The sequence below is a fragment of the Pseudobutyrivibrio sp. genome, from assembly GCF_015057185.1.
Lineage (GTDB): Bacteria > Bacillota > Clostridia > Lachnospirales > Lachnospiraceae > Pseudobutyrivibrio.
The window spans coordinates 1-57671 of sequence record NZ_SVEV01000002.1 but is presented as its reverse complement, the minus strand read 5'-3'; the positions used below and the strand labels follow the sequence as shown (position 1 = coordinate 57671).

The 57671-nt window shown below is 38.6% G+C and carries 52 protein-coding genes (1 of these 52 running past the window's edge); 6 read left to right on the top strand and 46 right to left on the bottom strand.

The genetic code is table 11. From position 1 onward, the window contains the following. The 13 genes from E7276_RS01790 to E7276_RS01730 form a co-directional block, all read right to left on the bottom strand. Window positions 1-772 carry the 5' portion of an O-acetylhomoserine aminocarboxypropyltransferase/cysteine synthase family protein gene (locus E7276_RS01790; protein ID WP_294212992.1) on the bottom strand. 503 nt of this gene lie to the left of the window's left edge, so only the first 772 of its 1275 coding nucleotides appear in the window; its start codon is at window positions 770-772; the stop codon falls past the left edge of the window. Window positions 773-1006: 234 nt separating this feature from the next. Beyond that, window positions 1007-2182: a DegT/DnrJ/EryC1/StrS family aminotransferase gene (locus E7276_RS01785; RefSeq protein ID WP_330598902.1), complete on the bottom strand. Its 1176-nt coding sequence runs from the start codon at window positions 2180-2182 to the stop codon at window positions 1007-1009. 233 nt (window positions 2183-2415) lie between these two features. Next, on the bottom strand, window positions 2416-3954 hold the full coding sequence (murJ, locus tag E7276_RS01780; protein ID WP_294212991.1) for a murein biosynthesis integral membrane protein MurJ: 1539 nt from the start codon (window positions 3952-3954) through the stop codon (window positions 2416-2418). Between the two features lie 12 nt (window positions 3955-3966). Next, window positions 3967-4338: an EamA family transporter gene (locus tag E7276_RS01775; RefSeq protein WP_294212987.1), complete on the bottom strand. Its 372-nt coding sequence runs from the start codon at window positions 4336-4338 to the stop codon at window positions 3967-3969. Then, window positions 4331-4720: a DMT family transporter gene (locus E7276_RS01770; protein WP_294212984.1), complete on the bottom strand. Its 390-nt coding sequence runs from the start codon at window positions 4718-4720 to the stop codon at window positions 4331-4333. Before E7276_RS01770 ends, E7276_RS01775 begins: the two co-directional genes overlap by 8 nt. 103 nt (window positions 4721-4823) lie before the next feature. After that, window positions 4824-5870, bottom strand: a complete 1047-nt coding sequence (locus E7276_RS01765) for a polysaccharide biosynthesis protein (protein WP_294212980.1) — start codon at window positions 5868-5870, stop codon at window positions 4824-4826. 2 nt (window positions 5871-5872) lie between these two features. Further along, window positions 5873-7030: a non-hydrolyzing UDP-N-acetylglucosamine 2-epimerase gene (gene wecB, locus E7276_RS01760; RefSeq protein ID WP_294212977.1), complete on the bottom strand. Its 1158-nt coding sequence runs from the start codon at window positions 7028-7030 to the stop codon at window positions 5873-5875. 155 nt (window positions 7031-7185) lie between these two features. Then, window positions 7186-8409: a polysaccharide biosynthesis C-terminal domain-containing protein gene (locus E7276_RS01755; RefSeq protein WP_294212974.1), complete on the bottom strand. Its 1224-nt coding sequence runs from the start codon at window positions 8407-8409 to the stop codon at window positions 7186-7188. A gap of 116 nt (window positions 8410-8525) precedes the next feature. Further along, entirely contained in the window at window positions 8526-9875 is a 1350-nt protein-coding gene (locus tag E7276_RS01750) for a carboxylesterase/lipase family protein (RefSeq protein ID WP_294212971.1), read from the bottom strand. A 22-nt stretch (window positions 9876-9897) separates the two neighbouring features. After that, window positions 9898-11259 (bottom strand): MFS transporter, encoded by a 1362-nt coding sequence (locus E7276_RS01745; RefSeq protein ID WP_294212969.1) that lies wholly within the window; start codon window positions 11257-11259, stop codon window positions 9898-9900. A gap of 207 nt (window positions 11260-11466) precedes the next feature. Next, window positions 11467-13698: a helix-turn-helix domain-containing protein gene (locus E7276_RS01740; RefSeq protein WP_294212967.1), complete on the bottom strand. Its 2232-nt coding sequence runs from the start codon at window positions 13696-13698 to the stop codon at window positions 11467-11469. Between the two features lie 39 nt (window positions 13699-13737). Continuing rightward, a complete protein-coding gene (locus E7276_RS01735; protein ID WP_294212965.1) occupies window positions 13738-14139 on the bottom strand; it encodes a DUF6548 family protein in 402 nt (133 codons plus the stop codon). A 145-nt stretch (window positions 14140-14284) separates the two neighbouring features. Continuing rightward, the gene (locus tag E7276_RS01730; RefSeq protein WP_294212963.1) at window positions 14285-15079 is read right to left on the bottom strand and encodes a hypothetical protein; all 795 of its coding nucleotides are present in this window, start codon (window positions 15077-15079) and stop codon (window positions 14285-14287) included. 1102 nt (window positions 15080-16181) lie between these two features. Between E7276_RS01730 and E7276_RS01725 the strand changes: the two genes are divergently transcribed. Beyond that, entirely contained in the window at window positions 16182-17630 is a 1449-nt protein-coding gene (locus tag E7276_RS01725; RefSeq protein WP_294212957.1) for an O-antigen ligase family protein, read from the top strand. A 229-nt stretch (window positions 17631-17859) separates the two neighbouring features. Here the strand turns inward: E7276_RS01725 and E7276_RS01720 are convergent, their stop codons facing one another. Continuing rightward, window positions 17860-18633 (bottom strand): hypothetical protein, encoded by a 774-nt coding sequence (locus E7276_RS01720; protein WP_294212954.1) that lies wholly within the window; start codon window positions 18631-18633, stop codon window positions 17860-17862. A gap of 272 nt (window positions 18634-18905) precedes the next feature. On the opposite strand from E7276_RS01720, the gene E7276_RS01715 reads away from it, so the two are divergent. Both E7276_RS01715 and E7276_RS01710 read left to right on the top strand, forming a co-directional pair. Beyond that, window positions 18906-19547, top strand: a complete 642-nt coding sequence (locus E7276_RS01715) for a hypothetical protein (RefSeq protein WP_294212953.1) — start codon at window positions 18906-18908, stop codon at window positions 19545-19547. Window positions 19548-19615: 68 nt separating this feature from the next. Beyond that, complete coding sequence (locus E7276_RS01710; protein WP_294212951.1) at window positions 19616-21049, top strand: O-antigen ligase family protein; 1434 nt, start codon at window positions 19616-19618, stop codon at window positions 21047-21049. Window positions 21050-21077: 28 nt separating this feature from the next. Here the strand turns inward: E7276_RS01710 and E7276_RS01705 are convergent, their stop codons facing one another. The 10 genes from E7276_RS01705 to E7276_RS01660 all read right to left on the bottom strand — a co-directional run bounded on the left by E7276_RS01705 (window position 21078) and on the right by E7276_RS01660 (window position 32838). Next, window positions 21078-22202, bottom strand: a complete 1125-nt coding sequence (locus E7276_RS01705; protein WP_294212949.1) for a hypothetical protein — start codon at window positions 22200-22202, stop codon at window positions 21078-21080. A gap of 15 nt (window positions 22203-22217) precedes the next feature. Then, the gene (locus E7276_RS01700; protein ID WP_294212945.1) at window positions 22218-23180 is read right to left on the bottom strand and encodes a glycosyltransferase family 2 protein; all 963 of its coding nucleotides are present in this window, start codon (window positions 23178-23180) and stop codon (window positions 22218-22220) included. A 12-nt stretch (window positions 23181-23192) separates the two neighbouring features. Continuing rightward, window positions 23193-24782 carry a glucosyltransferase domain-containing protein gene (locus tag E7276_RS01695; protein ID WP_294212943.1) on the bottom strand — a complete coding sequence of 530 codons (1590 nt, stop codon included), beginning with the start codon at window positions 24780-24782 and terminating at the stop codon, window positions 23193-23195. A gap of 11 nt (window positions 24783-24793) precedes the next feature. Further along, on the bottom strand, window positions 24794-26620 hold the full coding sequence (locus E7276_RS01690; protein WP_294212940.1) for a hypothetical protein: 1827 nt from the start codon (window positions 26618-26620) through the stop codon (window positions 24794-24796). Between the two features lie 18 nt (window positions 26621-26638). Beyond that, the gene (locus tag E7276_RS01685) at window positions 26639-27682 is read right to left on the bottom strand and encodes a bifunctional glycosyltransferase family 2/GtrA family protein (RefSeq protein ID WP_294212938.1); all 1044 of its coding nucleotides are present in this window, start codon (window positions 27680-27682) and stop codon (window positions 26639-26641) included. A gap of 198 nt (window positions 27683-27880) precedes the next feature. Beyond that, window positions 27881-29203, bottom strand: a complete 1323-nt coding sequence (locus E7276_RS01680; RefSeq protein ID WP_294212935.1) for a sensor histidine kinase — start codon at window positions 29201-29203, stop codon at window positions 27881-27883. Window positions 29204-29526: 323 nt separating this feature from the next. After that, window positions 29527-30195, bottom strand: a complete 669-nt coding sequence (locus E7276_RS01675) for a response regulator transcription factor (protein WP_294212933.1) — start codon at window positions 30193-30195, stop codon at window positions 29527-29529. Window positions 30196-30260: 65 nt separating this feature from the next. Then, window positions 30261-31280 carry a Na/Pi cotransporter family protein gene (locus tag E7276_RS01670; RefSeq protein WP_330598900.1) on the bottom strand — a complete coding sequence of 340 codons (1020 nt, stop codon included), beginning with the start codon at window positions 31278-31280 and terminating at the stop codon, window positions 30261-30263. An 18-nt stretch (window positions 31281-31298) separates the two neighbouring features. Continuing rightward, on the bottom strand, window positions 31299-32270 hold the full coding sequence (locus E7276_RS01665) for a calcium/sodium antiporter (protein WP_294212930.1): 972 nt from the start codon (window positions 32268-32270) through the stop codon (window positions 31299-31301). A 73-nt stretch (window positions 32271-32343) separates the two neighbouring features. After that, on the bottom strand, window positions 32344-32838 hold the full coding sequence (locus E7276_RS01660) for a hypothetical protein (protein ID WP_294212927.1): 495 nt from the start codon (window positions 32836-32838) through the stop codon (window positions 32344-32346). A 919-nt stretch (window positions 32839-33757) separates the two neighbouring features. On the opposite strand from E7276_RS01660, the gene E7276_RS01655 reads away from it, so the two are divergent. After that, complete coding sequence (locus E7276_RS01655) at window positions 33758-34258, top strand: TspO/MBR family protein (protein WP_294212924.1); 501 nt, start codon at window positions 33758-33760, stop codon at window positions 34256-34258. A gap of 17 nt (window positions 34259-34275) precedes the next feature. Here the strand turns inward: E7276_RS01655 and bsh are convergent, their stop codons facing one another. The 7 genes from bsh to E7276_RS01620 all read right to left on the bottom strand — a co-directional run bounded on the left by bsh (window position 34276) and on the right by E7276_RS01620 (window position 39414). Continuing rightward, a complete protein-coding gene (gene bsh, locus E7276_RS01650; protein WP_294212921.1) occupies window positions 34276-35250 on the bottom strand; it encodes a choloylglycine hydrolase in 975 nt (324 codons plus the stop codon). 142 nt (window positions 35251-35392) lie between these two features. Beyond that, window positions 35393-35791, bottom strand: a complete 399-nt coding sequence (locus tag E7276_RS01645) for a hypothetical protein (RefSeq protein ID WP_294212919.1) — start codon at window positions 35789-35791, stop codon at window positions 35393-35395. A gap of 76 nt (window positions 35792-35867) precedes the next feature. Then, window positions 35868-36884: a type II TA system antitoxin MqsA family protein gene (locus tag E7276_RS01640; protein ID WP_294212917.1), complete on the bottom strand. Its 1017-nt coding sequence runs from the start codon at window positions 36882-36884 to the stop codon at window positions 35868-35870. Window positions 36885-36910: 26 nt separating this feature from the next. Then, complete coding sequence (locus E7276_RS01635; RefSeq protein WP_294212916.1) at window positions 36911-37306, bottom strand: hypothetical protein; 396 nt, start codon at window positions 37304-37306, stop codon at window positions 36911-36913. Between the two features lie 186 nt (window positions 37307-37492). Further along, on the bottom strand, window positions 37493-37984 hold the full coding sequence (locus tag E7276_RS01630) for a pyridoxamine 5'-phosphate oxidase family protein (protein WP_294212915.1): 492 nt from the start codon (window positions 37982-37984) through the stop codon (window positions 37493-37495). A gap of 9 nt (window positions 37985-37993) precedes the next feature. After that, window positions 37994-38608: a superoxide dismutase gene (locus E7276_RS01625; RefSeq protein ID WP_294212912.1), complete on the bottom strand. Its 615-nt coding sequence runs from the start codon at window positions 38606-38608 to the stop codon at window positions 37994-37996. 134 nt (window positions 38609-38742) lie between these two features. Next, entirely contained in the window at window positions 38743-39414 is a 672-nt protein-coding gene (locus E7276_RS01620; RefSeq protein WP_294212910.1) for a hypothetical protein, read from the bottom strand. 328 nt (window positions 39415-39742) lie between these two features. Here E7276_RS01620 and E7276_RS01615 point away from each other — a divergent pair, with 328 nt between their 5' ends. Together E7276_RS01615 and E7276_RS01610 are read left to right on the top strand one after the other, a co-directional pair. Continuing rightward, window positions 39743-40591: a tyrosine-type recombinase/integrase gene (locus tag E7276_RS01615; RefSeq protein ID WP_294212908.1), complete on the top strand. Its 849-nt coding sequence runs from the start codon at window positions 39743-39745 to the stop codon at window positions 40589-40591. Further along, entirely contained in the window at window positions 40588-41763 is a 1176-nt protein-coding gene (locus E7276_RS01610) for an IS91 family transposase (RefSeq protein ID WP_294212906.1), read from the top strand. The genes E7276_RS01615 and E7276_RS01610 overlap by 4 nt, the downstream gene beginning before the upstream one ends. A 267-nt stretch (window positions 41764-42030) precedes the next feature. Here E7276_RS01610 and E7276_RS01605 read toward each other — a convergent pair whose 3' ends face one another. The 15 genes from E7276_RS01605 to E7276_RS01535 all read right to left on the bottom strand — a co-directional run. Continuing rightward, the gene (locus E7276_RS01605) at window positions 42031-42342 is read right to left on the bottom strand and encodes a P-loop NTPase fold protein (protein WP_294212905.1); all 312 of its coding nucleotides are present in this window, start codon (window positions 42340-42342) and stop codon (window positions 42031-42033) included. A gap of 129 nt (window positions 42343-42471) precedes the next feature. Continuing rightward, window positions 42472-44178 (bottom strand): SWIM zinc finger family protein, encoded by a 1707-nt coding sequence (locus E7276_RS01600; RefSeq protein ID WP_294212903.1) that lies wholly within the window; start codon window positions 44176-44178, stop codon window positions 42472-42474. Between the two features lie 60 nt (window positions 44179-44238). Beyond that, window positions 44239-44367 carry a hypothetical protein gene (locus E7276_RS01595; protein ID WP_278335536.1) on the bottom strand — a complete coding sequence of 43 codons (129 nt, stop codon included), beginning with the start codon at window positions 44365-44367 and terminating at the stop codon, window positions 44239-44241. Window positions 44368-44569: 202 nt separating this feature from the next. After that, window positions 44570-45325 carry an ImmA/IrrE family metallo-endopeptidase gene (locus tag E7276_RS01590; protein WP_294212894.1) on the bottom strand — a complete coding sequence of 252 codons (756 nt, stop codon included), beginning with the start codon at window positions 45323-45325 and terminating at the stop codon, window positions 44570-44572. Further along, window positions 45325-45657, bottom strand: a complete 333-nt coding sequence (locus tag E7276_RS01585) for a helix-turn-helix transcriptional regulator (RefSeq protein ID WP_294212891.1) — start codon at window positions 45655-45657, stop codon at window positions 45325-45327. The genes E7276_RS01590 and E7276_RS01585 overlap by 1 nt, the downstream gene beginning before the upstream one ends. Before the next feature lie 202 nt (window positions 45658-45859). Beyond that, window positions 45860-46108 carry a hypothetical protein gene (locus E7276_RS01580; RefSeq protein WP_294212889.1) on the bottom strand — a complete coding sequence of 83 codons (249 nt, stop codon included), beginning with the start codon at window positions 46106-46108 and terminating at the stop codon, window positions 45860-45862. A 128-nt stretch (window positions 46109-46236) separates the two neighbouring features. Continuing rightward, complete coding sequence (locus E7276_RS01575; RefSeq protein WP_294212886.1) at window positions 46237-49212, bottom strand: TOTE conflict system archaeo-eukaryotic primase domain-containing protein; 2976 nt, start codon at window positions 49210-49212, stop codon at window positions 46237-46239. A gap of 47 nt (window positions 49213-49259) precedes the next feature. Then, window positions 49260-49889: a flavin reductase gene (locus E7276_RS01570; protein ID WP_294213176.1), complete on the bottom strand. Its 630-nt coding sequence runs from the start codon at window positions 49887-49889 to the stop codon at window positions 49260-49262. A gap of 134 nt (window positions 49890-50023) precedes the next feature. Further along, window positions 50024-50185 carry a hypothetical protein gene (locus E7276_RS01565; protein ID WP_294212884.1) on the bottom strand — a complete coding sequence of 54 codons (162 nt, stop codon included), beginning with the start codon at window positions 50183-50185 and terminating at the stop codon, window positions 50024-50026. 22 nt (window positions 50186-50207) lie between these two features. Further along, a complete protein-coding gene (locus E7276_RS01560; RefSeq protein ID WP_294212881.1) occupies window positions 50208-50621 on the bottom strand; it encodes a transposase in 414 nt (137 codons plus the stop codon). A 56-nt stretch (window positions 50622-50677) separates the two neighbouring features. Then, complete coding sequence (locus E7276_RS01555; RefSeq protein WP_294212879.1) at window positions 50678-51034, bottom strand: helix-turn-helix domain-containing protein; 357 nt, start codon at window positions 51032-51034, stop codon at window positions 50678-50680. A gap of 17 nt (window positions 51035-51051) precedes the next feature. Beyond that, window positions 51052-54735 (bottom strand): YobI family P-loop NTPase, encoded by a 3684-nt coding sequence (locus tag E7276_RS01550; RefSeq protein ID WP_294212875.1) that lies wholly within the window; start codon window positions 54733-54735, stop codon window positions 51052-51054. Window positions 54736-54859: 124 nt separating this feature from the next. Further along, on the bottom strand, window positions 54860-55399 hold the full coding sequence (locus E7276_RS01545) for a GNAT family acetyltransferase (RefSeq protein ID WP_294212873.1): 540 nt from the start codon (window positions 55397-55399) through the stop codon (window positions 54860-54862). Further along, a complete protein-coding gene (locus E7276_RS01540; RefSeq protein WP_294212871.1) occupies window positions 55396-56505 on the bottom strand; it encodes an AAA family ATPase in 1110 nt (369 codons plus the stop codon). The genes E7276_RS01545 and E7276_RS01540 overlap by 4 nt, the downstream gene beginning before the upstream one ends. Window positions 56506-57074: 569 nt before the next feature. Further along, window positions 57075-57671, bottom strand: a 597-nt coding sequence (locus E7276_RS01535) for a hypothetical protein (RefSeq protein ID WP_294212870.1), incomplete at its 5' end; no start/stop codon positions are given.

Sequence of the window (57671 nt, the reverse complement as noted above, 5' to 3'; positions counted from 1 at the left end):
CGCCTTCCTTGCCGAATTTCTCAGCGTATATGATGCCGTGATAGCTGTCGTCTGGTGTGCAAAGTCCTGGGAATTTGTCAGCGTGAGCCATCCAATCAAACTTTCCTGAATCTACGATACATCCACCAACTGCTGCACCGTGGCCATCCATGTATTTTGTAGTAGAGTGTGTAACGATATCTGCGCCCCACTCGATTGGACGGCAGTTTACAGGTGTAGGGAATGTATTATCAACAATAAGTGGAACCCCATGCTCATGAGCAACCTTTGCAAATTTCTCGATATCCAAAACTGTAAGCGCTGGATTAGCGATAGTCTCACCAAACACCGCGCGAGTATTATCCTGGAATGCTGCGTTTAGCTCTTCCTCTGTAGCCTTTGGAGAAACAAATGTAACATCAATACCCATTTTTTTCATGGTAACTTCGATGAGATTGAATGTACCTCCATAAATTGAAGATGACGCTACGATATGGCTGCCGCACTCACAAATATTGAAAAGCGCAAAAAAGTTTGCAGCCTGTCCTGATGATGTAAGCATTGCTGCTGTACCACCCTCGAGGGCTGCGATTTTTGCAGCGACATAGTCATTTGTTGGATTTTGAAGACGTGTGTAGAAATATCCTGAAGCCTCTAAATCAAAAAGCTTTCCCATGTCCTCACTTGTGTCATATTTAAAAGTTGTAGACTGCACAATTGGAATCTGACGTGGCTCGCCATTTCCTGGAGTATAACCAGCCTGCACACATCTAGTACCTATTCCCTTGCTCATTTTTACCTCCATCTATAACAAGCTCAACCTAGTCTTTCAAAACTCCCGCAGGCCACCTTCCATTCCTTCACAAGGAATCCTCCCAAAGGGTCCCTCCTTGTTCGGATGGAGCCTTCCTGCTCGCGCCTTCCAACATGTTCTAGAGCTTGTTATTATTAACTAAAATAGGAGTATACGTGTGCTCCACGCATACTCCTTTACTTTACCATAATAAAGTGTAAATATAAACCCTATTTATTCTGTATATGCATTTATAGCATCAATTACTGTCTGGATTTCTTCGTCTGTGAGCTCTGGGAACATAGGGATTGTAACTCCGTGCTCTGCCAAATCCTCAGCAACTGGGAAATCACCATGCTTGTAACCAAGCTGTCCGAAGCAAGCCTGTTCATGCATTGGAACTGGGAAGTAAACACCTGTTGCAATGCCCTTTTCTTCCATGTATGCTCTAAACTTTGCTCTGTCATTTACCTTCATTGGGTAAACGTAGAAGATGTGCTCGTTGTAATCAGCTACTACTGGCTTTGAAAGTTTGTCGTTTGTAATTTTTTCATTGTAGATTGCTGCAATCTGACGACGACGCTCGTTCCAATCATCTAAATGTGGAAGCTTTACAGAAAGCATAGCTGCCTGAAGAGCATCAAGTCTTGAGTTGAAGCCTACTAAATAGTTGTAGTATTTTGGAAGATTTCCGTGGAAATCAATTTTGCTCTCGTCGAACTCCTGTCCATTGAGTCTAGCGTATGTGTAAGCACCGTTGAGGCCAGAACCGTGAACGCGGTATGCCATGCAGCCCTTATATAAATCCTCGTTGCTAGTCACGATGATACCTGCATCACCAGCAGCGCCAAGGTTCTTTGTAGGGAAAAATGAAACGCAAGCGATGTCACCAAGTGAGCAGGTGCGACGTCCCTTATATTTTGCTCCAGCAGCCTGAGCACAATCCTCGATAACAAGAGCGTTGTGGCTATGAGCGATTTTGCAAATCTCATCCATATCTGCAGCCTGACCATAAATATGAACAGGGATGACAGCCTTTGTTTTTGATGTGAAAGCTGCCTCAAGCTTGCTTGGGTCCATTGTGTAAGTCTCAGAATCAATGTCTACAAATACTGGTGTAGCGCCAACCTGAGCAATCGCCTCTGCTGTGGAAACAAATGTCATAGCAGTTGTGATGACCTCGTCACCCTGGCCAATGCCTGCAGCTAAAAGCGCGATAACAAGAGCATCTGTACCATTGCCTACACCAACTGCATACTTAGCGCCGCAGTAGTCTGCAAACTGTTTTTCAAAATCTGTTACCTTTGGTCCTAAAATATATCCGCCTGAGTGAAGTACCTCAAGAGCTGCATTATCTAATTCTTCCTGCAAAGAAGCATACTGTCTTTGCACATTCATAACTGGAATCATAATTTCCTCCTTATTACACCTAGCACCTACTGAGTTTTTAACTTGCTGGTTACGCTCTCAAGCCTGAGATATTGTCTTCGTCAGCTAACACGCTTCCTTCGACAACACTCAGAGCTTGATAGCTACCAGCTATTTAAAATATTTATCAGGTGCTTGTTTATATAAAACTAATTAAAATAAATAACCTTAAAAATACAATAATAACTCGTTAATTATCAACGATGGCTAGTCAATTATTTTGCTAAGCCTAATCGACTAAATACTTTCGATTTCAAATATTCCACCTCTTCGATGCGCATGCAAAGAAGGAGTAGTCCGTAGCCTGCAAGTCCGATGAGGGCTGAGAAGCCGAATACGAGAATATTATTGGTAAATATCATTTTTACAACATATACAGTGGCTACGATAAATACCACACCCGGCAGCTGTTTTATAAGCACTGGAAGGTGAGCAGAAAATCTGTAGCCTGGTATGTGACTCTTGATCATGTGTGCGTTAATCAGGAAGTTGATTAACATACTGATTGAGCTGGCAAGGGTAATACCCATTATTCCGATATATCGCGAAAGCACGATACTGAATACCACATTAAAAGCCATTGCAAAAAATCCGGTAATCATTGGCCTCTTCGTATCCTTAAAGGAATAAAGACCACGAATAACTATATCCCTAACGCCCATAATAGTAAAGCCTATGGCGTAACCAATAAGGGCTGCTGTAACCATTCCAACTGAGGTGCCATCGAACTGGCCGCGCTCAAAGGCAATGGAAACAATAGAATCTGCCGTAAGGCATGTAACCACCGTAACCGGAATCATGATACAAATCATGATGTTGATAGCCTTTTTCATGACATCAGTCATTTTCTCAAAATCGCCGCTGGCTGTGTAATTTGAGAAGTTAACATATAGCACGTCCACAAGATTGTTGATGAGAAGGAATGTAACAAACTCCTCTAGTGTAACTGCATCGGTGAGGGCTGTTGGCGCTCCATCGTTGATGCCTGTGGACAATGAATTGTCTACGATTCTATTAATCTGAGCTACTGAGTTTCCTATGAAAAGAGGGCCCGCTGTCATCAAAACAGTTTTAACCTCTGGCACTTCCTTGAATTTTACAAAGGAAAGCTTGAAGTACCTGCGGCCACGGATCAACAAAAGGGTTCCGAAGGCAATGTAGCTAATATATTGGGCGATGACCAAAACATCTACGCCCTTCATTTGACTAAGGAGAACGCAGCAAGCAATGGTAACCGTGCTGGTTATTGCTGACTCCGTTCTACTAACCACGAAATCTTTGTTGGCATCCATAACAGATGTCCAAACAAGTGTGATTACTGCGAACAAGAAAAATGGATAGCAGATTCGTAAATACGTTTGTAGCAGCTGAACCTTTTCAGGGCTATCGCTCCATCCCACCGAAAGCATTGCCGATATCAGCGGTGTAAAAATGTATGCCAGCACTGTGACCATCATGACCACCGGAACCAAAAGCTCAAGGCATGCACTGATGAGCTTGGATGCAGCATCGCGTCCCTTATTTACAAGGGTGTGGGTGTATATGCTGACCAGTGAAAGTGTTATGGCTCTAATAAAAGCAGATGTAAGAGTACCTACAAATCCAAAGGCCAAATAGTATGCATCTGTATCCGCCGTTGTGCCGAAATAATAAGCTACTACGGCTTGTTTTACAAACCCTAGCAGCTTGAAGCACATTGATAGTATCGTAATAAGAATAGTGGTACTTACGATACTTTTTGTTTTTTTACTCATTTTAAAATCCTATTAAAAAAGTGAAATTATCGCATTTGCGATATCTGAACCAAAGCTGGCAATAACAATACCAATGATAATTACGAATAAACCTGTTGCCTTCTTTGCGCCGATTTTTTCCTTGAGGAAAATTTTTCCTAATATGGCAACCCAAACGTAGCCTGTAGCCTCAAGGATTGGGCCAAGGGAAAGAGGCACTTTCTTGTATCCAAATACTGAGCAGATTGAAGCTCCGAAGAATACGATGTAGGCTCCCATAACTGCTGGATTTAAATACTCTGCAATTTTGCTTGGATATTCTTTTTCTGCTGCTTTCTTAAGTACAATCTGTGAGCATGATGCAATGAAGGTACCAAAGAGCATAATAAGTGCAAATTTAATCATTCTCTTTTACCTCCTCATCATTTTTCTTTGAATTGACTTCTTCATCACCAGATACAACAAGGTATACACCAAAAATTACTACTGCTGCACCAATGACCTTCTGTGGTGTGATTGCCTCTCCAAAAACAAGCAATCCCCAAATGAGGCCCCAGATTGTAGTAACTGCCTTGTTTGCATAGGTTGTGATAAGAGGTAAATGCTTTAAAACCTGCTGCCACGCAATAGCATAGAAGCCTAAAATACAAACAACAAGTCCATAGAAAATAATCCACTGAAGACTCAAAAAGTCATAGCTAGCAGCAGTCTTAGAACTGATACCGCTCAATGAATAAATCAAAATTATTATGTGGAGAATCACAAACCACTTTATTTTCTCTTTCATTTTTTACTCCTAGTTTTTTCTCGCTAGTTACAGTCTCAAGCCTGAGATATTACCTACGTCGACTAACACGTCTCCTTCGGTAACACTCAGAGCTTGATAATTACTAGCTATTTTTAAACTTTTCTAGCATTTCACGAACATAATCTGTAGTCATGATTTTGTCTACTGTGCCCTGTACATCAAGACGATTTGTGTTGTGTGATGTGTAGGCATCATTAGCCATTGTATGAACCTGACCATCTACGAAGAACTTGTCGTAGTTAAGGTCACGACCATCTGGAAGTACGCGGAAATAGTTGCCCATGTCTACTGAACGAACGCACTCTTCGTTTGTCATAAGTGTCTCATAAAGCTTCTCACCATGACGTGTACCGATAATCTTTGTGCCTGTATCTCCAAAGAGCTGCTGAACAGCCTTTGCTAAATCTCCGATTGTAGAAGCATCTGACTTTTGAACGAATAAGTCACCTGGCTCTCCGTGCTCGAATGCAAACATAACAAGGGCAACTGCCTCGTCAAGATTCATAAGGAAACGAGTCATGCTTGGGTCTGTGATTGTGATAGGATTTCCTGCTTTGATCTGGTCGATGAAAAGAGGAATAACCGAACCACGAGAGCACATAACATTACCGTAACGTGTACAACAGATTGTTGTCTTGCCTGCTGCCACACGAGCATTTGCTCCGATAACTTTCTCCATCATAGCCTTTGAAATACCCATGGCATTGATTGGGTATGCTGCCTTGTCAGTTGAAAGACAAACTACACGCTGAACGCCAGCCTCTACAGCTGCATGTAAAACATTATCAGTGCCCTCAACATTTGTACGAACAGCTTCCATTGGGAAGAACTCGCATGAAGGAACCTGCTTGAGTGCTGCTGCATGGAAAATGAAATCAACACCTGGCATAGCATCCTGAACAGAGCGCATGTTTCTAACATCACCGATGTAGAATTTCACCTTACCTGCAAGGTCAGGGTGCTCAGCCTGAAGCTGATGTCTCATATCATCCTGCTTTTTCTCATCACGTGAGAAAATGCGGATCTCTTTGAGGTCAGAATCAAGGAAGTGCTTGAGAACTGTACTTCCGAATGAACCTGTACCTCCAGTAATCATAAGTGTTTTATCTTTAAATAATTCGCAATTCATTATTAAACCTCTTTTCTCCATACCATCTTATTTACGATTCCTGTGTATGACTGAATGATTTTAACAACCTTTGTAGATACATTCTCTTCTACGTAGTCAGGTACTGGAATGCCGTAGTCGCCATTTTCGTTCATGTCGATTGCAGTTGTTACTGCCTGTAATAAAGACTTCTCATCAATACCTGCGATGATGAAGCATGCCTTATCGAGGGCCTCTGGTCTCTCAGTAGATGTACGAATACATACCGCTGGGAATGGCTTGCCGATGCTTGTAAAGAAGCTAGACTCCTCAGGAAGTGTACCCGAGTCTGAAACTACTGCAAATGCATTCATCTGCAAGTGATTGTAATCGTGGAAACCAAGTGGCTCATGCATTCTCACACGTGGGTCAAGCTTGAAGCCTGTAGCCTCAAGACGCTTGCGAGAACGTGGGTGACAGCTGTAAAGGATTGGCATGTCATACTTTTCTGCAAGCTTGTTGATTGCTGTGAAAAGTGATGTAAAATTCTTTTCTGTATCAATATTCTCCTCGCGGTGTGCAGAAAGGAGAATGTATTTCTTTGGCTCAAGTCCAAGCTTATCAAGAACATCGCTGGCCTCAATAGCCTCAAGATTCTCGTGAAGAACCTCTGCCATTGGTGAACCTGTCACATATGTACGCTCCTTTGGAAGACCGCACTCAGCCAAGTAGCGGCGTGCATGCTCTGAGTATGCCATGTTTACATCGGAAATGATATCTACGATACGACGATTTGTCTCCTCTGGGAGGCACTCGTCCTTGCATCTGTTTCCAGCTTCCATGTGGAAAATTGGAATATGAAGACGTTTTGCAGCAATTGCTGAAAGGCATGAGTTTGTGTCACCAAGAATCAAAAGAGCGTCTGGCTGTATCTCAACCATAAGCTCATAAGAACGAGCAATAATATTGCCAACAGTTTGACCAAGATTGTCACCAACTGCATCCATGTAAACTTCAGGATCATCAAGCTGCAAATCCTTGAAGAATACACCATTTAAATTGTAATCGTAGTTCTGTCCTGTGTGAGCAAGGACGCAGTCGAAGTACTTGCGGCACTTCTTAATTACTGCAGCCAATCTAATAATCTCAGGACGAGTTCCTACTATAATTAATAACTTAAGTTTTCCATTATTCTTAAACATTTGAATACCTCTAGTCCGCATGTTACGCTCTCAAGCCTAAGATATTGCTTCCGGTCACTGAAACGTTCCCTGCAGCAACACTTAGAGCTTGATAGCTACATGCTCACTTATTAAATTAAACTATCTAATAATTATCTCCGGACCTATACGATTGGTTAGACGGGTTCGAAGTAGGTGTCTGGGCGGTTAGGCTCCAGTAATTCGTTTGCCCACATGAGGGTTACTAAATCATCTGTCTCGGAAAGATTGATGATGTTGTGCGTATATCCCGGAAGCATGTGGATTGCCTGGATTTTCTCGCCGCTAACCTCGTACTCAATCATAGGGAATGGATTTCCATTTTCATCTACGCCAACTCGACGCTGCTGAATCAAGCCATGACCTGAAACTACGATGAAGAATTCCCATTTTGTGTGGTGCCAGTGCTGGCCCTTTGTGATGCCTGGCTTTGAAATGTTTACCGAGAACTGTCCGTGGTCTGTAGTTTTAAGAAGCTCTGTAAATGAGCCACGGTTGTCCACGTTCATTTTCAAATCAAAGCAAGCCTTGTCCTTTGGCAAGTAGCTAAGGTAAGTACTATAAAGCTTTTTTGCGAAGCTTCCATTTGGAATGGCTGGCATCATAAGAGTTTGAGGCTGAGCTACGAAGCTATCAAGCAGCTCAACTATTTCTCCCAAAGTTACATGATGAGAAACTGGGACATAGCAATATTTTCCAGCTGTATCTGGAACTACTTGGCCCTCATCATCAAAATCACAACGATGCTCATCACCTCGAAGGGCATCGACCATTTCATTTACTAAATCATCTATATATACAAGCTCAAGCTCTGTGCTAGGGTCATTTACTGTAATCTCAAGGTCGTTTGCCTTGTTATTGCAGAATGTAGCTACTGCTGAGTTATAATTTGGTCTGCACCATTTTCCAAAAAGATTTGGGAAGCGGTAAACCAAAACCTTGGCTCCTGTCTCCTGCTCATATTTGAAGAAGAGCTCCTCGCCTGCAAGCTTGCTCTGTCCGTACTCACTTCCTGCATAACGCCCCAACAAGGTAGCCTGAATTGAAGAAGAAAGCATTACTGGACATGTATTGTTATGTTTTTTAAGTGTGTCTAAAAGTGTGCTGGCAAAACCAAAGTTGCCTGCCATGAACTCACTGTTGTCCTTTGGTCGATTGACACCTGCCAAATTGAAAACGAAATCGCAATCGCTGCAGTATCGGTCAAGCTCCTCAGGAGTAGAGTCCCTATCATATTCATATACTGTGATTTCATCAGTGTCTAGCACGTGGAATTTGTCCCTGCCATCGGCTGCGCACTTTAGAGTCTCAACAAGATTCTTTCCAACAAATCCTGCTGCACCCGTTATTAATATTTTCATTAGAATTCGCTCCTAAAATCGTGCGCTAAAAATAGACGCACGTAATCTGATACATTATAGCACAACAAAAAAGCAAGTGCATCTTTTTGCACCTGCTCTCTTGTTTAGACTATGGGTTATACGAAATGTCTGACAAACCTATTGTTATTTGTATATGGCTTCCACTCCTCAGTTTCGGCACTTTCAGGGTTTCCTGTTTTCATGAAATTGGTCCAGCATTTAACTGCTTCTCTAGACAGGGCTGCATCTGCCTCTGTCATTGGGCGCCAGCTTCTACCATAGGTGCCCATCACGTACCAAAGCTCCAGTGAATGCCAAGTTGGTTTTTCATCTCCCGGCAAAATATAATCGAATGAATATACATATGAAGGAATGCCTGTAGCCTCCTCTTGCTTTAGGGCCCATTTTTTTGCCTGCTCCAACAGCAATCCAGGAACATTATTTTTCCTGTCATCGTCTGTTGTTCCCAAATCTTCTAACACGCAGCCAACCATGTAAGGAATCTTGTGGAATTCATTTGCCGCAAATGTTTCACGGACATTTTTCTTAAGTAGGTGTCCATCCACATTTGGGACAATCAAAAGTCCACCTGCACTCCCCTCTTCAAAGGCTTTTTTCATCATTTTCATATTGAAAGCCTCATGCTTTTTCAGCAAAATCTCTTCGTTGAGTTCTCTAAGCTCAGCCACGGACAAATCACAAAGCTCTTCTAGCATTTCCTTGCAGCATTCCTCTTCCTCTTTTAAAGTTGGAGTAAACAGGAACTCATCATCGCAGGTTAGACCACTCATAAAAATAGCCTTTGCGATTTTGCCCTCGGTGAGTTGGCTTGAAATGAGAATCTGGGTACTCATGCAGCCTGCAGATTGACCAAAGACGGTGATATTTTCAGGGTCTCCACCAAAGCTTTCAATATTTTCATAAACCCAATTTAAAGCCTCAATCTGATCTAGCATTCCATAGTTTCCGGAAATATGGTTCTCATTTTCTGCATCAAGCTGTGGCAAAGCGAGAAATCCAAAAACGCCAACGCGATATGCGATAGTTACCAAAATCACGTCCTCTTTGCAAAATGCTTCACCATCAAATTCTATTTCAGAACTGTAGCCGCCACCGAAGCCGCCACCGTGAATATAAAACGCCACAGGAAGCTTCTTGCCCTCAGCATTTTCTGGTGCCCATATATTCAGATACAGGCAGTCCTCGCTCATTTCACGCTGATATTTTTTATCGCTGTAAAACTCATTAAAGTATGGATTAGGTGGCGCTGGAACCCCCTGCGGGCAAATTGGTGCAAACTCAGTTGCATCTAAAACTCCACCCCAAGGCTCCACAGGCACAGGCGCTTTCCAACGCAGTTTACCAACTGGTGGCTTTGCAAATGGAATACCCTTAAAAACACTGTACCCATTTTTTCCTTCACCTCGAATTATGCCCTTCTTTGTATGTATTAAAATTTCACTCATTATATAATGCCTCTTCCTATTTTTATGCTGTAGCCTTCTGGTCCTGAGCTACAGTCTCTTTATTTTCAACAGGTCCGTTGCTCTCCTTTGCATTAAAGAAGAACAATGGCACCAATGCTAACAACATCATGACTATTGGCATAAGGTTTGCACCTACGTTGATTCCTTTCAAAATTGTTGGTGTGAGCTCTGCGTTATTTGTGTAGCCAAAGAATCCAATCAATGCAACGCCTGCAGCACTTCCTATTCCACCACCAATTTTATTCATCAAGCCGCTGAGAGAGAAAGCCAAGCCTTCTGTTCTCACACCATTTTTCTTTTCATATTCATCAACTGCGTCAATCAAAAGTCCACCACCGCAAGGGCTTCCAATGCTATAGCAGCCGTAAACGATGCTTGCAAGTATCATCCAAGGCATATTTGTATATGGTCCAAAGAACATCATTCCAAGTCCAAATGAGCCGATTAAAACTCCAGCAATTGCCACATTTTTCTTTCCAAATTTTCTCATGAGAACTGGGCAAAATGGCATTACGAGCATTCCAGCAATATTAGGGATAATCATAAGCACGCCCATCAATGCAGGGTTTGCGACGCAATACATATAGAAATAAATCATTACGCCAACGCGCCCCATTACAGAAATCATTAGAATCAATGTGTAAATCAATAACAGCATAAGATTTCTGTTTTTCAAAACAGCAACTACCAATTCCTTTGTTGTTACAGTCTGCTTTGCCTTTTCAACAGTCTCAACATTTTCCTTGCAAAAATATACAACGATTAGATTAAGTATTACAGCTACAATTGCATATAAGGCTGCTGTTCTCTGATATCCTACTGCCTGGTCACCATTTCCAAGCGCCATAACAATTGGAAGTGTGCATGACATGAGGACCATTCCACCGAAAGCGCCACCCATCATGCTGGCAGAAAATAGCTGATTGATTCTGTTTGGGTTCTTTGTCATTCTCGATGGAAGTGCGTTGAATGGTACGTTTTCCATTGTGTATGACATTCCAAGACAGATGTAGGTTACATATGCCCACACAAGTTTTCCTGTGGAACCAAAATTTGGAACTGTGAATGTGAGAATTGTAAATACAACCAACACGATAGTTCCCACTACGATGAATGGTCTGTACTTTCCAAATCTGGAATTATTTTTCTCCATGATAACTCCCATGATTGGATCGTTAATTCCATCCCATACCTTGGCAATCAGCATCAATAGTGCAACTGCAGCCGGTGCCAATCCAAACACATCGGTATAGAAAATTGCCAAATATGTGCTTACCATTGTCCATGATAGCTGTGCCGCAAAGTTTCCTATACCGTACATGCCGACCTGTAAATTCCCAACTTCTCCTTTTTTCGTGTTCACAAGTAATCCCCCTTTTTCTTTATGAATTTAGTTTAATTTTATTCATAAAGGCAGGTATTATCTAATGATTCACACCCCATCTTGCAGTTAATACCGATAATTTCTTTCCTAATAAATAAAGGATATGAAATTATTCATCATATCCTTTACAATTTTTGCACTAGCTCTTGCGGACGTTTCCATTAAATAGCCTGCAAAAAGTCTCAGTTATTTTGGTGTAAACATTATCAAGCTAAAATCACTTGGTCCTAGAACATATTTCAGGGACAATACGTTATTAGAAACTATCTCTGTTTTATAGGAAAGTTTGGGATTGCAAACAGCATTTAAATATTCGATTTCACCAGTATTAAGAACCGATTTGAATTCCAAATTTTTCCATTCTGCCAGCACGTTATTTTTATTCGAAACAACCTCATAGGATGCTACATTATACGTGCCATTTTTCACATTGGAAAAATTCAATTTGAAGGTCTTAGTCTTTTTACTTTCGAAAATATAGTCAAGCATCTCAGGCATTACTTTGCCATCATGCTGATAATAGAGGGCATTGAATCTCTGGGCATTGTATAAAATCAGGCAATAGTAATCATCCTCCGTTTTGGACACATAATAGCCTTCCCCCTTAGCAATGCAAAAACCCGGTGCAAACACATTCATAAAAAGCGAGTAATATACCGGCTTTTTCAGACCATCCTTTGAAATCAATCCGCCGGCGCCACAAATAGGATACTGGAACTGTTCTGTCACATATGACCAATCGCTGATTCTGCTGCAACAAAAATGCTCAACCTTTTCAATAGAATCTGAAATCTGCATTAGTGTGTGACAGGCTCTTGCGCAGCTGTCATTATAGGCATCGCCAATTATTAAGTTAGCATCCCAGCCCTCAATCCAAAGGCTTGTTTTATAAGCATATTTGGCTGCTATTTCTTCAAATATATTTAGATTGTTTTCCACGAAATGCTTGTCGCTAACAGAGTAGGCACTTTTATAATCTTCCCCTGAAAATGGAGCACAAAACAGCGAAACAAATTCATTTTTTACATTTTCTTTCTGGAAGTATTCGATTATTTTTTCTAGCTTTTCCGGATTGATAATGCAGTTGATATTTCCTGCACCTATTTTTGCTTTTGGAATGACTTCCTTTATAGCCCTGCTTATGGAGATATATTTATTACAGAATTCGTTTGCAGAATACTCTTTACTATCATTTATTTTAAACAGCCATTTTCCAATGGTTTCTTTGGTATATCGCAGCTCCAAAAAGGAAAGTAGCCCCTTCCAAGCAGCTGTTCTATCTATTTCCAAAATTGGAATCAGATGCAATTGGTCAGTTATGATTTGCAGAGCAAGGCAAATTTTTTCAAAGGAGGGATTAGCTGGATCATTATCAAAGCCTAGCTCCATCACATCAGTAACCATAAGATATTTCATCCTCAGGTCATCCTTGATTTTAAGAATAGTCCTCTGGAGCTGACCTGTAAGCAATTCATTTGCCCTCACCGGTCCCAAAACATCCGTAACTGTTTTTGTAACTGGATACCCTCCATTAGCATCAATATTTAGTTCAATCTCTTCGCTTACTCTGTTGCCATCACTGGTCAGAGTTTTATCTATGTATTGCTTGATATCATTTTTGCTGGCAATATTTTCATCATCTATAGCATTTTGTTTTTGCCTATATTTAGATGGTTGGATTCCGTATATTTCCAAAAAATTCCTATTGAATACCGACAGGTTTCCGAAGCCTGTTTGGAATGCAATATCTGCAACAGAGCTATCTGTTTCTAAAAGCAATGACCTAGCATGCTCCAGCCTCACTCTCCTGAGGAAGTCTACGTATTTCTCCCCGCAGTACTTTTTAAATAGTCTTGAGAAGGTAGATTCCGAATAACCATATTTTTCAGATATTTCTCTCAGACTTAGATTCTCATTGAAATGTTGATATACAAACTGGCTTATTTCCTGGAATTTTTGCCCCTCTTTTGATATTAGTTCTGGGTAATTATCTTTGACATAATAATCCTCTACAACCTTGTCCCAAAGCAGATAATACAAGCTTTTCAATGCAAAGCTATTATCTCGACTAGTCTGTTTTACTATGGAATCCAAAATAAAACGAAGAGAATTATAGTCTCTCGTTTGATGCTCTACACTGCTTAGAATAATTTGTGTTTTATCTGCTCTTAGGGCATTGTGCAGCTGATAATCCTCTATTGAAACCTTCAGGATCAAGCTATCCTGATCCGAGGTCCAGCCATATTCCTCACCAGAATTAATAACCAGCATTTCCTTTTCTATTAAATGAATTGCCCTGTCCTCAACCCGGACATTTATTACTCCTCTTAAGCAATATAAAAGGACCGTTTTGCTGGTCCTTAATAGCTTTCTTTCCCCTGCCTTTAAATATACTATGTTGTCTAAAACCCCTGTCATTATGCACCTTCCTGTATGTTATATCATGGCTACTGTAATTTAATTAAACAGCTCCACTATTCTCTGCCACAATGATTTTTTACGTGTCTTATAGGAAAACTTCATTGTCGAATACTTACTAAGTGGATCGGCATTAGCCTCCAATTTCTCGCAAAACACCTGCATCCAAACCACATCCTCATCCTTACCTTGAAAATCTTCAAAATATTCATCGTTTTGTTTTAAATCAGCATGGCGCTTTTGAATATTGGTCAAACGATTACGTGTGACATCCCATTCAGGTATAACTTCCCTTGCTTCAATCACGGCCTCTTTCATTTTAGCCAAATATCCTGATACCCCGTGTTCTTCTATATTTAATCTTTCACACAGAACTTTGTCAAAATAATTATATTCGTCATAGAATCTTTCATTTATTTTTCTAGTGTTTGAAGTCCCCATAGCTCCCCCCTGAAGTGTGTTATGTTTATTGATTTCTAATCATCTGTGTATATGATACTACTTAAGTATCCTCATTCTCTTTTGAATATTTTAATATTGAGATTTACAATCTATATATATTGTTAGTTTTATTATATAACATTATTTACAATAAAAATGCTTTGATTTTTTCCTCTACTAAGGAGACATCTAGTTGCCTGCGATCAGATTCAGTAGTAATGATAAGATTTTTCCCTAGAAGATATCCACTATCCTCATACTCTTCTATCTTTTTGAAATTCTTCGTGGCGTATTCTAAATCTGAAATTATTCCAAGATGTTCCCAATAGAATGTTTTTCTAGTTCTGACATTTAGTACTACAAAATCTGGATATACTGTATGATATCCCTTTAGTTCTAATAATGGTTCATATTGATATGGTATCCCATATCTATCCAAAGTATCTGCTATTATCTTTTCTGATTTTGATCTTACACGTTCTCCTCGATTAGTAATAAATGAACTAGCTATATCAAATGTATTTTGAGCTGCAGGATGCATTCCTCTCCATTCTTCTATGTAGTCTTCATCTAGTTTAATAAGTGGTGTGATGAGTTGTTTTCTAGCTTCGGATTTGTGTATATATAGTTCATTTAGAACGCCTATATCATAGCTAGATATGAATCTATCAAGTCTTCCATGTAGAATCTCAGTCATTTGAAGAAACTCATTATCATAGTCTCTTTGTGCTATTTTTCTAGCCTGATTCATTTCTTTTTTCTTTATGTACTTGCGTTTACCGTCAGCTACATAATAGTACTGATAGACTCCATTGCTTTCAGATATATGGATATGTCCTTCTGGGGCGTTCTTTACTTTACTGAGTTCTTTCTTTGTGGTTTTCTGGAGCTCCTCAAGTTCCTCTAGCTGTTTTTTCAATATTTCTCTGTAATTTTCCATAACTACTCCCTTTTATGCTTTTTTTCACTCCTCGTTTAGTCTTCTATGACAGCCTTTTATGTGCACTTACGTGGATTTGGATTGCATAGTCTATTATCCACGTAGGGTTGGTTTCACTGGTTTTGGGTTATTTTGAGACACTACGTGGATTTCGGACTTTAATTTCAATCCCCACGTAGTGTAACTTCTCTTATTTTGAGGTGCTACGTGGATTTTAGATTAATATTGAGATTTCCACGTAGTCAGGATGTCTCTGTTTTAACACGCTACGTGGATATTTAGCTGTTGTTTTATTATCCACGTAATGTTTATGTATCTGTCTTGCCAGACTACGTGGTTTCTGTGTTACTTGTCCGTTATCCACGTAGGATGGCTATTACTCTCCCGATGCTCTACGTGGATATTAGGACTATGTTCTAATATCCACGTAGCCTGTTCATTTCAGGTTTGTAGCACTACGTGGATTTACATAATACTATCCAAATTCCACGTAGTCGTGCCGCTTTTATGCCCGTATTTTTATGACACTTTATGCCCACTTCATCTTCCTTAAATCCAAGTTGCGATTTGTAATATGTAATTTATGCTTTATGTTACAGGTAATTTTCAACGTGTTACCGATTAATGATGCACTGCTTCTGATCTGAGCATTTACAGTCAATTGTAGTAAATACTTCTAGGATTGATGTACAAGCAGTTCTGCAATACCCGCAACAAATACACGTCACGCCAATTTGACGTTTACAAATAATAGATCTGCTTGTGTGCTTTAATTTGCTTTGCAGACTATCTGGCTCTAACGATGCTAACAAAGCTAGAACCAGGCAATATAATCTACAAACCTGTATTCTATTTAATCCAAATTTTTCATACTCCCGTGACCGCAAAGGTCAAATAAAATTGGAAACACAGTGGCGAAATGAATAACCCGTGCCACTATAGTGATAAAAAATAGAATGTTTGTTAAAACGCTTATTAATATAACGCCTTGCTTTTTATTTGTCAACTTGTTTTTTTAATAGCATTCAAGTTTGTAATATGATTAAATTAGAATATAAATAAGAATAGTACTTCTATATTTTTTTCATTGGGGAGTTGGGGAATGAATACTAGGCTTAGTAAATCCATAAAATATATCTATTATTTCATCATGCTAGTAATCTATCCGCTGGTGATGCATGATATGTATTTTGATATTAGTAATACGAAGCTGGTGGTATTTTATGTGGCTAGCTTCATACTGGTGCTGGGGAGCGGTGTGGTACTTATGACTAGCGATGGGGCGCTGAAGGATTATTATCTGGAATTTGCGCTAGGCGGATTGTTCATAGCCAGTCTTGTTGTTTGCTTTTTAATTAATGGCCGGGGCAAGGAGCTGTTAATTGGAGAGCTTGAATATAATACCGGACTGATTTTTCTTTTGACGTTGGCCATATCGTGTATATGTATGGTGAGTCTCGGGGATGATAGCAAAAAGGCTAGGCGGCACAACATATTTACCGTAATGATGTTGGTGACTGGATGCGCCGTGGGAGTTGTTTCTATCATTCAATTTGTAGGATATGACATCGGTGGAATGCTTGGAGCGATTCAATACGAGAATCAAATCATATTCTTGGGGACTTTTGGAAATATTTCATTTACTGGGTTTTATTTCGTGATGATTTTTCCATTTGCAGTTTATGGTTTGACTGCTGGTGGGAATAGATTTATCCAGGGGCTTGGTTTTGTAAGTGCTTTTGTAGCAGCTACCGGTGTGCTGATTTCTAATAACGATGGTACGGTGCTTGCTTTTGCGGTGATTATGCTGGTGCTAGGAATTATTATGCTAAAAAGCAAACCTTTAGCATATTATGTATGCTTGCTTTTGACTGGATTGGCATTTTCATTTGTGGGCCTGCTTACTATTATTCCATCTGCGAGGTTTTTGGATATTCATCAAAGGTTGCTAGTTAGACCAGGATTTCTTGCTATAACTTATGTTCTATCAATTGTTGGAATTGTATTGGCCAGAAAAGCTGCAAAGAATCTTTTTAGTGAGATTATATGGTGGATCTGTGCTGGTGCACTGGGCTTAGTTTGTATCATGCCTATTTTAATCATCGTATATACGAATATGCATGATCATAATCCAAATACTTTCTGGAGCAATTTATTATATTTTGATGTGCATTGGGGAACAGATAGAGGATATCTTTGGGAAGCTGCTTGGAAGATATTCAAAAGTGGCAATCCTATACAGATGCTCTTTGGGCAAGGACCTGAGGGATTTGGAAATGCATATATAAAGGATTATTATGAAATTTCACTAGCAATGGGATTGTATCCAAATTACGATGCCCACAATATCTTTTTACAGTTTTTGTGTGAATATGGAATCCTGGGATTAGGCACAGGGTTGGCATTCTTGATAATAAGAATCAAAAGAGGGCTGACGTCAGATGATTTCTTTTGCAGGGTCAGAGCTGTAGCGCTTGTTGGGGCGATGGTAGCATCAATGTTCCTAGTTGTTCAAAATATAACTCTTGGATTTTTGTGTTTACTTATTTAGTTCAGATTAATAATTACAAATTAGCACTGGAAAAATATTGATATAAATTTATAGAAAAACTTTGATATGAATTAGCAAGAAAAAAATTTAAAAATAAAATTACATGAAAAAGAATCTAAAATAAATTTACAGAGAGACATTTTGGGTATAAATTAACAAAAGAAATGAATTTCATATTAATAACAGGGGCTTGGCGATCTGCCAAGCCCCTGAGTTCTTTAGGAAATAATTATTCAACTACAAATGCGAATGTAGCAAATGAATCTGTTCCCCAAACAATACGTCCGTTGTCGATGATTGTCTCGCACTGCTCGATTGAGCCATCTGGCAAGAACTTGTAAACATGTAATTCCTGTCCATCTGGGATAACTAAATCAGTTGGTACTGGAACAGACATAGCGATTTCGCCGTCTAATGTTGAAAGCCATGTGCCATCTGTTGTCTGTGCATTAGCAGCAATAACGCCAACTACTGATGCGTCAGGTCTCATCATAGACATTATTGTAGTTGCAACATTATATATAGGTGAAGAAGCATCAACGGTATCTGTAACAACCTTTGTTCCTGAAGGGATGATTCCAGGAGCGCCTGCAACTAATCCCTGAGTTGTACCCTGAGAAGTGAACTGGCGAACACTTACGCCATTAGGAGCTACGTATGTTGACTCAGCAGCTGTATAGCTTGAAGTTCCTGCAGCGGCAGCAGCGGCTGCTCTTCTATTATGGTTAATTTCCTGCTGTGTCTCACTTGATGTAGCATTTACTGTTGTTGAAGTTGTAAGCTCAACATCTGAGGTTGATGTACCCTCTGTTGATGTACCTTCTGTTGATGTGCCCTCTGATTCTGTTGTCTCTGTATTAGTAGATGGTGTCTCTGTTCCTTCTGTAATTTCTGATGTTGAAGACTCAACTGCGAGTGAGTCAATAGCTGGTGTTACGAAATAAACTGCAGCAGCTACTGCGAATGTTGCGATTGTGAATCCGAATACTTTTCTTAAATTCATAATTTTCCTCCTAACTTACATGTCGTTAATACCCAACGACGAGAAACTGACTGCATTTTACATCCCGTAGCGTGATATGTCAAGCCCAAAATCAATAATTATTCCTAATATAACGCTGTGTATCCATTTAAGCCTTGTGAATATTCATTATCTGTCAATTATGAAAAAGATATGTAATATTTGTGAAAAATATGTTTCAAATTATTGAATAGGTGTATTATCAATTCAAAGCCATTAGGCCGTATATCATTGGGAATCAAGGAGGGTTTAAGATGAAGATTAGAAAAGTATTTGGTTTTGCTTTGGGTGTGCTTGTGGTTTCTGCTACAGTTTATAGCATGACTCCTGCAACAAACTCATTGGCAAAGGTTAAAGACAATAACATATATTATGCAGCTTCTGCTGTTAATGCTTCTACTAGCAGTACTACAACATCAAATGCTGGTTACAATTTGCTTACCCAGTCAGCTGGTAGCGAGATTACCGTTCAGGGTCCAGCTGGTGTTACATTAAAGCAGTTTGCATCTGCTGATTCTTCAGGTGGCGCAGTAGCTTGTACCCCTGACGTTATCCCTTCTGGCACAAAGGTTTACACAGCAAATGTTGCAACCACAGATAAAACATACTCTGTTGCAACAGCTTTAATGTCACATTGGAGACCAAAGGCTTCTGTAGTTGCTGTTTACAATTGTAGCGCACAGACTGCACAGGGCACATGGCTGTCAGCATTAAATGGAAAAATTGCAATCTCTGTACCTACTCCTACAGGGCTCACAATTCCTACAGGAAAGAATCTCAAGGTTTATAGATACTTAGCAGACGGAACAATCGAAGGCTGCGAAACAGTTCTTGACGGAAATAGAATTGTTTGGGCATCAGAATCATTTGCTACATTCGCATTTGTAGTTGAATAATCTTTGGACTTCTAAGGAGCCGATTTTTCGGCTCCTTATTTTTTCTGGTGCATTATGGGGGTGTCCTGATGACAAATGAATGGCTACAATCATTAAATAATTTCTACTGCATTTTCATGCTTTTGATATATCCACTAATAATGCGAAGTGCATATTATGACATTTCCAGAGCAAAGCTTGTGGCCTTTTATGCCATTTCATTTATCTACATTTTCTCCTATCTTGGTATCTTCATTTTTATGAAAATCAAGAAAAACACTTTACCAATATCTATCCTTACAAAGCCTGAAAAAGTATGGCTAGGCATTGGTACAGTCAGCATCCTTATTTCGTTTTTACTAAACGGCAACTATAAAAGCACACTATTTGGTGTTTACGATTATGGTTCCGGAGCTCTGTTTCTGCTAACTATCATTGTCACAGTATTTTTTCTGTCTTTATCAGGTGTTAATGAACTGATATTTTGCCGTTGTAGCGCTATTGCTTTAATTATTACTGCAGGCACTACTATTCTACAATTTCTAAATTTTTCACCTACATTAGAGGGAACCGGAGGGTTCTTTGGCACAATAGGAAATAGAGATTTAGTAGGCTTCTATTTTGTAATAATGCTACCGTTTTGTACAAATCTAATTTCAAAAAAACGATGGAGTATACTTGGAAGCCTTGGAATATTTCTTGGCACCATTGGAATCTTTGTTAGTAATACCGATATTGCGATAATTGGATTTTGTTTGGAATCTACGATAATTGTTGCTATGCTGCTCAAGCATGCAGATAAAAAATTTGACGCCTACATCTATACGCTTATTGTTGGAATCAGTTTGCTTTCAACATTCATACTAAGAACTATTTTTACTAATACCTATGAAATTGGCGATATTGAAATTCTTTTTTCTTCACCTGTTATAAGTATTCCGATTATTGTGCTTTCCGTAATTGGACTGTGGCTGCACAATAACACGATGTTTAATAAAACAATTTGGGTTCTAGCCATAATAGAGTGCATTTTAATCAGCCTATATCCTGTTTATATCATAACGTTCACTATTTTGGCCTCACCTGATAATGAATCATTACTTCGAAATGGATTGTATTTTGATAATCATTGGGGAAGTGGGCGAGGATATATTTGGAGATGCAATGTGTATTTGTTTACCCATGGGGGATTTGTAAAGCAGTTCTTTGGCCATGGTGCTGTAAGTTTCTATAATGACTACATGGCTAACCAAGAGCTTTTCCATGAAATATATGAGCCAATGTATGTGGGAGAAAACCTTACAAACTCACATAATATATTTTTACACATGCTATATGAATATGGAATTTTGGGCGTTGTAAGTATGCTTGGAATTGCAATCAATGCATTGAAGCGCATGGTTCATTCTGAACCATTATTCTATAAAATGAAGTTCGTGGCATTAATCGTTGCAATGGTAACTGGTGCTTTGATCATGTCTTACAATATCACAATGGCATTTATACCTATGCTGTTAATATAGTTTTCCAATAAATAAAAGGGGCACTGAATCAGTGTCCCTTGTCTTTTACTGTACTAATCATTCCGCTGACCATAAGACCGAAGAACCAGAAAAACTGGTGGTCAAAGGCGGTGGACTGAATGAAGTAGAATATATTGAATAATGTAAACATGCTGATAAGCAATGTCTTTGTCTGGATCGTGACGTTTGCGTTAATGGCAAGCTGGATGGCGTCCTTGATAATCATGACAAAGAACATGATGAGGAATGCGCCAACTAAAATGCCGGACTCGCGGTAGTAGTCAATCCACATGTTGCTACTGGTGTCGATTGGCATTACCGTGAAATGGAAATTGCCCCAGTGCTCGGTAATCATTAGGTGGATTGCCTCTTTGAGTGCCTGGAAACGAATGTCGCGAACATACCAAACTAAAAAGCCGATAAAGGCAACTAGATATACTGTCAAATAAATAATCCACTTGCAATTAAGTAGCTTTTCCTTGGTGGCAAAGAACTTTCTAAGTAAGCAATCAATGCCCCATGCTAAGCCTGCCAAAACAATACTGACTACAGGAATGAATCCAAACCAGAATTCATATTTATCAACCATGACCTCATCACTGTAAGGAAGCATGTAGTAGCCGAAGGCCTGAAAAACTGAGCCTTCGGTGACATTAAGCATCGTCCTAGCAAAGCCCAGTAATCCAATTGCAATGGCTACTGTAAAAATCCAAGTGCGAAGCTCGCTGCCCAGCTCAGATGCTACCATAACTGGGGGCTGCTCTGGCTCTGGCTTAAAGGATTCGCCACGGGCGATTGTTGCAAGTGGGTACTGCTTTTTCTCAATTTTCTTGTATTTAACTGTGGCGATGACCTTGCCAAGGAGATACATGAGAACCGGCATAGCAAGTGTGGTTGGAACCTTCCAAGCCTTGCCAGTGTGCTGGTCCAGCATGGCCTTGATAACAAAGCCTTCGAATAAAACAAGCATGTTCATGTCGAATTTCAGGTGGCCCATGTAGATGCTTCGAATCATGATGTAAGCACCTGCGATAATCATGAGTTTTACGTTGCTAATCCCTGAGAACTTGGCGCTGTAGTAAAGCATAAGTGCGCACAGCAGAATGAACAATATGTTTTGTATACTAATTTTTTCTTTAATTTTTGAAACCATTTTATTAACTCTATCTTATTTTAACTCTTCGCCGTCTTTTGTGATGATGCTATCCACTATGTAAATCGGACGGTTCTTGACCTCGGCGAAAATGATGGCCAAATACTCTGAGATGAATCCCAGGATGATGAACAAAACGCCAAACATAACGCAGAGCACAACAATGATTGTGGAATATCCATTAGGTGCAGTACCAAGGAAGTACTGAACGATGGAATAAATCAAAAGTACAAATGCTGCAAAAAGCGAGAACACACCGGCGTAGATTCCCATTTTCAAAGGCACATCTGAGAAATTGCAGATGGCATTAAGTGATAATTTAATGAGTGCTTTGAGATTATAATTGCTCTCGCCTGCAACTCTAGCACTGGCGTCAAACTCAAGTGTAGTCTTTTTAAAGCCTACGCTTTGAACATAACCGCGAAGGAAACGAACGCGCTCACGGTAATCATTTTTAAGCACAAGTGCTACACGTCTAGAGATGGCAAAAAAGTCCGATGAATTATTCTCAAATTTTGTCTTGCCAGACATGGCGTTCATTACTTTGTAGAAAAGTGCTGATGTGATTCGCTTGAAAATTCCAGCGTCGGCGCGGGAATTTCTAATCATGGAAACCACGTCAAAGCCTTCGTTAAATTTCTCAATAATTCCAGGAATAGATTCTGGTGGATGCTGTAAATCAGCGTCCATGCAAACTACCCCGTCACCAGTGGAATAATCGATTCCGGCAATCATGGCAGCCTCATGGCCACGGTTTGCAGCAAAATTGATTACTGCAACGTGTTCGTCTGCTGTTGCGAATTCTCTAAGTATGTCTAGGCTAGCGTCTTTGCTGCCGTCGTTTACAAAAATTAACTCGTAGTCCCAACCAGTATTTTTGCTGGTCGCCTGTAGGATTGGAGCTGTGTGCTGATAGAACTGACGAAGTCCTAGCTCCTCATTGTATACGGATACTACTACCGATAATTTCTTACTCATTATCAAGTGCTCCTATTCTTCTCCAAGTTTTACAATTACTTTGCCATCTATTATAGCGATTGCGCCGTCATTTGGGTATGTAGGCATTGCCTGTACCTGTGGGTCTGCAGCCAATGTGCCATCGTCGTAGGACAATGTGTCGCTGCCGAAGCCAACGTGCTCCTGCATGAAATAGATTGAACCGCCATAAGTAATGATGTCTGTAAATCTAGGATATTTTTCCAGCTGAATTGCTTCAAACTGATCTATTTTATCGATTTTGGCATTGGTGCCGTCATCGAGATAATCGCATCCAACGAAGACAATTTCCATGTCATCGCTAAAGCCCTCTGTAGATTTGATGTTGGCAGCCAGTTCTGTGAAATATGCTGTGGCCTGCTCAACTGCGATTTCGCCCTTGAGGTATGCAGCATTGTCAAGATAAATGTAGCCAACTAACATAACAAAAAGGCAAGCAAGCTGAAGCCATGTGGCAACGCCAAGCCATTTAGTGAGGGCTGTAGAATTACCATGGGTAAATTCAAATATTTCAATGAGAACTGCTGGAATGATGAAAACAAAAATATCTCCATAAACCATCAAAGAATCAACCTTATAATCTGAGCTAGTTGAAAGAATGTAAACCACATTCATGGCGATTGGAAGAAGTGCCAAACCAACTAGTGAAATAAGCTTTACTCCCATTTTCTGACGGGATGTAAATAGTAACCAGAAAATCTGGACAATTCCAATAATCACAATGAGAGCTGTGAAGGCTCTAAGGTAAAGCACTGCATTGATGCCTGCCTGACCGAAGCCGAAAAATGCCTTTACAGAACCAATGAGCTTGGCAGGGAACTGGGATAAATCATAGCCCTCGTCCATTCCCTTGTAAGCAACTGCGCTGATGCCCTTGATTGCCTGAGTGAGCTTTTTCATAACAGCCCAAAGGCCAAGGCTAAGAAGAATCTCAGCAAGGTAAATGAAACCGTGCTTAATATAAGTAATAACGTCCTCAACCTGACGATTGACTACATCTAAATACAATTTGAAAAGTAAGGCTGCAATGGTAAATGCCATGAATGCCTGATAGAGGCCCAAGCTAAATGTAAGGGCAACTACAGAAATCACGAAGTTTTTAACAGTGAGTCCCTTGTAAAGAGAGCGCGCTGCAACTACTGAAAGCAAAAGTGCAAGGAAATACTCCCAAGCTGTAAACATGAATGAAAAAATGCTGGTAACAACTGGGTAAACCACCATGATGATGCCGATGTAAGCTGAGAAGACTCTGCTTTTGATTTTGAACATGTCAACAACAAGCATGGCTGCAATGGCAATAAAAATCACAGAAAGTAAGCCATTGAAAACAGGTACTGCGAAAAGCTTGCTGGTGAGCATCTGGATATCATAAATAAATCCAAGAGCCCAGCGGCCTGATTCGTATGTGCCGCCTAAAGCAAAAATATCAGCAGAATTGTCATGGTAGGAAATTCGATTAAAGAATACGTAGCCATGAGCGCATAGCCCTGCAATCAAAACTGCCGCGAAGGCTGTGAGCTGCTGAATGGTAAGCTTTTCCTTTATGTTTTTAATTGTACTTTCAATCTGTGTTGTAAAATTCATTTCAAAAATCCTTAGTAACCTATACCGTTATTTTGTAATGTACGTTCCAAATAAATAATGTAATCGCTGTAGCCCTGATAGGTGGCCTTCATAATCTCGATATCGCGAACGCTCTCGCTGGTGTCGGCAGCCTCCCAAGAGTCTACGTAGACGCCATATGTATCAGTGTGGGCTGTGAGACAGCCACCGGCTATAGCCATATATGTAATTAAGTATGCCGCTATCGTAATTACGATAATCAAGGTAGCAACAACATTTTGTTTTTTTTGTAAGATGGCAGCTGGTGTCTTTGCCAGCTCAAGAATTCTACCAAATTTGTTAACCAGCGCCTCGTATCCCATGACCGCATATGGAAATAGGAGTACGAAATATGTGATGGAGTATTGGCCCTTTGTCTCCCAGACGATGTGAAACAAAAATCCGCCAACAAAAACCATGAGCATAAATGATTTAGTAACAAAACCTGCTCTATCAGAAAGTGCTAACCAAAGAAGTGCACCTAGGTAAATAATCAACTGGAAGTAGCTGAAAAATTTGGCCGTAACCGTATAGCCCTTGGCGCTCATCATGCACTCAAGCCATGCTGGAAATTCGGTTCTGTGGGTTCTGATTTGATTGACCCAAACCCCCTGGAATGTAGGCTCAATCCATGTGGATGCAATTTTTAAAGAAAAGAAATCAAAGGCATATTTTTTATCAGCTTTGAAGGCTGCGATGCGCTCTGCGATTTCTGCCTTGACAACTATCTCCTGGGCAGCAGTGTTGCAACCATTTTCATCATAGGTGTAATAGTTGTAGGCATTCCACCAGCCAGGAGCCTTCACACCCTCCTGAAGTCCCATGGCAACCCAAGCGAGGCTAGTGATTCCCTGATCAAGGGCGCTGCCTGTTTTGCTTTTAATGATGCGGGCAGGGATGGCTGAAAAGATTGATAGGCAAAGGCCTGTTGCAATTAGCAGTACCAATATTTTTATCATCTGCTGTCTATCCTTAAGGATGAAAACAAGACCGTAGATGATTATCGCCATTACGAATATGAGGGCATTATTTTTAACCTGAACAGCAAGTGCTGCATAAATGCCACAAAGTGGAATCCTCCACAATTTGAAGTCCTGTAAAAATGAAAGCTCATGATAAAAAGCAAGCATGCCTAGAGTCATGCACCATATGGTGCCGTACACAAATGAGGTATACATAATAAGCGGGAAAAACATGATGCCAAGTACCAAGGTAAAAATAACAGCCAGGGCAGATGCGCCCATTTTTTCCATAATGTCTGCAAGCTTTTTGTAAAAAAGTGCAAGCCCAACTGCGTTTAATAATTGAAAGCCAATAATATTAAAATCGCCCCAGATATTTGCTAGGAAATACTCTATGTAAACCAAGCCAAGCTGATTGCTGTATCGGTCAAGATATCCGCCAGGCTCAACCATATTGGTCTCGCCGATTCGGATTTTGTAGGCACTGTCGAGAACGTCCAGCTGATCTGACGCTGGAACGAACTGAGTCATGGTCACCCAAAGGACACCAAGTAAAAGGATTAATCCAAGAAGGATATATTTTACTCTTTTGTAAATGGTGGCGTCTGCTAATTTAGCAGATAGCTTGTCACCGATAGAATGTCTGTGGGCAAAAAACAATAGGCCTACAAAAATAATGATTGCAAAAAGATTAAGCACAAGATTATCTTTGCAGAAGTATGTGATTTCCAAATCGTCGCTGGACATATAGCAGGTGGCCACCAAGCTCATGAAAAAGATAATGGCAAGAGCTAGCGCCGCCACGGCAAGTAATGCGTATTTATATACATTCTCCACAACCCTATGGACTTGTCCCATCGAAAATGTCTCCCGTTATTAATTATTTGTCTTGTTTTTAAAGATAAGCTTTCTTTGAACAATAAAATTGAATACGTATAAAATGCATTCTACTGGAATCTTTATGATTACAGGGTAAACCTGTGGTAGCAGGTGAGAAAGCTGTGTAACGCCCCATCCTGAAAGGGTTCCAGAGATAATAACCAAAATAATATATTTTGCGAACTGTGCAATTGTGTTGCCCTGTCCTTTGAATACCACCTTTTTGTTGATGGTGAAATTGAAAATGCAGGAAATTGCACGAGCAACATAGGTAGCAATCAAAATGCTAAGGCCAAAGTGAAGGCCGATGGCAAATACCAAATAATCGATGCCTGCCGATGCAAGTGAGGAAATAGAGTATTTCAAAATCACTGCGTAAATTTTCACAGAATCCACCAGCGGATTGAAGTGAGATGAGTCGTTGTCATTCTCGTAAATGGTCTGGATGCCAACCTCTGTCATCTCGTAGCCATTGCGCTTGATATCGATGAGCATGTTGGTCTCATACTCGTATCTGTCGCCGGCTGTCTCGCAGGCGATGGCTAAAAAGCTGTATGGCAAGCCGCGAAGTCCAGTCTGAGTGTCGGAAACATTGATACCTGCAAACCATTTGTATACGTAACGAGAAATGGTATTGCCAAGAAGGCTGCGGGCTGGAACATTGCCAGTGTTAAACATGCGGCAGCCCATGACGATTTTCTCAGGGTTTGCATCCATGGCATCAGCAACCTTGCAAATGTCAGGGATTTTGTGCTGGCCGTCGGCGTCAACTGTGATGACACCAGCTTTGCTGATATCCTCATGCTCTGAGCAATACTTGAAGGCAGTTTTCAAAGCGCGGCCCTTGCCCTGGTTAACCTCATGAACTAGGACTGTGGCGCCAAGCTCTCCAACCTGATCAAAGATGTGCCTGAACTCATCCTGTCCACCGTCATCAACTACTACGATATTTTCAAATGTCTCCCTAAGCTGCTGTACAAAGCCAATTAAGTCCTCTTTTGGTTTGTAAGCTGGGATAATTATTACTTGATTGTATTTCATTATGGAATAATCTCCTGATTCTACTAAAAATAAGCAACAAAATAGCTGTGGTCGCAAAACCACAGCTAACATTATACACTATATTGGTTGCGAGGGCACGTAAAATCAGATTAAAACCGAGTTTTCCGTTTCCGAAAGTTCCTCTATGACTTTCTATAACTTTTTATTTTTTCTATAACTTTCTATAACTTTTTCTATCTAAAAAATTACAGTAATCTTTGTTCCTTCCCCTAGCCTGCTCTCTAAATGGATGCTTCCGTCGTGGAGCTCCACAATGTGTTTGACGATGGAAAGTCCAAGGCCGGTACCGCCGGTGGCTTTGGAGCGGCTTTTGTCAACTCGGTAGAAGCGCTCGAAAATCCTGTCGAAGTCTTCACTTGGGATGCCGATGCCGTCGTCCTCTACAATGAGTTGCTTGCGTCCACGAGCCTCAAATATTTTCACAGAAACATGTCCACCAGGGTTGTTGTAGCGGATGGAGTTTTCCACAAGATTGTCGATTAGCTCGGTTAATAAGTCACGCTGGCCTAGGAGTCGTGTAGATTCTCCTTCTAATTTAAGAGAAATGTTTCTGTTGTCAGCATTTATTTTTAGAATTTCTAATTCATCCTTTGCTAGTTCATAGAGATCCACAGTTTCAAATTGAGTTTCAAGCTCACCAGCATCCAGGTTTGAAAGCTCGATAATATCGTCTATTAGCTTCAATAATCGATTAGCATTTTTATCTATTTCCTGAGAAAAATGTTGTAGGCGGTCCGGCTCCAATTCGCTGGTTTGAATCAGTTGTGCATAACCAGAGATGGCGGTAAGCGGAGTTTTCAACTCGTGGCTGGCGTTAGCAGAAAAATCTCTGACTCGCTGGGCGGATTCTAAAACCTGATCGTGCTGCTTTCGAATTTTGCTGATGAATGGATAGAGCTCCGGGTAAGGGGCGTCCATTTCGCCATCAATATTCTCCGCCACCTGTAGGATTGGAGTCATGAGGCGATTGGTAAGGAGTTTTGCAACCACGGCACCTATTATGGAAACAATAATAATAATCGCACCACAATATGGCATGACCGCCATGATTACTATAAACAGGCCATCCACCTCCTTTGAGATTCGAAGGATGCGGCCATCATTTAGGACTATGGCGTAATAATAGTCTACGCGCCCTAATGTATCGGATTTACGAATTTTTTCTCCCCAGCCATTTTCAAGGGCAGCTATGATTTCTGGGCGGTCACCATGATTTTCCATAGATTTTGCAGAAACTGTGTTGTCGAAAAGAACTGTGCCATTCCATTCCATTAAAGTGATTCTCAGCTTTTCGTCCTTGAGCTTGGTGTTGTTTTCTAGCTGAGAGATATCTGCAGTTTGAAAAAATTCGGTGTCTTTAAAAATCTGGGCAGTGACCTGCATGTCCTCGTGGACCTGCTTTTCAAATAAAGTGTAATAGGCAATTGCGCCGCAGGTTGTGACTAACATTGCCACGAGAATTGTCATAAATACGAATCTGAAATATATTTTTTCTGTCATAACACCTCCTGAATTTATGGTGTGTAAAAAATTAGAATTATTTCACCCCGACGATAACATTGGGGCCGAGAGTATATTTGTTATGTAGAATTATCAAATTTGTCCTGTTTTTATCGCAACCCAACGATCATATGCGGGTCGAGAGTTAGTTTGCGATACAAAATCGTCAAATTTGTACTGTTTTTATCACAACTCAACGGGAATATGCGGGTTTAAGAGTCTATTTGCGATAAAAAATTGCTATATTTAAAGAATTCTTATCGCAAGTTGTTTGGCAGAGCGCATGTTTTCGTTAGCTTGTGATAAAGCTATGACTTCTTGTGTTAACAAAATTTGTAGCCCACATTTCTAACTGTAATAATTCTGTTGCCATAATCTCCTAGCTTTCCTCGCAGTGATTTGATATGCATATCAAGTGTGCGGGATTCTGGTTCATAATCCATACCCCAGATTTTATCCATTATCTGGGCGCGGCCGAGAACAATATCGCGATTCATCAATAGATATTTTAGAAGCTCATATTCCTTGAATGTTAGGTCCACCGCTTCACCATCGACCGTAACTATATGTTTTCTATCATCCAAAATTAATTCGTCTATACGAATCACCTGCTGACTATCTCCCCCGGTGCGGCGCAGCAGCGCCTTAACTCGAGATATAAGCTCCACTATTGAAAATGGCTTTTTGATGTAGTCGTCTGCGCCATTTTCTAGTCCTTTTGCCAAATCAAGCTCAGCGGTTTTGGCGGTGACCATTATCACCGGAATAGACGCCGTGATTTCGCTGGCACGAAGATTTTTCACTATGTCATTTCCACTCTCGTCGGGTAGCATGACGTCTAGCAATACTAGATCAGGCAGTTTTTCCTCAAGGCAATAAAAAAAGTCTGCAGCATTAGGAAAGCTTTCCACTGCAAAGCCAGCATTCCTAAGAGCAAACTCCTCTATTTCTCTGATATTTTCATCGTCCTCAACTATGTAAATAAGAGCCATAGAATCTCCTTTATTAATCATCTGTGACTTTATGCTGACAAAACAATGAAATTGTCAGCAATAATCTAAACCTTCATACCTGCCTGCAGATTTGCTGGGCTGCGACAATCGTCCCTGATAGTTTTCTCTGCCAGGCTAACCACCTGATTTGCAAATGGATAAAGAACTGCAGTACAGCCTACATTGAAAATGCTGTGGATTATAGCCACTGCCACTGGGGTGGCGGCAAGGTGCAAAAACCTAAAGTCGAAGAATAAATTAGCCGTATAGAAAACGCCCACAAATACTACAGTTCCAATTAAATTGAAATACAAATGTATCATGGATGCCCTTTTGCCATTTTTGCTGGCTCCTACTGATGATAGTAGAGCCGTGGCGCAGGTGCCAATATTTTGTCCAAGTACAATAGGAATCACCGATGCAAAGCTAACAGTTCCCGAAAGGCACAGTGCCTGCAAAATTCCAACGGAAGCAGATGAGCTCTGAATAATAGCAGTAAAAAGCATGCCGACGATTATTCCAAAAATCGGATTAGACACTGCTGTCAATACGCCTGCGAAAGCTTCACTTTCTGCAAGAGGCGCCATGGATTTACTCATATTTTCCATTCCATACATGAGAATACCAAAGCCCAAGCATATATTTCCTATGTATATTTTCTTTGCATTATCCTTGGCGGTCATGAAAAGTATGATTCCAATCATGGCAACAATTGGCGCAAATGATGTTGGTTTTAGCATTTTCACCCAAAAGGTGTCACTTTCGATTCCCGCCATGGAAAAAATCCATGAAGTCATTGTTGTACCAATGTTTGCACCCATTATAACACCAACTGCCTGTTTTAGTGTCATAATTCCCGAATTAACAAATCCAACAACCATCACCGTAGTGGCTGATGAGGATTGAATTATGGCTGTTACTGCTGCACCTAACAAAACTCCATGGGACAATTTGCCAGTGAGGCGTGCCAATATATTTTCAAGGCGGTGAGAGGCTAATTTTTCCAAGCCTTCTCCCATGAGGCGCATGCCATAAAGAAACAGAGCCAGCCCGCCTAGTAATGAAATTACTGAAAAAAGATCCATTATTTTCTCCTTTTAGTCTCATCTAGTTATTGCGTAAGTCATGGTCAGCGCATACATAATGAGCATAATAACTCCTTCTGATTTGTTAAGCTTACGCTCCGTAAATGCGAATAACCATGTGATGATTGTGACAATTAAAAGGATAAACAGGTCGTAGATTGATGCTATGTTTACTTGGATTGGTGAAATCATTGCCGATAACCCGAGGATAAATAGGAGATTGAACATATTGGAGCCTAGTACATTTCCAAGGGCAATGCCAAGCTGGCCTTTTCTAGTGGCAACTATTGAAGTTACCAGCTCTGGTAGTGATGTTCCGATGGCAACAATGGTCAGTCCAACTAGAGTTTGTGACATTCCTACAAGCATAGCAAGCTCTTTTGCGCAATGGACTACAAGTCTGCCACCAATGATAATCATCAATAACCCTAGGATGATTAAACCTGCACATTTTGGGTTTGAAATTGTCCTACATTCTCCGAAATTTTCCTCCTTTCCACTCTCTTTTGTGAAAACGTAGGCAAGATAGATGATGTAGGCTCCCGCCAGCATGAGTCCTCCAAATCGAGGAACCTCAGTTATATAGGCTGATGACACTACTCCAGTGGCGGGATATTTTCCCACTATGGAAAACCCAGCAAGACAAATGAATAAAAGTAGAGTCGCCAATGCTGTGCCAGCAAAATCTCTCTTTATTATGTTTTTTTCCACAATTAGTGGCGACATTATTGCACTTATCCCCAAGATAGCAAGTAAATTAAAAATATTAGAGCCAAGGATGTTGCTTAATGCAATTTCACTAGAGCCCTGGGCTGCCGCCGATAAACTGACGGCAAGTTCTGGTGCACTGGTGCCTGCGGACACTATGGTCAAACCGATAATCAGGGACGACACTTTGCAATTTTTTGCCAGGGCTGCACTGCCATCAACGAAGTGCTGCGCCCCAACCAAAAGCATAATAAAACCTACTACCAATAAAATAATTGTCATAATCATCATTGCCTCATGGTAGTAGGTGAATGTAAAGTCTGTGTAAAGTTAAAAATATTTTTCAAATTGATAATCAGTCGTTTGACTGGTCATTTGGTTTAAACATCAGGTTATCTACAATAGCCGAATTTTTCGAATATTTAAGTGTACTGTAACCAATGATGCTAAAGGCTACTGCTCCAACTAGATTTACTAGCAGATCCTTCATGGTGTCGATAATTCCAATATCTAGATAGCCACCATCAATCACGTAGGATTTACCGTCTGCGGTGTTAACTATGGTGTCAGTGATGTTACCAATGAAAAACGGCATACCTGAATTATTAGGGTCCAGGGTAACTGAGCCGATGTTTTGTACAATGAAATCCTTTTGCATATCTAAATAGAAGAATTGGTCCATGGTGAATTCGAAGAACTCCCACAGTACTCCCACTGTCATGGAAAAGCAAAATGCAACTAGCGTCAGGTAGAATGGGGACAGATTGATATGTTTGCTGCCGCGGTTGAGTAAATAAATCAGCGAGAATCCTATGGCAGCGCATAGGAAACCATTCATAGTGTGTAGCATGGTATCCCACCCAGGGATGAGCACGTAGTAATGATTCACCTCACCCAAGATTTCTGCGGCATAGATAAAACTAAATATGATTGCCTGGAAAACTGCCGGAATTTTGATTTTCATTTTCTGCTGCAGGAATGCAGGCATCAAAAATAGAAGCAGCGATAGTATGCAAATCATGGCACTCTCATAGTTGCGTGTCAGGATACACCTGATGAGTGTGAGTATGACTAAGGCACGGAGAATCAAATAGAAAATGAATGTGCGCCGGTTCTTTTTATAATCGTTCACAAGGGAATTCTTGTAATCTAGGAGTTTCATGTGGTGTGCTCCTCTCTCTAATTTCACAATATGTAGGACATGAACATAGATAAATCTATTTTCATGATAGTTACGATTCCTGTTTTTCTGAGGAAAAACAGGAATCTATGGTTTGATTCTATTTTACAATAACTCGATTTCAATACAATATTTTGCTGTAATTTTACATAGGCTTTGCATCTATAATGCATAATAAGCTCTAGTATTTATGGTCCGTACTAAACCAGATTAGTATCACCAAAAATCTTAGTACGCTTGAGCCTATATCAGGTGCACTTTCAGCTGGTTGCACTAAACTATAGTTAATTTGACGCTATTTCTTAGTACGATTGCATTCAAATGATTTATGTTTTTCAGTGGATACACTAAGATATAGTCATTTTTCCTTATAATTTAGTGCATTATAAACACCGGCATACTAAGATATCGTGATTATATTCTGTAGTTTAGTACGCTTGAATCAGAACGCACTAAACTCAGTAATAGTTTTTGTTTTTCTTAGTACATAAGTAGAAATCTGTACTAAGAATTAAACAAAAAAGGATACTGCTTAGTGTGACTCACAAAAATCAATATTGACAATTGCACAATCATGAGGAGGTTTATTATGGATGAAAAATTAACATGTCCACAGAAATTACTCAGAATGAGTCCTATGGTTGCATTGCCACTAGCCGTGGGATTCATAAGCGCATTTATCACAGGCAGCGCCATGGATTCCTACAGTGTCATGAAGCAACCGATGCTGGCACCGCCGGCTTGGCTGTTTCCGATAGCCTGGACGATTCTGTACATTCTAATGGGGCTGGGAAGCTATTATCTGATGTTTGCAGAGACTGATACTCCAAGCAAGAAAAAAGCAAAGTTAGTGGCAATGACCTTGTATTTCGTACAGCTTGCTTTCAACTTTGCCTGGTCAATTATATTTTTCAACGCCGGTCAGTACACAGTAGCATTTGTATGGCTAATGATTCTATGGGTGATGATCCTCGTAATGATATGGAAATCCATGAAGGTATGTTGGAAAGCAGCCATGCTGTTTGTGCCTTATTTGCTGTGGTGCACTTTTGCGGCATATTTAAATTTAATGATTGCGATATTAAATTAGGATACCAAAATCTCCATCTAGTTTTCGTAGAGTATATTTTCTCCTCTACGAAGGGGATATGTCAAAAGCCGGTCTGAATCTAGGTCGGCTTTATGCATGTCTATCGCCGTGATTTGGTGGTTTTCATAGGTATTATAATAGTAAATTCCTTTGTCCAAATTGCAGCATGAAGTGTAGATTGTGATTTCGTAGGCGTCGCCACCTAAGTGAACACAACCACGCTGCTGATCAACTGAACCAAGAATATGAAAGAACTGACTAACATTCTCTAGTTCTGATTCCCCTGATTTGGAATTCATTCTTGTAAATGCAGCTTTCACAAATCTAGAAGTGGATGATAAGTCTCCAGGCAAGCCAATGGCTCCCATGCCACGGCTATACTGCTGCAATGGAATTTGCGATGAAAATGTATTCTGTGGTGACTCGGTAGATAGCGACATATATTTGTTTAACTCAAAAAGCTGAATGTCAAAAGTAGGATTATTCGTCATCACGCCTGCAGGATTATCGTATGTACGAAGGCCTGTTTTGGTCTGTTCCACAACTATAGATTCGTTTTTATCAGAAATCATCCAGTGAAGTGGCGATGCAGGAAGTTGTGAGCTGAAGTTCTCGTCTATGATGTTAATTCTATTCAAAAGCTCACGGGACTCGGCAACCGTGGTGCACTGACCAAGTATCCAAGGAATAAGCTCAAATGAGGCAATGTTATCTGCATCATCTCTTTTCTCACAATAGTGAGCATTATCCGGAAAATTAAGTCCAGCCATCCCTAAACCTTTTTCATTTATTGCATCGTAAAACAATGGGTAATCGTCAACAACATACGCCATACCAATCAATGCATAATGGTGGTTTAAATCTGAGGTATGCCTAATAGGAAAATGGTAACCTCTTGGCATGATGGTGACAGTTTCATTGTAAGAATACTCTAAGTCTAAGTTCCTGCCGAAATAATGGTCTTTGTTATAATATGTTACTGCTGTACACATAACGCCCCCGTTCTGATACATTCTCTTTTTATTATTCTATCTAAATGAGAAGCATTGGTAAAATATTTTTTCACTTCAGCTGGATATTGAGGACAAAAAATGGAAACTGAAAGACACTTCAGTTCCCATTAATTCTTGTTCCTTAAATCTCTTCCTCAAAATCCCGCTCATAGAATAAATACTTGCGGCAAGCCAATAAAATAGCAATACATATTATTCTGACCAGAGTCTCTAAAGGAGCCTCGTGTCCAACAACTAGTCCTCTGGCTATGGCGAAAATCAGGACCTCCACTATTGTATTCATAGAATGCTTGATTAGCATCCTGATGAACTCAATTACGATAACTGCATTAAAAGCAGTGACTAATATGTCCTCGATATATGCATCAAATGCAAGCTCTGTTAGCGAGCCCACATGTAGTCCTAGCTGAATGCAGCTATATGCTACACCAACTAGCAATATAGCCGCCACCACTTTTTCTAAGAAGCTAGGCATTCTGAGAATAAATCCATGTATGCGTCCTAGTATATCCTTATTCATTCTTCCTCCTTCCATATGTTTGATTATACGGGGGAATGTAAAATGTGGGTGAAGTTTTTTTAATTTATCTGTGTATTTATAAAAATTTATTCAACTTTTTCGCCCAATTAAAATCTATAATATCTCCGTCTTTTGTCTGCTTGTATGCCTCTTCATCATGCATATAATCGACAACATCTTTCGTTTTCATTGTATCAAATTTATCGATTACCAAATTGATAATAGCCTTCTCTTCTTTTGTTAATCCTTTCAAATCAACTTTATCGTTATATATTATATGAAACCTCACGTTATCATAGTCCTCAGCCATCTCTTCCTTAAATATAACATTATCCAGTTGGAGAATAGCATCATGACCTATTGGAAGTGCCCCCATGTTTGCATGCTGATACACAAGCCCAGTTAACGCCCTACTATTGTTCTGGTAGAATAGTATATCAATATACCAAAGCATTTTCATGAGTTTCACTTTAAACAGGTATTTTACATGCTTGGCTAAGTAATTGATAATTAGTTCCAATTTGTCAATATTTAATATCTGATATCCATTTTCAATAGTTGGCTCCATATAGTTCAAATAAAAACTTTCCAATTTATTTCGAGCCAATGTTTCTCTTCCATGCGCTGATATTTCTTCATTTATTCGCTCTAAAAGAGTACCTTCTTTATTTTTATTGAAATTCTCTCTATTTCTCATATAGAAATAATAAAGAATCAGCGGATTGCTTCTGATTAACCTCAACACGTTATCATATGATGAATCCTGTATAGCTTTACTTTCATATCTAGAAATAGTTGCCTCACCCCAACCTAAAACTTGAGACAAATCTACCTGAGACAAACCATATTTCTCTCTAATGTCTACAATATCATCAGAAGTAAGCAATCCCTTTTGCTTACGATAAGCATTTCTTGCATTGAGAAGATTTTCATTTTCCATGGTTCCTGTTACAAACTCATTATCTCCATTAGTATCTGGGCACACAAGATATTTTTCATCATACTCGACTTTGATTCCTTTTATTAAAGTAATGGCTTTTCTTTCTCTAAGTTCTACTTCATGATTTTTTCCACATATTGGACAGTTCATCATAATATTTACCTCACCAAAATCATACTTTACTTATAAGGATATTGCATATTCCATTTTGCATAATGAAATGATACGCATATCACCTGACCGATATTATTGATATCCCTACACTTAATTTTGATATATATCTCTTTTCCGCCAATAATTTTACTAAATACTAATAATATAGGTGGATTAGGATCATCCTCATCTAACTTTGCTTCTGAATAATGATTAACTTCTAAAGATTTCAGCTCATTAACCACATCAAAGATATCAAAATCTAAATCAATCAAGGTAAAGGGCGTAGAATATTCAATTTCCTCTTTTGTAGATTTAATTAATCTAAAATTAGTATCTATATTAAAATTTTCATCTTCTAGTATCCTGTTCATTTCCGCCAGAAATCTCGATACTTCAGCCTTTGACAATTTTATGTCCATAATCAATAAGCTCCCTTACCATCAATTGATAGTGTAATTATTATACTATCAATTGATGGTAAGTCAATATGTTTTGAGTGAATTTCTAATGAACAAAAACTAATTACCACATGCCTTAGCAGCTAGCTTTATATCTGTAAAAATTGAGACACTACTAAAAGAGCAGCCATTATGGCTGCTCTTCCATTACTCACTACCAGGCAGCGGCCTGCGTTTTGCCGATAGTTCATGTACATCGATTCGCATAACAGTTACTATTGCAACCATGCGCTCATCAAATTCAAAATCATCACTACCTGTCTGAGTCTTCATAAGTGCCTTTAAGGATGATATTTTCTCCTGTGGGTCGTCCACAATTGTAATATCACCAAATCCCATTATGCACTCGTAGGTCATACCGTACTGGCAAGCCATTCGTCCTGTAAATGGCGCCACATTGGCTTCTATTGTGAAACAGCATTTAGAATTCTTGCGAATGATGTCTAGTTTACGTCCCTCATGAGATCCATGGAGATATAGGATGTAATGACCATCATTTGAATCCTTTGTGACTCCATAGTTTAATGGCACAACATAAGGTGCACCATCATCCACAAGTCCTAAATGTAAATAATCAGCAGTGTTAATGATTCTATCAATTTCTAAAGGGTCTGTAATCTCTCGTTCTCTGCGTCGCATAAAAGCTCCTTAACCAACAATCTCGTCATATCTAGCGCTAACTTTGTCCCAATCAAGGACTTCCCAGAATGCCTTTATGTAGTCCGGACGAAGATTTTTGTACTTTAAATAGTATGCATGCTCCCAAACATCAAGAGCGATGAGTGGAATGTTGCCAGTGCCCTCTGAAATAGGATTGTCCTGATTTAATGAATTAGATACAGAGAGATTGCCTGATTTGTCTGTAGAAAGCCATGCCCAACCAGAGCCAAATTGTGCCGCTGCAAGTTTGTTAATCTCTTCCTTGCATGCATCTAGGCTGCCGAATTTGGCATTAATAGCATCTGCTAGCTTGCCAGTTGGAGCCTTAGCAGGATTAGGCGAAAACATTGCAAAATAAAGATTATGGTTATAGTAGCCACCGCCCTGATTCTTAAGTCCCTGGCGAAGTGATACATCAACGCTGTCAAGATTTGCCAAGATTTCCTCAGCGCTCTTTCCGGTCAATCCGGCTTTTTCAACTAGATCGTTGAAATTTTTAGTGTATGTAGCATGATGCTTGCCATGGTGAGTCTCTATTGTAAGTTGATCAATCCATGGTTCCAAAGCATTTGTTGCGTAATCCAATTTAACTTGTTCAAACATTGTAAAGTCCCTCCTTTTGTACATTAATATTGCAAAAGCTGTGACAAGCACAGCTTTATTATACTACACATATTGTAAAGAATATGTAAAATCTTATTATATTATGGTTGCTCTAAACTAACTTACATTATATGTTAACTGTTCGTACATTTCTCTACATACTCTCTGAACCTAGGCAATCTTACTTTTATCATCCCCCTGTCCGAGCCATCCAAAATTCCTTTTTCTATGAGTCTTTTCCGAGGGCCACTCCATTCACTATGACTAGTTTTTGTAAGTTCTAACAATTCAGAAACATCCATAGAATCCTTTTCGACTATAAAACGAAGATACCATTTTTCCTTCTCTCTAAGTTCACTCCAAATCTTGTCATATACTTTAACTGATAATGCCTCATCTACCTGTGCCAACACAGTTTTCGTAATTTGCTTATCACTCGATTCCCACATATATTTTCCAAAAGCCTGATAAGCAAATGCATATCCCTTTGTCAGTGCTGCCATTTCAATTGCCACATCTTCTGACACGCCCAAAGTTCTTTCATAGTCATCCTCGATAATGGTGAGATTAAGTGGCTTCATCTCATATTTACTTGCTCTTAAGAAAAAGGTAAGTCCATCTGCATTTTCCAGACTTTCAATATCATCATACAATCCGGCAGCAATAAGATATATTGGAAATTCATTTCTTATCAGAATCTGAAACTCCTGAATAAAATCAACCAATGCATCAGTCTTACGCGCCTCATCTATAACTACAAGTACCTTCTTTTCTTTTTTCTGTACCTCAGTTAATATCTTTTTCAAGATAACATCCATGCTAATTACAGGACTCTTTTTTTCAATATTCAGACCAATACCGAAGGCAGACAAATTCAAATTGAACAAAATCGCTGCGCGATGGCCTGCCAGGGCTGTGGCGCAGTTTTATCTTTAGTGACAATTAAAAAGCAGTGGAAGTACTTTTCGTAATTCGGTATTGTTAAGTTACCACACAAAACAACTGAATACGGAAAGCCCCACTGCCTATGAAAACAATAGCATTTACAGGCGTCTTCCGCAATCGGAATTATGATGCCAACGCACCTCCTGATAGGTAGTTGTATCTACAGACACTACTATCAAGGAGGTTTTTATGTACGAAGATATTTTTACCCAGATCCGCAACGAAGCGGAAAAGCGGAACTTAAAAGAAAATACTATCAACGCTTACTGCAATTCAGTAGACTACTTCCTGCGCACTGTAAATAAAGATGTCTCTGCCCTAACGACGGATGATGTTGATGCATTCCTGACAGAAAAGCGGCTAGGTGGACTGGCACCGCAAACCTATAACCACTATTACTCATCTATCCGTTTTTTCTATAAGCGAATTCTTAAGATGAATTGGGACGATGAAGACATTCCCAGGATGAAGCTTGACCGCTCATTGCCTACTGTTCTTTCAAGGGATGAAATACAGAGCATTATTGATCATACGCCCAACCTTAAACACAAAGCGATTATTGCCACCATGTATTCTTCCGGCCTGAGAGTGTCGGAAGTCGTACATCTTCATTATGACGATATTTCCCGCACTAATAAGACGATCCATGTCCGCGAAAGCAAGAGCCGGCGGGATCGATATACAATCCTTTCTGAACGCAACCTTGATCTTCTAACTGAATACTGGTTTAAGTGTGGCAAGCCCAGAGGCATTCTCTTCCCAAGCTCATGGACCGGCACGTATCTTGACAAGAACAGTATCAATCAGTATTTCAAGAAAAGTGCCGTAAAAGCCGGTATTACAAAACATGTAACCAGTCATTGCTGCCGCCACAGCTTTGCCAGCCATCTGTTTGAGGATGGTGTTGACATTAAATACATTCAGGCATTGCTTGGACATGTGGATCCAAAATCGACAGAAGTCTATATCCATGTCAGCAACAAGAGCCTTCTTGGAATCCGCAGTCCTTATGACCTGCATAAAGGCGGTGAAGCATGAGCACCGCCTGTACAATTCAGGATGTGTTCAATCGCTTTTATCCTGAGTACACGAAAACTCATGAACTCTCCGCGGCTCAGCGAAAAGCAGCTTATCACATCAGGAACTGCAAAACAGGTGCTTTTGGCGTCAACGTTAGCGTGTGTGAAGAGTGCGGCTGTATTTCCGTCCACTATAATTCCTGCCGCGACCGGTGCTGTCCGATGTGCCAGGAGTTTCCAAAGGAAAAGTGGGTAGACGCCCGTCGTGAAGATGTACTGGAAGCGCCATACTTCCATGTAGTCTTCACTGTCCCGGAGGAATTGAATCCAGTCATCTACAGCAATCAGAAGCTTCTGTATGATGCTCTATATCACGCATCTTCCGATACACTGCGGGAACTGGCTTCCGACAGCAAATATCTCGGTGCAGACATCGGATATATCTGCATTCTCCATACCTGGGGGAGTGAAATGAACTTTCACCCCCATATCCATGCCGTTGTGCTTGGCGGTGGTCTTGACCCCAAAAACCATTGGAAAGACAACGGAGAAGATTTCTTTCTTCCCATCCGGGTCGTTTCACGCCTTTTCCGCGGAAAGTATCTTGCGGAGCTGAAGAACCTTTGGGAAGACGGAAAGCTTGAATTTCATGGCAAGGCGGAATGCTTCAAAAACCACTATGCGTTCAAGGAACTGCTGGACTCCTGCTATAAAAAAGAGTGGATCCCTTACTGTAAGAAACCGTTTGATGGCGCAGAGTCCGTTATCAAATATCTTGGGAAGTATACCCACCGGATCGCTATCAGCAACTACCGTATTAAAAGTATGACGGACAGCTCGGTTACCTTTACTGCTAAAGATTACAAAAACCAGGGACAATGGAAAGAGGTCACTATCACCGGCGAAGAATTCATCCGCCGGTTCCTGATGCATGTCCCGCCCAAGATGTTTGTCCGGATACGTCACTATGGGCTTCTGTCTTCACGCAACAAGAATCGTAAGATTACTCTGTGCAGGAACCTTCTTGGCTGCAAAAAGTATCTGTCCCGGCTGAAGGATCTAGATGCCCCGGCGATCATCCGGCTTCTCTATAACAAGGATGTCTGTAAATGTTCATCCTGTGGCGGAAGGATCATTCCAATAGGTGCTGATCCTTCTTTGTTCCGGCCAGAGCCGCATCTGCTCTGCTGATACTTTGAAACAGAATACGGATTTATGTGAAGCCTTTTAAAGGCTTATTTCTGATGCAGTCATTGCAGTTTTCTTGCATAAAACAGTACAGTTATCAGAGGATCCATGCTACACTTGGAGCAGAAGCGGTCTGATTGAAAGCCCATATATACCGGCAACCCGGACGCGCTTTGTTCAACCAGGAAAAATCGAAATTGATGCAAACGAAAGGGCAGTTATCGAAAAGCGCATGCTGCTTTTTCGTTTGCACCATCTTCGATTCTTTCCTTAACGATTTGCATCAATAAATGATGTTAGAAAAGGCACTTCTCCATAGAGATTTGCCACTAACTCTTTAGAAATATCAGAATTGGACTTTAAATCTACAATAATCCACTGATTATCATCCTTCAGTTCTCTCTCAATAGCCGTCAAAGTAACAGTTTTTCCTGTTCCTCTAACACCTGTTAACTTAAAAGCTTGCTCTTCTACAGGATCACTATTAAGTGTGTCTATAAGATCCTCTATCAATAAACTTCTACTTATATACTGATGCGGAATTCTTCCAAAACTAATACTGTAAGGATTTCTTTTTTGCATATATAATCACCTCATGTTTTATATAATTCTATATAAAATTCTATAATTATATATAATACTTCATTCTTATACTAACTTCTATAGTTTTTTACCTCATCGCAGCTGTTTGCCTATATTCACACTCATATTCTAATACCCCAATTTATTTAACTCATCTATTAGTGCCGGTCTTCTACGATATTCAGCTTTTAGCTTATTAGCTATCTCTATCGCCCGAGCTCTACCAATATCAGAAAAACTCATCGTTCTCAAGTATCTTACTATGCTTCTGTATGCTTTTCTATCACAAGCTCGATGAATGCTTTCCTCTATGTAGTTGGCATACAGACGAATCACTCTTTCAGGTACTTCTCTTGAAAGAATTTTGAAATATTTCTCCAAAATATAAACATTATTGTATTCATCCAGCACGTCCATGAGTTGGTTAAATCTATGCTCTTCGATAAGAATGTCATATATCACGTGGCTTTCACTATTCTTCTCTATAATCAGCTCAACCAATTCAGACCATCCCTCCGAACCATTTTCAAAATACAGGGACTTCAACTTCTTGAAGTTGCCAACGTCTGACTGGCTACAACTCAAGAGATTATACTTTAGTTCTTCTGCATAGTATTCTGTTTGACCAATCAGCTGAAAGAGTTCAATCAATTTATTACTGTGACTTCTCACTAACGATTTATCACTTGCATCTAACTGTTTACTAAGGATAAGCAGAGCAATTGCCTCTTCATAATTCTGTTCCTCAATGTAAGCCTCAATTCTTCTGATTCTGACAACATAAAATTGCATATGATTATCACAGTAATTATCAATTTCCTTCTGCGATAAGCCAAGACGTCGCATGCAATCTATACGTTTATCAATAAGGCTCACACGACCTTCTGCGACAGAATACATATAACCGCAATCGTTTGTATTACTATGTGCTTCTATCTCAGTATCAAGTTCCTTCATAATGGCTAGAATTTCATCCTTGGTAGCCAATTCTGAAGTTCTAAATTCTAATAAATATTCTTCTATCCAGTCTACTAACCGTCCCTCTTTATATGACCAGAACCAGTTTCTAATTTTACCCTTAAACTTCTCATCAGCATTCCTATAGATTTTTCTCCAAATAGCATAACATTTCTCTGTCACCATAGAGGAACCGCCATCAGAATCATCCATTTCAATCGAACCTATTAACATAAAAATCTTATTGGTCAAATCAAATGCAGGTTCCAACGCTCCCTTATCAATAATAAAGTCCACCCTTTCTTCCAAAAATTGTTTTAAAGACCAACAAAAATCATATGCATGATTCCAGTCAACATAACCTCGATAAGTATTTTCTTCTACAATCGCATCAATCTCCTGTACCAATGCTAACTGTTGTTTAGAATCTAGATTATAATCATACTTTAGCTTAAATGAATTTCTCAACTCAGCATCATTAAGAAGTAATTTCGTTAATAATTGCTGCTTTTCTTCCTCTGGGATTATTGTCAGCAAACGCTCAACATCATCCTTAATCTTTTCACTTTCTCGTCTTAGATGAGTCAAATAATTTTCATTTTGCTCAGCCCCGCCTGGTGCAACCTCATCTCCAAAATATTCATATAACACTGCCGCCATGTGCTTACAATTGTTGCCTTTAGCTGAGTATGGACAGTTACACTCCATTTGAGTAACATTACCATTTTCAACCTTAATAACAACATCATAGATTTCGCTGCCATCTACTCGAGCATTAACTTCGTTTTCATCGGCACTAACTATCTCGATTCTGTCCTCAACATAATAATCATAGCCTCGTTCAAGTATGTGGTATTTAAACAGACTTGCCCAATCCATTTATAATTTCCTCTCTAAACATTAAAATGAGTCTTTTAACGACATGCTCAGGTCTTTCTCTTAGTGGTAAGCTTGCTTATGCTTGTTTAAAGTTTTTCCAGCATTACTCTTAGCAGGTTTACTAGTGTGCTTGCTAGCTAAAACCCTGCCGGCATGACCAACTTTTCCACCGTGGTGAACTTTTCCCATAGCAGCATCCTCCTTTGCTAATATTTCCGAAAAATAATTCAGATTTGTAGCATTGGATAAGATTTGATATACTTTTCATGTGTCAAATGAAAGTGGCGTATATGATAAAAATATTATCCGCCCTCCATATAGCTCTTTTAATATATTTACATCATTTATCCACAAAAACGCTGATAAACAATCTGTATCGAAGAAATACTCATCAGTCATTCAAGTTACCTTCCTCCTCTTCAAGATTGTATACAATATCAGCTCTGTATCCCTCTAATAACAATTCTTCCCTTTTGCCATTGGAGATTAAATCTCTTGCTGACAGATCTTCTATTTTTCGAATATACTCTCCCGTCGCAAAATATTGCCTATTCTCTGGTGCCGGCTGATACAACTCTTTTCCATAGCCAAGCAGTGCAGCCATTCTAGAAACAGTGACATCTCTATATTCTTCTGCGGTTTTCTCATCTATAAACCCATTACTTGTTAACCTAAACAACATAGCCAAATGACTTATTTGAAAAAACTGCTCCGCATCTATAACCTTTCTAAGTGTCCACTTTTGATTATTTGCTGCATATTGGAACAGTGCATCATAAGGCATCAACAAATAACTAGCAAACTTATCAGCTTCCCTTTCTGAATCAGACTGATTTTCACTCATACTCTTATTACATATTACCTGACCATCTATATCTTCATAGAGGACATGGTATAATTCATGAGCAAGCGTAAAACGCTGTCTACCATATGATGTTTTTGAATTGATGCAAATCACTATATCATCATCTACTCTAGTACACATTCCACTAATTCTATCTGAAAGTGGATATCTAAGCACAGTTATATTCTTTTCCTTCCATCCATTAACTATTCCAAAGATATCAATAGGTGTATATCCATCTTCATTCCAGCCTCTTCGAGTCTGCAATGCAAGTGAATTCAATTCCTGATCCGACTTCATCATTATTTCTCCAATAAACTATTCATATATCTAATATTTCTAGCAATTCTATTAACAGCAGCTATACTTTCCAAGTCATCTGCTTGAATGCAATTTGCTCTAAATGCAAATGTTATCGGTGTATATTCATCATCTGCTCCAAACAAATAATCCTCTGTACAACAAAACAAACTACATATTTTTTCTATTAATGACAAATTTAATGCTCTAGTGCCATTTTCCAACTTTGTAACCAAGCTCTGATCAACTCCAAGATATTGAGCCATTTGCTCCTGAGTTAATTTACTATTCTTGCGCAATTCCTTAAGTCTATTGCTTTGAATACTTTCACTCATGCCCACGTCCTCCATTTCATGTAAATATTATATACCAGCTCTGTCATATTTTCAATTAAATACATTTTCATTTTTATGACAAACCTAAATTGATAAGAAAAAGCTGTGGTGAATATACCACAGCCTTATTATACCTATATAGATTACAGCAAATCTAAATTGATGCTATCCCTGTAAAGTATTGTCTTCCTTTAAAACCAACCTATTCTGTTATCTGAGGCGGATGGCACACGCTGCATGGTTCATCCCCCTCATCGATTGCATCTTCCAAGCTTTTTTCTATCTTGCTTTTCTTTAAATATCTACAGCCTTCAGAATGATACTTTTCTCCAGTTTTAGTAACATAGACAACTGTTGTTTCTTCAGCTGCATTTACCACCACTGTAGGAACTGATTCCGCAATAAAAACTAGTGAAAATACAAGCGCTAATAACACCTTTGCTTTCTTCATATTTACCACCTCCATGCAGTTAATGGGCTCATTATACTAGGTATTTGTCATAAAATTGTGTTCACTTGTTTGACCGTACTTCATTATATGGTCTCTCGTTTTCATCCAATGGCTGGAGGAATAAAATCTCAATGATCAATAACATCCGCCCTTACCATTAATTCTTCTGCAATCTTATTATCTTCCACACGAATCAAATTATCCCAACCATCTGCTTTTCCAAGAAGGTTCATTCCTCCATGCCAAACTATAAGCTCATCAATTATCGCGAAACACTCAGCTTCTTCATCAAGTACAACTTCAATTCCATGTTCCTTTAATTCAAAAATAAGCTTCTCTATGTCAGAAGAATCTCCATATGAGTACGAATCGGCTGGTTTAGTATAAACCAAGATTTCTACACCTTTTTCTTGCAATTCCTTAACAATATCTAAAAGTCTATAAATTTTCTTTTCATTTATAGATGGACTGGATATAACGACATTTTTCTTTGCAGATATAATATCTTGTTCAAACCGATTTATGTAATTCTGCGAATCATAAATTGCATTTATTTCTGAGATGTCACATTGGCTATCAAAAGCTGACTTTGCAAACGCATCTTGTCTCCTAGTGATATCCTCGAATGATAACATTGTGTATCCAATCTTCTTATAGGTTCTCAGTCTTTTGTTAAACATCTTGTCAAAATATCGCATATGCGAATCTATATAATCAAAAACATATACGACATTCTTCCCTGGATAATTGCGATTTAATCTACCTACATACTGCTCTAATCGTCCTTCAAACGAGATAGGTGCAGCAAGAAACAATGTATTTAACCTAGGCAAGTCAAATCCTTCTCCGATTTTCGAACCTGTAGCTATCAAAAGCATAGTTTCATCCTCGGATACACTTTTCATTGTATTTCTAATCTCTCTATTATCCTTATCTGTATTATCACCATAATATAAAAATGTATTGTCAGCTATGTCCTTAAGCTGCTCGTAAAAGTATTTCGCATGTTCCTTTGTTCTTGTGAGAATAACTGGTGTCATTCGATTGGCTAAAACATATTTGACATCTTCCAATATTTGATTATTTCTACGTTCATTAGAAGCAATAATTTCATAAGCCCTATTGATATCCTCTTTACTTCCATTTTTATCAACAGCTCTTGTATATCTTGGAATGAAATAATGACTAATCCCCTGTTCGTTCGCCCTATCAGCTGCACTATATCTATGCCTAATTGGACCAAGCAACATGAATATCATTTTTTCGAGATTATCTCTTCTAATAGGTGTTGCGGATACACCATATACAAACCTCGCATTAAGCTTTCTTAATACTGCAACTGCCGTATTCGATGCTGCATGATGACATTCATCCATAATTATCATGCCATAGTTATTAACTTCATCTATGAATTTCCCCTTGGAATAAACTGAGCCAACCATGGCAACATCAATGATTCCTGTCAAAGTATTCTTAGTTCCATGAAGCACACCAATTACACTGTCTCTTTTCTTTCTCCGTCCTGTCTTTGTAAAATACTCTGGTAACTCCTCATCAATATCTAAGAATTTGTTTAACTCATCCACCCATTGTTCTAACAAATCTTTGCTCTGTAATAAAATCAATGTATTGACTTTTCTTTTGCCTATTAGATATGCACTAACTACTGTCTTTCCAAATGCAGTGGCTGCTGCAAGTACTCCATCCTCATTCGTCAGCAACTTCTCGGCTGCAAGCTGTTGTTGCGTATGCAAATCTCCATTGAAAGTAGCCTTAATAGGACGGCCTAGCTCTCGTTCATTTTCTATCTCATATTCAATACTTGCCTTATTACATTGTTCAAGTATTGCCTCTAGAAGTCCCCTAGGAACTTTAAGATAACCCGAAATATCCTCTCCAAGATATATAGTTCTCGAGTTCTTAAAATTAGAATACCCCATTCTCTGATTCTTATAATATTCAGGATTATCAAATGCTGCCATGTTCCTAAATTGATTTGCTATATGTGGTGTCAAATTCAGGGTATCTATGTATATTCCATCCGCTAAAACAATATGAAGTCTACCATCAACATCTTTATTATCTAATTGGTTACTTCTTCTCCATGGCATAGGCTTATAATCGCTATCAATTTTTGCGCTTAATGCCATAGTTCCATGCAACTCTGATTGCCACTTTATTATGTAAGCATCTACTGTCTCTTCATCAAGTTTCGGAGTATTTTCTAACAGCACCTTCCATTGGTCAGGATAAGCATTCCAATCTTCATCTACAAATGCAGTGTTTCCTTTTAACAAAGCACGCCCTTGTAGCGGTAACGCAACGAGATTCCCTAAATTATCACTGTAATCTTGCGCTGGAAACATTCTATCATAATAGGAGAATGACTTAAGATTTACAGACATCGCACCCTTATCTAACAACAGATAACCAAATTTTCTGGCTTTACTGGCAGCAATCGGTTTCTGAAAAAATAGCCACACATGAGCGCCTTTTCCTGACCGCGAACGTTCCACTAACGGATGCAAACCATTTCGTTCGCATATTACTCTTAATGCATCTACTTCTTCTTTTACGTTCTGATTATCTTCTGACGCACTATCGTGATTATCGAAATCGAATACAAGTAATCTACATGTTCCATCTGGCAATAGAGGGTATATACCAATAGCATCTGCCCCATCCTCTCTATAGCCTATAAGATGATTCTTCAGTATTTCGGTTGAGATAGATGCATATCTTTGGTTTGGACAAGTTTTACAATTATGCTTTTCTCCGCGTTGCCAAGGACATGTATTCACATTCCATCTATTTTCACATTGTGGAAAATATCCTCCGTTTGTTCCTCGCTTTGCATATACATCATGTCTCCCCCAAAACATACGAAAAAAATCTTTTGCCATGTCATCAGTAATAAATCTAGGTTGTATTCTTCCGCCTTGGTCAAGATCAAATTGTTCGTTATCTTCTTCATTACAAAAGAAATCCGCAGATTCATATGGAATTCCTGCGGATTTCAATTTTTCTTTAAGCTCTCTATTCTCTCGCATCAGGTTGCGAATTATTTTTCGAAGTGTATCTAGGTTGTGAACTAGAAGATTCATGAACGTAATCCTTTATTGTTAGTTTAAAGAGCGCAACTTTATATTCATCACTTTTCCACTTTCTCAAAATCATCCTTGCCATGCTTGCAAATTGGGCAAATGAAATCATCTGGCACTTCTTCACCTACATATTCGTATCCGCAGATACGACAACGCCAGACTGTCTCGCCAGTTGGTGTTGTAGCTATTGCTTCTGGCTTTGGCTTGATATTGTTCTGGTAGTATTCGTAAGTGCAAGAGCTGGTATCTGAGCGAACTTCCATGGCAGTTGGCTTACAAATGAATAGTGTATGTGAACCAAGGTCTACCGTCTGCTGTACTTCTAATGAAAAGTGAGCATTTGTACCAGCGACAATCACTGGAATACCGTTTTCCGCAATTTGGTAATTAGACTGTGAATAATCTGCAAATTTGTCAACGTCGCGACCGGATTGGAATCCAAAATGTTTGAACAAATCAAAGGAGGCATCCTGTGCAATAACAGAAATGTTACACTTCTTTGTCTCAAGAATCATATCATGTGTATAGTTTGCCTTGTTGACCGCAATGGAAATAGTGTTAGGCTCTGACGCGACCTGAATAGTAGTGTTGATAATGCAACCATTTATTTTTTCGCCACGCTTTGCGGTACAGACAAATAATCCGTAAGAGAGCTTGTACATTGCTTTTGTGTTCATTTCTGACATAGATATTACCTCCTTTTACACATCATCTTTTAACTTGAGTATAACTAAATCGAAAGTAAAATCAAATTATTTTTCCTATATCTCCTCCTCAAAATCCCTCTCATAGAATAAATACTTGCGTCATGCTAGTAGTATGGCAATGCATATAATTCTTTTTCATCATAAGAAATCTTGCCCTCCACAAACATTCGATACCCTTCTTTTCCTTGATTGGGAAACATATTTAAGACTCTACTTGTTTCAATTTCTCCTGTACCCACAAGCAGCTTTTCATTTTCATAATCCATATAATTACGATAACTGCTATATTTATAATCCAATGCATCCATCCCTAACCATTAGCGACTTCACCGGATTAAGGTGTATATATCTACTGACCTCAAGAAAATATGTATCATCCTCTATTAGTCTCGATGCGTACCTACCCTGAAAAACATGCCCAACATATTTATACTTACAGTTGAAATCGCAGGAATATAGCGATAATAATTTCTGCATAATCTTCCATATTTCATCATTTTCTGTTTCAATTCCCAGATGAAAATGATTTGTCATCAAACAATATGCGTGCAACTTAAAAGGATGTTTTTTCTTCACAAATGCTAGATAATTCATGAACTGTTTGTAGTCACTATTATCCTTGAATATTGGCATCTGTCGATTTCCTCTACTCATAACATGATATACAGCCCCTGGATACCACTCTCTTTTCTTTCTCGCCATTACTCCCTTTCTAATATATCCTATTTTACGGATTTCTTAGTCAAAAATTTACGCTCCTATAATTCTAGGAGCGCCTTTGCATATCCTATCAATCGATTCCTTTGATTTAAATCCATGTCACTATATGCACTCATTAATTCACCCAAGTCTGACTCTCTATCTATTACATAGTAATCGGCTTTATTACCTCTACTACCGTATTCCTCTATTCCTGACAAAAGCCATTCTGGAGTCACATCAAGTACTTTGCATATAATCATTATCTTATCTGAAGCAGGATTAGTTTGTTTCTTTCTCCAATCACTAATTGTGCTCTGAGGGATACCTGTTTTTTCCGAGAATTCCTTCTGACTGATTTTTCGCTCATCCAATAATTGATTTACTGTCTTTAAGCGATTACTCATAATATCCATACCATCACTTAATCTCTTCAATTTGCAAGCACGGGAGCACTTTTTATTTGCTTCACAAATCCGACAAGTACATTCTCTTTTCCATCCTTGTCTGGTTTGAAACTTGTAATATAATCTCTTTTTGCTAATACAGTCAAAAGATCATTATTGTACTTCGTATCTGCCAACTTAAACTTGTGCTTTGATCTATCTGATAAGGTATGATATACCTCATCTAACTCACCAAACATGCTCGCCAGCTCATCATCCTTAAACAATGAAATTTGATTCAACAGGAGTGCATATCGCATATCTGTTTCCAAAACCCTCCATGCTGCATCTGCCAAAGGACGTCCAATTGAGAATGGTACGTCCTTTAAAATTAACGCCGTATCAACTTCTAATTTTTCTGCAGTGATTCTTCCCAAAACAGCTTTTTTATCAGCTTCAGAAAATTCATCATCTACTAAAATCTCGTTTATCTCTGTAGTCCGTAACTCAATCTGATCAATAGTCTTAATAAATTCTTTACTTTTCGATTTTGCATATTTTATTCGTAATTCAGGCGCTACTGTCCCCATTTCTTCCCAACGCTCTGTACTGAATAAAAGCGCTTTTTCTTCAATGAGCACAGAAATTTTTTCTTTTGAAAAGCTTGCAATTGAGTCAGCATAGTTATTGATTTCAAATACTTGAATGCATCTTCTGAACTCATCCTCAGATAAATCTATATACAATAATCCTATTATGATTTCATCTGTGATAGCTTCATTATCCACATCTGATAAGAATTCGTTTATATGTCGTTTAAAGAAAGCACCCAACTCTTTTTCTGGACCGAACATGTTATCAAATGCGATATAATTTTCCCAAGAAGCCTTGATTTTATCGCACTCCAGAAGTTTCTTCCACAATAATTCCTTGGTCTCTGTTGCGTTCTCCTCAGATGCCAAACACATTGAAATATCATTCCAAACAGCGTTTTCCTTTTCCAATAACTGTAGACATAAATCAATGCTCTTATCTGACAATCTTTCAAGGATATCTTCTATGCTTTCTGTGGGTTCTTGCATGTTAGTCTCCATTTCAAGTACTACATTTTTTACGTAATCACCAAAGAATCTATCATCCTGTACATATTCTATTAATGACTTAAAATCACTTTCAAGTATTGCTGTATAATTTTGAACATCGAGTTTCTCCTCATGTTCTGGCAGTTTAAGCGCAAATATTCTATGAAGCATTTTTGGGTTTAGCGCATATGACCAACCGTCAATGATAGCATTTTGTATCTTCTCATCAATACCTTGAATATTGACATCACTGAACTCAATTTCTAATTTGTTTATAAGCGCTATTGTCTTATCTGCAGGAGCTTCACTTATTTTTTTCAGTGAGTCTTCATCACTTGTAAGTAAACCAACCAAGGAATCGACACTGTTGTCACCTTCATCCTCCACCCAACCATCATTCATGGCTGCTATATCTTCAACAGTTGCGTACTTCAGCATGTTTACAAGATACTTGTACTGTTTTTCCTTTGTCATTGCATCATCCGCAACCAATGAGTCCCAAAATTCATCATTATCTTCGCAGATTAGTCTGAAAAACACATCCAAATGTTTATCTCGCTCCACGTAAGCTTTAATAAAGTCTATACTCTCCTGTGACTGATCTTTAAGCTTTTCCAAAAGATTATCTAAAGCCGATGAATCACCATTATCTAATACATAATCGACCATGTCGTAATTAAAGACTTCAACCTGTTTGAACTCGTAAACCTGAAGCATAGAATAAACTCTTTCCGGATTACTTATTGTGTATGTATAGTCTCCAACACTTCTATGGTTTCTAATCCCCAGAATGAAGTTCATATCATCTTTGGTAATACTATTTGGATGGAAGTAATTTATGTAGTTTTCAAAGTTTTCCTCGATATAACCATTTCTCAGCATAAATACAAGAAGGTCATTTTCTTTAACTTTATCATCAAGAAATTCTATTCCAAATTCCACAATGATTTGTTTCATAGAATATGACTTCATTTCATTTATTTTCTTTTCATATTCTTCTACAGCACGGCGAGAATCATTTTTGCATTTTGCAAGCCCCTTCTTTACACGTTCTATCCTAGTAAAATAATCTCCATTTTGTTTTACAACTTCTTCTGGATTACTTATACTTGTACTACTGTTGGTATTGGGGGTCATCCAATAAACATTCAAATTCTTTTTTAGTAATTCAACATCAAAATCATCCTGCAATATGTTCTTTAAAGTGTACTGCTTATTGGCCACATAAATCATATAGACTGCTGATTCAAATCCAGTTAACGAATTGAGTAGAGCAAGTTTTAACTCTTTTATGCTTTTAAGAGCCTCATGTTCAATCTCGGCAAGTATCTCTTTCTCGTTTTGCTTTTTCTTATTAATCAGCTCATTCTGCTTAGATATCTGATCTCTTTTATTCTTGAATGCCATTCTTATAAGACTCGATGCGCTTTCATTCTCTAATTCCGCAAAATCATTTGGATACAGATTTTTATAAATAACAAGAGAAAGCATATTCTCGTCTATAAGATTTAACTGCTGTTTTCCCTTTAATGTGTTCTTAAAAACGTTAAACTCATTACAAATACTCGTCAAGTCTCGCATATCACTGATATATGGAGACACTAATGAAATATACTTATCTGATATGTCATACGAAGCCAACTTCATTTTTTCACGAAGTATCTCTCTGGAATTAACTGAGCTAATATACGGAACAATAGGTATTATAAAGTCAAAGAATTTTGTGCGTTCTCCCGGCTTTTTAAACATATCATCCTTTATGGCATAAACAAATTTCACATTTCCATTTATTTTTTCATTATTGTTAATTACACTATTTAACTCCCTTAAAGCCACAAAGATACTTGAATTTTCAAATCTATCCAGATCTTCTATAATTACAATTTTCTTCTTTGTAGATTCAAAAAAGTATACAATTTCATCCATGTTTTTATTAAATATGGATTCTTCACTTGATGCTGCACTTCCCAGTGTTGCCTTGTCTAATATTTTAATCTCTTTAATGCTTCCACTACGTCTAAACCAACCAACAATACATGCTAATACATAAAAAGCAGCTATCGCCAAAATGCCATATATGAGCTGTGTCTTATGCCCACCAAATGCATTGACCCAATCTATAAAACCTTGCGCATTCTTTGGAAATGAGAAATACAAAATAGCGGGGATTATAATAGCCAATGCAACCGCCACCCAGATGCTCTTCCAATTTTTTCCTGCTTGCAATTTCCTATATCTACTCTGTGGAATTCTTTTTCCGTCAACAGAATAAAATAATTGTTTTAATATAGCTGCCTCAAGTTTTTCTTCATTAATTTTCCTATTAGTATTCTGACTATCAGGCTCGTCATTGCCTTCTGATTCCTTTAAATCAAAAGCAGCTAATGAAATATAAACAACTTCACTGTCTTCATACCTCTTGAGATAGGTTTTGATTGCACTACTCTTTCCCGAACCGTAAGGGCCTGAAACTGCAATATTGTGAATGTTAGGTTGAGCTAAAGCCCAACCCAACGCTGCCAAATATTCCTCACCATGTCCGATATCATCTGTTGGCGTTAGAGCTTCATATATTCTTCCGGATTCTCTTATATTTACAGAGTTTACCAGGGCTCTCTTATTCATTTTTCTTTTTATACGTTCAAACATTTTTTCAACCTCCCTATGTAAAACTGTACCCTGGATTGTATCAACTACTCGACTACTTAATATGATTTATTGCGCAATGCATCTTCTTTTACCCCCCGTGCTCTTTACTCCTCTATAGTTTTTTCTAGTCTCGTCCTAATAATTCCACCAGATATCTTTCCGACTTACCATGCCCTTTATTAACTTCACTGTACTTAACAATTGCATCATAAAGCACTTTAGGACGTTCGCCGAAGTACTCTTCGAAGAATTTGGTTGAATTATTGTATCTCACACCATTGAATATAATGTTGTCTTTTGCAAACTGCTTTGGAGAGACTTTTGATTTCACCTTTTGATACTTACTGTAAATCCCTTCAGCAATTATAAGTAAAATCTCAAGTTCGGGTTTAGTACAATACTTTTCGATAGAATTAATCATCCCCTTGTACTCCATAGGAATTTTTAATTCATCGCTCTGTTTATCTCCAATTCGAATAACATCAACAAGCCCACTATATTGATTCAATTCTGCTTTAACTTGTCCTGACTTTCCAATTTGCCTAGCATGATATGGAGTTAAACCAAGCAAATCATCTTCAGAGAAAATCAACATATTATTATTTAGCAAAATTTTCATTATCGCCAGTTCATTTGGTCCCTCGCACATTATCAACTTTTTCATTTCAGCGCCTTTTTCAAATCCATAAGAGCATCATAGTTTACGGCTGTTTTAAATGCATTATTATAGAACTGCTTGCTCTTAAGAATATCATTTCTAAAGTTGTATTTTTCAAATATAGTGTTTAGATGAACCTTATTGTCAGCATTAGCGATATATATATTATCCTGTCTATTGAACAAATCTAGGACTTCGCAATAATGTGTTGAAAAAATGAGAATCGCATTATTCCTATTTACTGTCTTATCCTTGTACAAGCTAATGATGTTTTCTACCAAGGTTTTATGAAAATGATTTTCGATTTCATCTATTAGGATCGGAAATCCTGCTTTTAATGAGGTTACTATTATCATGTATAATGCTATACCCTTGGTAGTTCCACTTGAAAGAACAGAATACAATTCTGACACCGAATATTTTTCTTCTTTTCCCAAATAATTCAAAACATAGTTTCCGCTTTCATCCATGCGAAGATTACTGACGTTCTCGTCAAATATTTTCAAAATCTTCTTTAGTATTTCATCACCGTCATCTAATAATGACTTTAATCCAAATGCAAAATCATACGCAGTTATTCCATCTAATACTTCATTGAATAAAATTGGGCGAACAATCCTATTAGGTTCCAATAAAAATACTTTTGAAACATCTTCCGGCAGCTTTCCTTGCACGTTAGACATTTCAAATCCATCGTCATCATAAATATTGTTTACGTAGCTCTTGTAATACTGTTTCTCCCATATGCATTCATCATTAAAAACCACCCCATTATTCAATGGGTTCTTTAGTAGTCTAGTTTTATATTTATAAATGTATCCTTTATCATAAAAATAAATACATATCTCTACATTATTTAGGTTATACGGCTTTTCTACTCTGTAAGCAAAAACAATATCATATGCAACAGAGATTAAGTCTAATGCAGTAGTTTTTCCTGATGCATTTTTTCCAACAAATGCCATTGTAGAAAATACAAAAAGACCATCTGCTATCTCATTTAATTCATATTCCTTATCTTCACTAGTCTTTCTTGCCTTTGGTACAAAATCAATTTCAACTTCATCAGCTAGGTTTTTAAAATTCTTTGCACTTATCTTTAGTATTGTCATATGTAATACCTCCGATTACATTATACTATTACCGTATTTGTTTTTAAACATTTTTTTTGGTTTAATTTAAATCATTTTATTTCTCAATCTTAACCTTTATTGATAAATCCCTGTATAAACCTAAGGACAAACCAGTCTCTTGGTTTGCCCTTAAATAATATTCACTATCTAATTTATTCTATTATACGTATTCAATCATTAAGAACTAAAGCTGTCAATTAACCACTCGGTTAATCAACAGCTTTTCTCTTTTATCCATTTGTAACATTTTCGTAATGGGGTCAGACACCAATGTGCCCAATGTGCCCAGTGTTCAGAATGGCTATGACTATATAATACGAGGCACCAATATATATTAATTTCTTTACTTCTCGTCTCTTGTATATTCTAAATAATACTTATCTGGTGATGAATAGATATCATCTTTTCTCACAAAATAAATATTGGTAACCTCATTATATAATGGATTATCTCCACATATTAACAATTTATCATCATCACCAGATAAAATATAGAGGCCATCTTTTGGAATACAAAAAGAATCAGCACTATGAATTTTCAGCCTACTCCTAGGAGTTGTAATTACTGACACAAAAAAAAGAAATAAACAAAGTTTCTACCAAAGATACCATAAAAACAATTGTTGAAAACAAACCTTTATTATTAATTGAAGCATATTCATTTAAAACAATCACAACCAACAACAAAATCGATACAAAGAAAAATGTCAATCCCTTTGAGACCATAAAAACAACTAGTCTATTTTTAGGTTTAATTTGTAGACGTTTATAGTGATAATCCGTACATGCAGAAATCATAAACGCTATCAAAGCTAAAATTGCCGAAAATGCTAACGCTTTCCAATAAGATTTATCACCTACCACAATAGGCGAAAAGTTATATGCTAGTATTACTACATACAAAAGCATCATCGATGATATGATTTGAGCATCCTTTGCTTTTTTCCCTAATACTAGTATTTCCCAACTCGGTTTAAACATAAAATCCATTTGAGGACTTAGCAACAATAAAAATACAATCACTGGTATAACGGTGAAAATATTTGTCACATCAATATCAGCTATTAAACCTTTAGTGTTAGCATCTAAATAGTACAAAACAAAATGAGATATTCCCTTCAAATATTGTATAATCAACAAATGGAG

Coding starts and splice junctions, on each gene's coding strand:
- E7276_RS01785 (WP_330598902.1), bottom strand. CDS start 2,182: ATGATTCCAGTTATGAATGTGCAAAGACAGTATGCTTCTTTGCAGGAA.
- murJ (WP_294212991.1), bottom strand. CDS start 3,954: ATGAGTAAAAAAACAAAAAGTATCGTAAGTACCACTATTCTTATTACG.
- E7276_RS01775 (WP_294212987.1), bottom strand. CDS start 4,338: ATGATTAAATTTGCACTTATTATGCTCTTTGGTACCTTCATTGCATCA.
- E7276_RS01770 (WP_294212984.1), bottom strand. CDS start 4,720: ATGAAAGAGAAAATAAAGTGGTTTGTGATTCTCCACATAATAATTTTG.
- E7276_RS01765 (WP_294212980.1), bottom strand. CDS start 5,870: ATGAATTGCGAATTATTTAAAGATAAAACACTTATGATTACTGGAGGT.
- wecB (WP_294212977.1), bottom strand. CDS start 7,030: ATGTTTAAGAATAATGGAAAACTTAAGTTATTAATTATAGTAGGAACT.
- E7276_RS01755 (WP_294212974.1), bottom strand. CDS start 8,409: ATGAAAATATTAATAACGGGTGCAGCAGGATTTGTTGGAAAGAATCTT.
- E7276_RS01750 (WP_294212971.1), bottom strand. CDS start 9,875: ATGAGTGAAATTTTAATACATACAAAGAAGGGCATAATTCGAGGTGAA.
- E7276_RS01740 (WP_294212967.1), bottom strand. CDS start 13,698: ATGACAGGGGTTTTAGACAACATAGTATATTTAAAGGCAGGGGAAAGA.
- E7276_RS01735 (WP_294212965.1), bottom strand. CDS start 14,139: ATGGGGACTTCAAACACTAGAAAAATAAATGAAAGATTCTATGACGAA.
- E7276_RS01730 (WP_294212963.1), bottom strand. CDS start 15,079: ATGGAAAATTACAGAGAAATATTGAAAAAACAGCTAGAGGAACTTGAG.
- E7276_RS01725 (WP_294212957.1), top strand. CDS start 16,182: ATGAATACTAGGCTTAGTAAATCCATAAAATATATCTATTATTTCATC.
- E7276_RS01720 (WP_294212954.1), bottom strand. CDS start 18,633: ATGAATTTAAGAAAAGTATTCGGATTCACAATCGCAACATTCGCAGTA.
- E7276_RS01715 (WP_294212953.1), top strand. CDS start 18,906: ATGAAGATTAGAAAAGTATTTGGTTTTGCTTTGGGTGTGCTTGTGGTT.
- E7276_RS01710 (WP_294212951.1), top strand. CDS start 19,616: ATGACAAATGAATGGCTACAATCATTAAATAATTTCTACTGCATTTTC.
- E7276_RS01705 (WP_294212949.1), bottom strand. CDS start 22,202: ATGGTTTCAAAAATTAAAGAAAAAATTAGTATACAAAACATATTGTTC.
- E7276_RS01700 (WP_294212945.1), bottom strand. CDS start 23,180: ATGAGTAAGAAATTATCGGTAGTAGTATCCGTATACAATGAGGAGCTA.
- E7276_RS01695 (WP_294212943.1), bottom strand. CDS start 24,782: ATGAATTTTACAACACAGATTGAAAGTACAATTAAAAACATAAAGGAA.
- E7276_RS01690 (WP_294212940.1), bottom strand. CDS start 26,620: ATGGGACAAGTCCATAGGGTTGTGGAGAATGTATATAAATACGCATTA.
- E7276_RS01685 (WP_294212938.1), bottom strand. CDS start 27,682: ATGAAATACAATCAAGTAATAATTATCCCAGCTTACAAACCAAAAGAG.
- E7276_RS01680 (WP_294212935.1), bottom strand. CDS start 29,203: ATGACAGAAAAAATATATTTCAGATTCGTATTTATGACAATTCTCGTG.
- E7276_RS01675 (WP_294212933.1), bottom strand. CDS start 30,195: ATGGCTCTTATTTACATAGTTGAGGACGATGAAAATATCAGAGAAATA.
- E7276_RS01670 (WP_330598900.1), bottom strand. CDS start 31,280: ATGGATCTTTTTTCAGTAATTTCATTACTAGGCGGGCTGGCTCTGTTT.
- E7276_RS01665 (WP_294212930.1), bottom strand. CDS start 32,270: ATGACAATTATTTTATTGGTAGTAGGTTTTATTATGCTTTTGGTTGGG.
- E7276_RS01660 (WP_294212927.1), bottom strand. CDS start 32,838: ATGCTACACACTATGAATGGTTTCCTATGCGCTGCCATAGGATTCTCG.
- E7276_RS01655 (WP_294212924.1), top strand. CDS start 33,758: ATGGATGAAAAATTAACATGTCCACAGAAATTACTCAGAATGAGTCCT.
- bsh (WP_294212921.1), bottom strand. CDS start 35,250: ATGTGTACAGCAGTAACATATTATAACAAAGACCATTATTTCGGCAGG.
- E7276_RS01645 (WP_294212919.1), bottom strand. CDS start 35,791: ATGAATAAGGATATACTAGGACGCATACATGGATTTATTCTCAGAATG.
- E7276_RS01640 (WP_294212917.1), bottom strand. CDS start 36,884: ATGATGAACTGTCCAATATGTGGAAAAAATCATGAAGTAGAACTTAGA.
- E7276_RS01635 (WP_294212916.1), bottom strand. CDS start 37,306: ATGGACATAAAATTGTCAAAGGCTGAAGTATCGAGATTTCTGGCGGAA.
- E7276_RS01630 (WP_294212915.1), bottom strand. CDS start 37,984: ATGCGACGCAGAGAACGAGAGATTACAGACCCTTTAGAAATTGATAGA.
- E7276_RS01625 (WP_294212912.1), bottom strand. CDS start 38,608: ATGTTTGAACAAGTTAAATTGGATTACGCAACAAATGCTTTGGAACCA.
- E7276_RS01615 (WP_294212908.1), top strand. CDS start 39,743: ATGTACGAAGATATTTTTACCCAGATCCGCAACGAAGCGGAAAAGCGG.
- E7276_RS01610 (WP_294212906.1), top strand. CDS start 40,588: ATGAGCACCGCCTGTACAATTCAGGATGTGTTCAATCGCTTTTATCCT.
- E7276_RS01605 (WP_294212905.1), bottom strand. CDS start 42,342: ATGCAAAAAAGAAATCCTTACAGTATTAGTTTTGGAAGAATTCCGCAT.
- E7276_RS01600 (WP_294212903.1), bottom strand. CDS start 44,178: ATGGATTGGGCAAGTCTGTTTAAATACCACATACTTGAACGAGGCTAT.
- E7276_RS01595 (WP_278335536.1), bottom strand. CDS start 44,367: ATGGGAAAAGTTCACCACGGTGGAAAAGTTGGTCATGCCGGCAGGGTT.
- E7276_RS01590 (WP_294212894.1), bottom strand. CDS start 45,325: ATGATGAAGTCGGATCAGGAATTGAATTCACTTGCATTGCAGACTCGA.
- E7276_RS01585 (WP_294212891.1), bottom strand. CDS start 45,657: ATGAGTGAAAGTATTCAAAGCAATAGACTTAAGGAATTGCGCAAGAAT.
- E7276_RS01580 (WP_294212889.1), bottom strand. CDS start 46,108: ATGAAGAAAGCAAAGGTGTTATTAGCGCTTGTATTTTCACTAGTTTTT.
- E7276_RS01575 (WP_294212886.1), bottom strand. CDS start 49,212: ATGAATCTTCTAGTTCACAACCTAGATACACTTCGAAAAATAATTCGC.
- E7276_RS01570 (WP_294213176.1), bottom strand. CDS start 49,889: ATGAACACAAAAGCAATGTACAAGCTCTCTTACGGATTATTTGTCTGT.
- E7276_RS01565 (WP_294212884.1), bottom strand. CDS start 50,185: ATGGATTATGAAAATGAAAAGCTGCTTGTGGGTACAGGAGAAATTGAA.
- E7276_RS01560 (WP_294212881.1), bottom strand. CDS start 50,621: ATGGCGAGAAAGAAAAGAGAGTGGTATCCAGGGGCTGTATATCATGTT.
- E7276_RS01555 (WP_294212879.1), bottom strand. CDS start 51,034: ATGGATATTATGAGTAATCGCTTAAAGACAGTAAATCAATTATTGGAT.
- E7276_RS01550 (WP_294212875.1), bottom strand. CDS start 54,735: ATGTTTGAACGTATAAAAAGAAAAATGAATAAGAGAGCCCTGGTAAAC.
- E7276_RS01545 (WP_294212873.1), bottom strand. CDS start 55,399: ATGAAAAAGTTGATAATGTGCGAGGGACCAAATGAACTGGCGATAATG.
- E7276_RS01540 (WP_294212871.1), bottom strand. CDS start 56,505: ATGACAATACTAAAGATAAGTGCAAAGAATTTTAAAAACCTAGCTGAT.